Genomic DNA, 56,002 nt, shown 5'->3' with positions numbered 1-56,002 from the left:
CTGATGATCTCCGCCGCGACCAACTGCTCGACCCCCGAGGTCGAGGAGGCCCTGAGAAGCCACAGGAACGCCAACCTGGCGAGCTTCGAGGCCCGGATCCGCCGGGACGTCGAGTCGGGCGAGCTGCCGGCCGACACCGACCCCCGGGCCCTCGCCCGCTTCAGCGGTGCCGTCCTCCAGGGCATGTCCCAGCAGGCCCGCGACGGGGCGACGGCGGAGGAACTGGCGGCCGTGGCCGAGACGGCGATGCGGGCCTGGCCCCCGGAGCGCCCGTAGGACCGGCCCCGGAAACACCCGCGGGCTACGGCGCCCGGCGGGACCCTCAGCCCGCCCGGCACCGCAGCCCGGAGTTGCATCGGCCGGGGGTGTGCGGTCCCTCGGCCGTGTGGGAGGTCTCGACGCAGTCAGGGCAGAGAGCGTCGGGTACCTCGTTCCATCCTCCTGTGCGGGGAGGATGGAGGTCTATTGCATTCATTGTGGACTAGACCATTCTCGTCTGTCCATCCACAGGAACACGGTGCTTCCTGGCCCATCCTCCAGCACGGAGCCCCGGAGATCCAGGTTCACCGCCCCTTTATTCCGCGGGTACGCTCGCACCGTGCCCTCCATGAACGACCTCGTGCGCCAGCACACCGCCCTGAGCGACTCCGACCTCGAGTGGCTCCACCTGCTGGTGTCGGAGTGGCAGCTGCTCTCCGACCTCTCCTTCGCCGACCTCGTCCTCTGGGTCCCGACCCTCGACGGCACGCGGTACGTCTCCGTCGCCCAGATGCGGCCGAACACCGGCCCCACCTCCTATCAGGACGACATGATCGGCCACCTCGTGCCGCGCGGCCGCCGCCCGCTGCTCGACGCCGCGCTCGACGAGGGCAGGATCGTCCGCGAGGGCGACCCGGAGTGGCGCGAGGAGGTCCCGGTACGGGTCGAGTCCATCCCCGTGCGCCGCGAGGGCCGGGTCCTCGGCGTCATCGCCCGCAACACCAATCTGCTGACCGTCCGCACCCCCTCCCGCCTGGAGCTCACCTACCTCCAGTCGGCCTCCGACCTCGCCCAGATGATCGCGGCCGGGACCTTCCCCTTCCCCGGCGAGCAGGTCGACATGGACTCCTCGCCCCGCGCCGGCGACGGACTCGTCCGCCTGGACGCCGAGGGCATCGTCCAGTACGCCTCGCCGAACGCCCTCTCCGCGTACCACCGGCTCGGCCTCGCCGCCGATCTCGTCGGCCAGCACCTGGGCCAGATCACCGCCGAACTCGCCCCCTCGCGCGGCCCGGTGGACGAGGCGCTGGTCACGCTGGCCTCCGGCTACGCGCCCCGTGAGTTCGAGGTCGAGGGCAACGGCGGGGTGATCCAGCTCCGCGCGATCCCGCTCAAGCCCAAGGGCACCCGTATCGGTTCGCTCGTCCTGCTTCGGGACGTCACCGAACTGCGCCGCCGGGAGCGCGAGTTGATCACCAAGGACGCCACCATCCGGGAGATCCACCACCGGGTGAAGAACAACCTCCAGACGGTGGCCGCCCTGTTGCGCCTCCAGGCCCGCCGGATGGACTCCGACCAGGGCCGCGAGGCACTCAACGAGGCCGTGCGGCGCGTCGGTTCGATCGCGATCGTCCACGAGACGCTGTCCCAGAACCTGGACGAGCGTGTGGAGTTCGACGAGATCGCCGACCGTGTGATCGCGATGGTCGCCGAGATCTCCCCGGGCAGGGTGACCTGTCGGCGCAACGGCCGCTTCGGCATTCTCGACGCCGAGGTCGCGACCCCGCTCTCGATGGTCCTCACCGAGATCCTCCAGAACGCCCTGGAACACGCGTTCACCCAGGGCGACGAGGGCACCGTCGAGGTCACCGCCGTGCGCGGCGAGCCCAGGGCCGACGCCCGGCTCCTGATCACGGTCCAGGACGACGGCCGCGGTCTGCCCGAGGGCTTCGACCCGCAGCGGGCGGGCAACCTCGGCCTCCAGATCGTACGGACCCTGGTGGAAGGGGAGTTGGGCGGATCCTTCGACATGCTGCCCGGCGCCGAGCGCGGTACGAAGGTGGTCCTCGACATCCCTGTGCTTCCGCAGAAGTAGTCCGCACGGCGAAACGCGAACCTCACGCGCGCACCTCAAGCGCGCATTGCGAAACGCGCACCGCGAAACGCGGACCGCAGCAGACGCGCATCGGAAAACATGCGGTGCACGCAGCAGCGAGCCCCGGACCGAAGGAAATCGGTCCGGGGCTCGAATGCTGTGGGTTACTGCTGCGCGCTGCGGCTCGAGGGCGGTGATTGCATACGCGATGTATGCGCCGCTGGCCTCAGGCTGTCGGTGGGGCGTCAGGCGCTGGCGTTACGCGCCCGGTTGCGAGCGGCACGGCGCTTCATCGCGCGGCGCTCGTCCTCGCTGAGGCCACCCCAGACGCCGGAGTCCTGGCCGGACTCGAGCGCCCACTGCAGGCACTGCTCCATGACGGGGCAGCGGCGGCAGACGGCCTTGGCTTCCTCGATCTGCAGCAGCGCAGGACCGGTGTTGCCGATGGGGAAGAACAGCTCGGGGTCTTCCTCACGACAAACGGCGTTGTGACGCCAGTCCATGGCTGCTACCTCTCTAGGGTGTTACAAGCTGGTTGCTTGTGAATGTGAACGCTTTCACGAATCCCCCCGTAAGTGAAGGGCCGACTGCCAGATGAACTGGTGTGGTCCAGGTACTGAGGAGGGGTTCTGGCTCTCAGTGGAGGCCGGTGTTGCGGGCCGTCCCGATCGCCAAGAAGAGACTCGCAAACCTCGACACCGGATACAACCCCTTCCGGAAAGTTTTTTTTGATTCCTCGGTGTCGACTAGGTCACAGCCGTACTTCTAAGGGGTGGATGCGCGCCTAAACGTTCGAGTGAAAGGACTTTGGGCCCTTCCACTCACACAATCACACGCAGTGCACGGCGTACGCCTGTGAACGTCACGCTCGTACGCAGTCCCAGGTGGTCGCCGTCCATCTGCAGGGGGAGTGGGACCTTCGAATGCAAGGTGAAGTCGGTCAGGTCGTGCAGGGTTACGGCGTGCTTGCCGCGCGGCCCTCGTTCCGGGGTCGAGGTGAGCAGCTGGGTGGCGTAACGGGCCACCGCCGGGGTGGAGAGTCGGCGCAGTCCGAGCACGTCCAGCGCGGTTTCGAAGGAGGCCTCCGGGGACGCGTACACCGGACGATTGCCCAGGTAGGTCCAGGGGGAGGTGTTGCAGATTATGGAGAGGACGAGGTCCTCGACCGGCTCGGCGCCGGGGCGTTCCAGAGTGATCGTGCCGTGCCGGCGGTGGGGCTCCTCGAGGAACTGGCGGAACACCTGGCGCAGATAAAGGGCGTGCGTGGATCTCTTTCCGCGCTCCCGCTGCTGTTCGACCCGGCCGATGACGCTCGCGTCGAAACCGAGCCCGGCGCAGAAGGTGAACCAGCGGGACGGGACGGACTCGTCCTCCGTGCCCGGCGTTCCCGAGGCGAGACCGAGGCTCACTGTGCGTGCCCGCCGCTCACGCAGGGCGTCGAGCAGCGCGCCGGTCGCCTCGACGGCGTCGTTCGGCAGTCCGAGGGCCCGGGCGAACACGTTCGTCGAGCCACCTGGGACGACCGCGAGGCCCGGAAGGCGGTCGGGGTCGGGCCCGTCGTGCAGCAGTCCGTTGACGACCTCGTTCACCGTGCCGTCGCCGCCGAGGGCCACGACGAGGTCGATGTTGCCGGAGTCGGCGGCCCGCCGTCCCAGGTCCCGCGCGTGCCCGCGGTACTCGGTGGTGACCGCCTCCAGCTTCATCTCGCTCGCGAGCGCGTGGATGAGCACGTCACGGGTGCGGGCACTGGTGGTGGTGGCTGCCGGGTTGACCACGAGAAGTGCGCGCATGAGCGCCAGGGTACCTACCCGGCGGTACCGGGCCCAGTCCAGCCCGATCCCTGGACAATCCGGACCGGGGCACTCCACCCGGCACGGACCCCCTGATCCCGCCCGACCCGGCCGTCCCGACGCCGCCCGAACCCACCCGGCCCGGCCCTTCCGACGCCGCCCGGCATGGACCGTACGAACCCCGCCCGGCCCGGCTTCCCGATCCCGCCCGGCCCTGCCTTCCCGATCCCTCCCGATCCCGTCTGCCTCGCCCGGTCTCGGCCGTCCCGCCGGGCCCCCGCTACCCTGCCCTCTATGAGCAGTACGGAGCAGACCCCCCGTCCCGCCCGTCTGGCCGCCGCGGCGGCCGTGGCCGGTATCGAGGCCCTCGGCCTCGTCGCCGGGGGTGTCTACATGCTGGTGAACGCGCTGACCGGGACGTCCGAGGACCTCACCGGCGCCGCGACGGGCGCCGTGACGCTCGTCGCACTCGGGCTGATCCCGCTCGCAGCGGCCCGCGGCCTGTGGCTGCGCCGCTCCTGGAGCCGCGGCCCGGCCGTGATCACCCAGATCCTGGCGCTGCCGGTCGCCTGGCAGATGGTCCAGGCGAACAGCGCGATGATCCCGGCCGGAATCGTTCTCGGTGTCCTGGCCGTCACCGGGCTCGTCCTCCTGGTGAACCCGGCCACGACCGAGGCGCTCGGCATCCGGCGCCCCGGTCAGGACACGACGTAGTCCCGTTACCGGGTCTACTCTTCGACCAGGAGCTTCTCCCGCAGCTGCGCGAGGGTCCGGGCGAGCAGCCGGGAGACGTGCATCTGGGAGATGCCCACCTCCTGCGCGATCTGCGACTGGGTCATGTTCCCGAAGAAGCGCAGCAGCAGGATCCGCTTCTCCCGGGGCGGCAGGTCCTCCAGGAGCGGCTTGAGCGACTCGCGGTACTCGACCCCCTCAAGGGCCTCGTCCTCGGCGCCGAGCGTGTCAGCCACCGCCGGTGACTCGTCGTCCGTGTCGGGGACGTCCAGGGAGAGCGTCGAGTAGGCGTTCGCCGACTCCAGGCCCTCCAGGACCTCCTCCTCCGAGATCCCCAGCCGCTCGGCCAGCTCGTGCACGGTCGGCGAGCGGCCGTGCTGCTGGGAGAGCTCCGCCGTCGCCGTGGTCAGCGAGAGCCGCAGCTCCTGGAGCCGGCGCGGTACGCGGACCGCCCACCCCTTGTCACGGAAGTGGCGCTTGATCTCACCGACGACCGTGGGGGTCGCGTACGTCGAGAACTCGACGCCGCGCTCCGGGTCGAACCGGTCCACCGACTTGATCAGGCCGATGGTCGCCACCTGCGTCAGGTCGTCCAGCGGCTCGCCGCGGTTGCGGAAGCGCCGGGCCAGGTGCTCGACCAGCGGCAGGTGCATCCGCACCAGCTGGTTGCGCAGCTCGGCCTTCTCCGCGGAACCCTCGGGGAGCTCACGCAGCGTGACGAAGAGCGCGCGGGCGCCGCTCCGGTCGGTCGGGCTCGGGGGGACGGGGGTGTCTTCGGGCTCGTCGCCGTCCCCCGGCTTCTCCACCTCCGCCTCTGCCTCCGCGCCGGCTTCGGCTGCTTCCGGCTGAGGCTCTCCAGGAGTCCCAGGAGTCCCAGGAGTCCCAGGAGCCACGGAGGCCCCAGAGGCCTCGGGGGTCCCGTGGGCCCCGGAGGAGCCCTCCGCGCTCACAGGGCCCCGGGGGGCCTCGGAGACGCCTGGTGTCTCGGGAACCTCGTGGTGCTGCTCGTGCTCGCTCATCTGGTCCGCCTGCTCCGTAGCGACCTCATACGGCCGTGCCTGCTGCTCAGGGATGCCGGCCGTCGCGTCCCCGCGCCTCACGCCGGGCCTGGCCCCGCGCCGCGCTGTTTGTACAGGCTGATCGAGACCGTACGGTCGTCGGCCACCGACGATTCCACCTTCCCGGCCAGTGCCGACAGCACCGTCCAGGCGAAGGTGTCCCGCTCGGGCGCCCGGCCGTCGGTGGTCGGGGCGGAGACGGTCACGTCGAGGGAGTCGTCGACCAGCCGGAAGACACAGCTGAGGACGGATCCCGGCACGGCCTGCTGGAGCAGGATGGCGCAGGCCTCGTCGACCGCGATCCGCAAGTCCTCGATCTCGTCGAGGGTGAAGTCCAAGCGCGCCGCGAGGCCGGCCGTGGCCGTACGCAGCACGGACAGATAGGCACCCGCAGCGGGCAGCCGGACTTCCACGAAGTCCTGGGTCCCGGGCTCGCCTGCGATCTGGGACACCCTCACCTCCAAGGTGGCACAAGCTCATTCGGGGCTCGGGGGGAGAGGCCCCCGAACCGGGCGGTACGCAGGGGGCTGCGCGGTCCGCCGTGACGCTATCGCGATCCGTCCCGCCGTGTCGCTGTGAGCCCCTGCCCCCACCGGCCCCCAGGTCACCGATCGTCACCCATGGTAGGCCCATGGGTGCGGACGGTGGACAGGGGTCTGCGGGGGCCGAAAACGAGCGACCGGCGGAGGGGTGACGTACCCAACCGTGGGGCGGGCGAATCGTCGAACGGCCGAATCCCCGGACGGTCGGAAGATCCCACCGGCCGGCGACCCGTCGGCGACTCAGACGATCGACCCGTCCACGAAGCACCAGCGCCAGGCCTCGCCCGGCTCGAACGTCCGCATCACCGGGTGGCCCGTCGTGGAGAAGTGCCCCGTCGCGTGCTGTCCCGCCGAGGAGTCGCAGCAGCCCACGTGCCCGCAGCTCAGACAGATCCGCAGCTGGACCGGATGCGTACCGTCCGCCAGGCACTCGGGGCAGGTGTCGGCCAGCGGCGCCGGTTCGGGGCGCGGCATTTCGGCAACGTGCGGGCACTCGCTCATGATGGCCAGGTTACGTTGCGGCACCGGACAGGGACGGGCACACGGGCATGGACGCACTGCAGCTGGTGGCACTGGTGGCGGCGAGCGCCGCGATCGCGGGGCTCGCCCGGAGGACGCCGGTGCCCGCGCCCCTGCTGCTGGTCGCCGTCGGTCTCGTCGCCTCGTACGTCCCCGGGGTGCCGGACTACACCCTCGACCCGCACATCGTGCTGCCGCTGATCCTCCCCCCGCTCCTCTACACGGCCGCCGTCGACTCCTCGTACCTCGACCTGCGGGCCAACATCCGGCCCGTCGCGCTGCTCTCCGTCGGGTACGTCCTCTTCGCCACCGTGGCCGTGGGCTGGCTCGCGTACGTCCTCGTCCCCGATCTGCCGCTCACCGCCGCCCTCGTGCTCGGCGCGGTGATCGCCCCGCCGGACGCGGTCGCCGCCACCGCCATCGCGCGCAAGCTCGGGCTGCCGAACCGGATCACCACGATCCTCCAGGGCGAGTCCCTGGTGAACGACGCCACCGCCATCACCGCGTACAAGGTGGCCCTCGCGGCGGCCGTCGGCGAGGGGATCAGCTGGGCGGGCGGCCTGGGGGAGTTCGCGCTCGCGGCCCTCGGCGGCATCGGCGTCGGCCTGGTCCTCATGGTCCCGATCCACTGGCTGCGCCGGGGCCTCGGCGACTCGCTCCTCCAGAACACGCTCTCCCTCCTCATCCCCTTCGTCGCCTACGCGGCGGCCGAGGAGGTCGGCGCCTCCGGCGTCCTCGCCGTCGTCGTGGTCGGTCTCTTCCTGGGCCACCGCGCCTGGCAGGTCGACTTCGCGACCCGGCTCCAGGAGGAGGCCGTCTGGAAGATGGTCGCCTTCGTCCTGGAGTCCGCCGTCTTCGCCCTGATCGGCCTTCAGCTGCCGTACGTCGTCCAGGGCCTCGGGCAGTACGGCATCGGCGAGGCGATCTGGTACGCGGTCGGGGTCTTCGTCGCGGTGGTCGTGGTCCGGTTCGTCTGGGTCTACCCGGCGACCTTCCTGCCCCGGCTCTCCGCCCGCGTCCGGGAACGGGAACCGGGGGTGGACTGGAGGGCCCCGCTCGTCGTCGGCTGGGCCGGCATGCGCGGGGTGGTCTCGCTCGCCATCGCCTTCTCCATCCCCGTCGTCACCGACGGTGTGGAGTTCCCGGCCCGCAACCTCGTCCTCTTCCTCACCTTCACCACCGTCATCGGCACCCTGGTGGTGCAGGGCCTCACCCTGCCGCCCCTCATCCGGTTCCTGAAGCTCCCCGGACGCGACCGGTACGCCGAGACGCTGGCCGAGGCGCAGGCCCAGAGCGAGGCCTCGCGGGCCGCCGAGGAGCGTCTCGACGAGCTCCTCGCCGACGAGCGCAACGCCCTCCCGCAGCCCCTCGCCGACCGGCTCCGCACGGTCCTCGAACGGCGCCGCAACGCGGTCTGGGAGCGGCTCGGTGCCGTCAACGAGATCACCGGGGAGACCGCGGACGACACCTACCGGCGCCTCTCGCGCGAGATGATCGACGCCGAGCGCGAGGTCTTCGTGCAGCTGCGCGACGCACGGCGGATCGACGACGAGATGATGCGGACCCTGCTCCGCCGGCTCGACCTGGAGGAGGCCGCCGCCTACCGCGAGGAGTCCGCCGGCTGAGGGTCGTCGGGGGCGCCCGTGATCACCGCCACGAGCCGGGTACCCGCCGGGAACGCGCCCTCCTCCGCCAGGGTCGTGAGGCCGTGGAGCATTTTGGCCACATACAGCCGCTCGATGGCGAGTCCGTGCCGCGCCTCGAAGTCGCGTGCGAACGCCTCCAGAGCGGGGGACGTGCGCGCGTACCCCCCGCAGTGGAAACGCTCGTCCAGCGTCCAGTCGCCGCGCGGCCCGCCGAACGCCGCCTCCTGGAGCGCACGTACCTCCCCGCCCAGGAAACCGCCCTTGAGGACCGGGACGCCCAACGCCCGCTGCCCGGGGGAGAGGCCGGCCGCGAGACCCGCGAGGGTGCCGCCCGTGCCGCAGGCGACGGCGACCGTGTCCGCCGCCCCGGCCAGCTCGCGGCCCAGCTCCACGCACCCCTGGACGGCGAGCGCGTTGCTGCCGCCCTCCGGGACCACGTACGCGCCCGCGGGGGCCCGCTTCAGCAGCTCCGCGCGCGTGGCCGGGTCGTTCTTCGCGCGGTACGTGGCCCGGTCCACGAACTCCAGACGCATCCCGTCCGCCGCGCACCGCGCGAGCGAGGGGTTGAGCGGCCGGCCGGCCAGCTCGTCGCCGCGCACGATCCCGACCGTGGGGAAGCCGAGCAGCCGGCCCGCCGCCGCCACCGCCCGCAGGTGGTTGGAGTACGCGCCGCCGAAGGTGAGCACGGGACGCCCGCCCGCCGCGACCAGGTTGAGCGCGAGCTTGCGCCACTTGTTGCCCGGCAGATCGGGATGGATGAGGTCCTCGCGCTTGAGGAGCAGCGCGAGCCCGCGCCGGGTGAAGCGCTCGTCCTCCACCGGCTCCAGGGGCGAGGGGAGCCGGGGCCGCAGGTGGGAGAGGTCGAACGCGTTCACCGGGCCATTGTCCGGGTGCCGGGCCGTCACCCGCGCGTCGGCCCGTCGCTCCCGCGCGCTCCGGGGGTTCAGCGCAGGAGGTCGGCGATCCGCTCGCGCATCGAGGCCATCGTGAAGCCGCGCGGGTCCACCTTCCCCGGCTGCCACTCCAGGTGCCCGATGACGGAGCGGTGCGTCCACCCGTGCACCCGGCACAGTGCGGCCGCAGCCTTCGCGATGGCCTCCAGCTGGACCTTGGGCCACGGGTCCTCGCCGTCGCCGAGGTTCTCGCACTCGAAGCCGTAGAAGTGCCGGTTGCCGTCGGTGGTGGCCTCGTCGTCGCGCGGCAGGCGGCGCTCGGCGATGACCGCCCTGAGGACCTCGTCGTCGCCGAGTCCCGCGTGGTTGGCGCGGCCGTAGCCGACCAGGTGGACCGTGCCGTCCTTGGCGATCACGCCGTGACAGAGCGGTCCCGGCAGGCCCTCGTAGCCGTCCCGGCAGATCCGGACGGTGTTCGCGGTGCCGCGGGTCACGGTGTGGTGGATCATCACGCCGTGCACCGGGCCCCAGGGGCCCTTGTGGTTGCGGTTGTGGGTGGACCATTCGCCGACCTGGACGACCGAGAGGCCCTCGCCGCGCAGCGCGCCGAGGAACCTGCTCGCGGACATGGGGGTGGACATGACCGACTCCCTTCGAAGGGCGGGGCCTCCGGAGTGCGGAGTGCCGAGGTTCCGGAGTACCGGATTCCGTCACTCCGCTGCCATCCGTTCGGGCCGTGTGCGAGCCGATCCGGACAGCGCCCCGTGGGGCGGGTGGGACTCCGCTGTTCGGATGGAAAAAGCGGGACATGCCCCGAAGATCGTCGAACAGTCCCACTCGAATGTGTAATGGCGCCGACACGCTCCGTGCTGAAAGGCTTCGACTCGCAACTCAGTCATACGAGAGGGAGTTCCATGTCCGTTGGTTCGGTTGGCGACGAGGTCCGCGTCGCGGAGCAGCAGGCGCCGCAGCAGAGTCTCGGCACCGCCGCCGCGCGGAACCTCGCCACGACCACCAAGTCGGCGCCGCAGATGCAGGAGATCACCTCACGGTGGCTGCTGCGGGCGCTGCCGTGGGTCCAGGTGCAGGGCGGTACGTACCGGGTGAACCGGAGGCTCAGCTACTCCGTGGGCGACGGCCGGGTCACCTTCGTCCAGACCGGAGAGCGCGTCGCGGTCATCCCCGCCGAACTGGGCGAACTCCCCGTCCTGCGCGGCTACGAGGACGAGGAGGCCCTGACCGAGCTCGCGTCCCGCTGCCGCCAGCGGGAGTACGCGGCCGGCGAGGTCATCGCCGTCGCGGGCGAGCCGACCGACCGGGTCCACCTCCTCGCGCACGGCAGGATCGAGCAGATCGGCGAGGGGCCGTACGGCGACGAGGCCGTCCTCGGAGTCCTCGCCGACGGCGCCTACTTCGGCGACGACGCCCTCGTCGACCCGGAGGCCACCTGGGAGTGGTCCGCCCGCGCCGCCACCGCCTGTACGGTCCTGGAGCTCACCCGGGACGACGTACGGAACCTCGCGGAGCGGGCCGGCTCGCTCGCCGCCCACCTCGCGGGCGTGGCCGCCCTGCCCCACCAGCGGACCAACAAGTACGGCGAGGCCGAGATCGACCTCTCCGCGGGCCACGTCGGCGAGGCCGTCGTCCCGCACACGTACGTCGACTACGACGCCTCGCCCCGTGAGTACGAGCTGAGCGTCGCCCAGACCGTGCTGAAGGTGCACAGCCGCGTCGCCGACCTCTACAACCAGCCGATGAACCAGACCGAGCAGCAGTTGCGGCTCACGGTCGAGGCGCTCCGCGAGCGCCAGGAGTACGAGCTGGTCAACAACAAGGAGTTCGGACTCCTCGCCAACTGCGACTACGGGCAGCGGCTCCAGCCCCACGACGGCGCCCCCAGCCCCGACGACATGGACGAGCTGCTCTCCCGCCGGCGGGGCTCCAAGCTCTTCCTCGCCCACCCGCGGGCCATCGCCGCCTTCGGCCGCGAGCTCAACAAGCGCGGTCTGGTGCCCGAGACGATCGACATCAACGGCAACCGCATCCCGACCTGGCGCGGTGTGCCGATCTACCCGTGCAACAAGATTCCGGTCTCGGACGCCCGGACCACCTCGATCATCTGCATGCGTACCGGCGAGGCCGACCAGGGCGTCATCGGTCTGCACCAGACCGGCATCCCCGACGAGATCGAGCCCAGCCTCTCCGTCCGCTTCATGGGCATCGACGAGCAGGCGATCATCTCCTACCTGGTCACGGCCTACTACTCGGCGGCGATCCTCGTTCCGGACGCCCTCGGCGTCCTGGAGAACGTCGAGGTCAGCCGCTGGCGCTGAGCCGACGACGTCCCGGGGGCGGGGACCGAACCCTCCCGCCCCCGGGCGTTCCCGGCTCGCCCGCGCCGCACCGCCACGGAGGATACGAAGGAAGTGACCGTGACCATTGCCGGCGGGGATGCCGTCACCGACGGTCAGGGGGCCGTGCGGCTCCTCGACCGGACGCGGACCGCTGTCAATCCCCAACTGCGCTCGACCGTCGAGACCCTGCCCGGTTCCATGCGGCGGGTCGCGATGTACCACTTCGGCTGGGAGCACGCCGACGGCTCCCCGGCCGAGGAGCAGCCGGGCAAGGCCATCCGGCCCGCGCTGGTCCTCGCGGCGGCGCGCGCTCTCGGCGCCGAGGCGGCGCGGGCGGTGAAGGCCGCGGCGGCGGTGGAGCTCGCGCACAACTTCACGCTGCTCCACGACGACATCGTCGACGAGGACGTGACCCGACGGCACCGGCCCACCGCCTGGACCGTCTTCGGTATGCCGGACGCGCTGATCGCCGGTGACGCGATGAGCGCGCTCGCCCTGCGGATGCTCGCCGAGGACCCGCACCCCGCCTCGGCGGCCGCCTCCGCGCGGCTGGCCGCGTGCATCATCGAGCTCTGCGCGGGGCAGCAGGCGGACTGCGCCTTCGAGCGGCGCGCACCGCGTGAGGTGTCCCTCGACGAGTGCCTGGCCATGGCCACCGCCAAGACCGGGGCGCTGCTCGGTGCCTCCTGTGCCATCGGCGCGCTCTACGCGGGCGCGGGGGACGAGGAGGTCGCGGCGATGGACGCCTTCGGCCGGGAGGCGGGTCTCGCCTTCCAGCTGATCGACGACCTCATCGGGATCTGGGGCGACCCGGACCGCACGGGGAAGCCGGCCGGGGCCGATCTGGTCGCCCACAAGAAGTCGCTTCCGGTGGTGGCGGCCCTCGCCTCGGGGACGTCGGCGGGGGACGAGCTGGCCGAGCTGTACGCCCGTCCGGTCCTCGACGCTGCGGCGGTACGGGCGGCGGCGGACGCGGTCGAGCGGGCCGGTGGACGCGACTGGGCCCAGGACCAGGCCGCCGACCGGATGGGCCGCGCCGTCGAGCATCTGGCCCGGGCGGTCCCGGACCTGGCGGCGGCGGGGGACATGCTGGCGCTCGCGGAATTCGTCACCCGGCGCACGCGCTGACGCTGCCGGGGCCGGGCCGGGCCGCGGGGCGGGGTCGGGGGCCCGGGGCCCGCGGGCCTCAGGCCTCGGGGACGATACGGGTGACCACGGTCTCGATCAGCTCGTCCAGGTCCCGGTCGCCGTGCAGGTCCGGGACCGTGAAGTGGTCGAACAGCAGCCCCGTGAGGGCGAAGTAGAGCAGCCGCACCGTGTCCGCGTCCCCGGGCATCGCGGCGTCGAGGTGCCCCTGGATGTTCGCGTCCAGATCGCTCCGGAGCACCTTGGTGAGCTGGGTCCGCAGCTCGGGGCGGCGCACCGCTTCGAGGCGGAGCTCGAAGAGCCCGAGGTAGCAGGTGCGCTCGGCGGCGAGCCGCTGGGCGACCTGGCGCATGAGCTCCAGGACCAGGGCGCGGCTCGGCGCCGGCAGCAGGGCGGCCTCCATGACGCCGGGCTCGGGGGTCAGCCGTTCGAAGATCCGGTCGGCGACCTCGGCGAGCACCTGGTCCCGGTCGCGGAAGTAGTTGGACGAGGTACCGGTGGGGACGCCGGCGCAGGCGTCGACCGCGCGGAAGGTCAGCCCGCGGGCACCTTCGTCCGCCAGGACCTGGACGGCGGCGTCGAGCAGTGCCGTACGTCGTTCGGGGTTTCTTGCCATGTCGTGTTCCTCCTTCTTCGAAAATAGGGCTTGCGTAACCACTACAGGTGAAGCACTATAGCCGTCGTGGTTGCGATCGCAGTCACGACCCGGATGTGAAGAGGACCGGTTTGCGCAAGCTCACGTACTTCATCGCCTGCACCATCGATGGCTTCATCGGTGACCCCCAGGGCGATGCCACGTCCATGTACCAGTTCGTGGACGCTCCGTTCCTGGAGTTCCTGACCGCCGAGTACCCCGAGACCGTCTCGGCGCAAGGCCGGGAGGCGCTCGGGATCGACGCGGAGAACAAGCGTTACGACACCGTCGTCCAGGGGAGGGGCTCGTACCAGATCGCCCTGGACGTCGGCATCACCAGCCCGTACAGCCATCTGCGGGAGATCGTCGCCACCCGCTCCCTGGCCGAGTCGCCCCACCCCGACGTGGAGCTGATCGGCGACGACCTCGTCGGCCGCATCCGTGAGCTCAAGGCCGAGGACAGCCCCCTGGGCATCTGGCTCTGCGGCGGCTCCGTCATCGCCGGTCAGCTCATCGAGGAGATCGACGAGCTGGTCATCAAGACCTATCCGCAGGTGTACGGCTCCGGCATGCCGATGTTCGGCGCCGGCTTCGAGCCCCGCGACTTCGAGCTGAACGACCTGCGCGTCTTCGACAACGGCGTGTTCGTCCGTACGTACTCCAGGAAGCGGTGACGGCGGGAAGCGCTCCCGCGCGAGCCGTCCTACTCTGGACCCATGGGTGACGAGGCTTCTCGCACGACGCGGGACCCCCGGTCCGAGCACAGATGCCCGGCCTGCGGGCAGCCGCGAGCGACGGTGGCCACCCGGCACAAGGTCCTCGGGGCCTGGGTGCCGGAGTGGGAGGTGCAGCCCTGCCGCAACCCGGACTGCCCGCTCCGCGAGGGCGCGGAAGCGGGTGTCGACGTGGGCGTCGACGTGGGTGCGGAAGCGACGAGCACGCATGTGACCGGCAAGAACGACGAGATCGGGAGAAGTCCGGCCCCGGGGTGACCGGACGCGCGCCGGAGCCGGTCATACCGCTACAGTCCGGCGCATGTCATCGGAGTCGACGGAAGTCTGGACCGGCTGGTACCGGGACCGCAGCGGCGCGGAAGCGATCGTCATCACGGCCGACGGGCGGCGCGTCGCCACCCGGATCAGGGGGATCGAGTACACGGGCGAGAGCTTCGCCGCGCTCAGCGCGGCCGAAGAGGGCGGGCAGGTCCTCACCGGCTGCGTCCTGGAGTGGGACCTGCCGCTCCCCGTCGTCCTGGACGGCGCCACCCAGCAGGCCACGCTGAGCTGCCTGCTGACCCTCGGTGAGCGCGAGGACCTCAGCCTGACCCTGCACTACGGTGGCGCCGCCATCGAATCGTGCGTCGCCGGAGGTGACTTCGACGGGGCCCTGGAGCGGGTCCGGCGCCAGCTCCCGCCCGGCGCGGACTTCTCCCGCCGACTGCTCCAGGCGGCCTGAGAGCGGCCGTACGGGAACGGAGAACGAGGACGGCGGCGCCCCGGGGAGGGGGCGCCGCCGCCTTTCGGTTCCGGCCCGCTCAGTTCTTGAACGCGGAGGCGAGACCGAAGCGCCACAACTGGTCGACGCGGGAGCGCTCCTGGGAGTTCGGCTGGGCGTTCTGGCAGGACGTGCCGGGGCCGCCGCCCGACATCAGCTCGCTGCACGGACCGCTGTAGTGGTCCGGCAGTCCGAGGACGTGCCCGGTCTCATGGGCGGTCACCCGGGTGGAGTTGTACTGCTGGTTCTGCCGGTAGTCGAGGAAGATGTAGCCGCTGCCGTGGCCGTCGGTGCTCGCGTACGAGCCACGGGAGTCGTTGCCCTCGTAGTAGGCGAAGTCCGGGTTGCTGCCCTCGACGAGCCGGACGTTCGCCACCGAGCTGTTCCAGATCTGCGTGGAGCGGGCTATCTGGGTGCGGAAGCTCGGCGCGTTGGACGCGCTGTACACGACGGTGACGGCGGCGGCGCCGGGGTTGGCGGCCCGCTTCTTCGCCACGGACTTCACGACGGCGTCGAAGAAGGCCTGGTTGGCCTTCGCCTCCTCCGCCGAACCGGCGTACGCGACGGCGGCGTTGCCCGCCGGGGCGGTGTTCACGGCCGCGGCCGGGGCCGTACCGAGGGAGGCGGCGAGGCCGAGGCCGAGGGCGGTGGTCAGGACAGAGGCGAGGACCTTGGGGTGACGCATGGGGGGCTCCTCCTGTAGGGGACTGGAGAGAGTCTCGGGGGAGCCGGGGCGTACGGGGATGATGTCAACCGCCGATAGCCTCACCGCATCACCATCCCGACGACCCCCAACTACCTTGAAATCAAAGGTGATTGGAGGGTTCCGGGTATCTGGTGCGACTCAGGGCGCCGCCCTACCCTCGGGGCATGGAGCTGGAGGTGAGACACCTGCGCGCGCTCTGCGCCATCGCGGACACGGGCAGCCTGCACAAGGCGGCCCGCCAACTGGGCATGAGCCAGCCCTCGTTGACCACCCAGCTGCGCCGCATCGAGAACTCCCTGGGCGCCGAGCTCTTCTCCCGCGGCCGCACCGGCTGCCGCCCCACCCCACTCGGCCGCTCCCTGCTCAGCCGGGCCCGACCGCTCGTCGCCGACATGGCGGCGCTCGTCAGCGAGACCCGGGCCGCGGCCGCCCGCACCGACGGACCCGGGCTGCGCGTCGGCTCCACGGCGAGCCGCGCGCTCCCGGGCTGGCTGCGCCGGCTCCGCCAGCGGCTGCCCGGCACCGACATCGCCCTCCGGATGGACGTCTCCGCCAACGCGCTGCTGCGGAGCGTCGCCACCGGACAGCTCGACGTGGCGTTCGTGCACGAGGTGGAGGGCTGCCCCTTACGGGTCCCCGAGGGCCTCGACGGGCGAGTCCTGGTCGCCCGCGAACCGCAGTTCATCTCCCTGGCCCGCGACCACCCGGCCGCCTCCCGGTCCGTCGTGGACCTCGCCGACCTGGCCGACGACCACTGGATGGTCGACCCGACCGTGGACGGCGAATGGGACGGCCTCCGCCGGGTCCTGGACGCCGCCGGCATCGACCCGCCGCTGCTGCACGGCGACTACCACACGGCCGCCTCCCTCATCGTCCTCGGCGAGGCCGTCGCCCCCTGCCAGCCGACCTCCGGCCCCCGCGAGGACATGGCGGTCCGCCCGCTGCGCGGCGACCCGCTGGCCGTCCGGCTCCTGTTGTACGCGCGCCCCGGGGCGCCCCTGGACGCGCTGTACGCGGAACTCGCGGCGGCCTACCGGGAGGTGGCCCTCCGGGCGGCCCCGTACCGCGAGTGGCTCCGCCGCCAGGGGACGGCGGCGGGGCTGTCGGTGGGACCGTGCATGATGACGGCATGAGCGAACACCCGGAACGGGCAGTGGTCCGACACGCACGCCCGGAGGACCTGCCGCGGGTCGTGGAACTCGTCGCCGAGCACGCGGCGTACGAGAAGGCGGCGCCCCCGGCCCCCGGCCTGGCGGACCGCCTCACCGGCCTCCTCTTCGGCCCCGAACCGCCCCGCCTCCGCTGCCTGGTCGCGACCCTCCCCGACGGCACCCTCGTGGGCTACGCGACCTGCGCACCCGAACTCTCCACCTGGGACGGCACGGAGTACCTCCACATGGACTGCCTCTACCTCACGGAGACCTCCCGGGGCCACGGCCTGGGACCGCTCCTGATGGCGGCGGTCCGCACGGAGGCGAGCAGCCTCGGCCTGGCGGAGGTCCAGTGGCAGACCCCGGCGTGGAACGAGAACGCGATCCGCTTCTACGACCGCCTGGGCGCCACGTCGAAGGAGAAGCGTCGCTACAGCCTCCCCGTGGAGGCGTAGGGGTGTCTTGTCGACCAGGCCGGGCTCGGCCGCGGGGGCGACGGTGTGGTCGTGCCTACCCCTCGGCGTCCTGCGGGTACCAGCGCAGCTCGACGGTGTTCCCGTCCGGGTCCTTGACGTAGACCGACTGGGCCGAACCACGGGCGCCCCAGCGCGGAACGGGGCCCTCAAGGACGTCGAACGTCCCGGAATCCAGGACCTCCTGCCAGTCGAGGGGGTCCACGACCAGACATATGTGGTCGACGTTGGACTCGCCGCGCGGGCGGGAGAACAGGTCGATGACGGTGCTCTCGTCTATGCGCACGGACGGGAACGGCACCTTCCCGGCCCGCCACTCCTCGACCCGCTCGGGCGCGAGGCCCAAGGACCCGGTGTAGAACGCGAGCGCCTTGTCGACATCGGTCACGTTGAGCACCAGGTGGTCGAAAGCCTTGACGCGCATGGGGCATCACCCTTCAGTCGATATCTCTTCTGAAAACAGGCCAGTTGGTGACCTGCGGCGATGGTAGCCGTAGGTGGCTGACCGGCCTTTTGGGTTTGAACCGTCACAGTCACTCTGACGGGTGGTCGAGGTCGGTTACCCCGGCCGAGGCGATCACCGTGTGGAGATCATGACGGTGTCATTTCGACACCACACCCCTGCCACGGAAGGCGGCACAGCCATGCCCGTTGACGACGACAGCGCCTCGACGAACCCGTTCGCGATCAGCGCCGACGAGAGCGCCAAGCTGGAAGCGATCGAGCAGGCGTTACTCGACCCGTCGCCGCGCCGCATCGGCCGGCTCGACCAGTGGGGCCTTGCCGATACCTACGAGTCGTACGCGGAGATCGCCGGGTACCGGGAGCTCTCGATCGCCATGGCGGACGGGACGCTGATCGACGCGTCGCTGAGCGTCCCGCGTGACGCCCCGGCCGGGACGTGTCCGGCGATCCTCATGCCCGCCCCGCTGTCCCCGCTCGGCCGCCTGTCCTACCTGGCCATGCTCCCGCGCTGGGCGCGCGGCGGCTACGTCGTGCTGACCTACAGCCAGCGCGGCCTGGCCAAGTCCGGGGGCGAGATCCACGTCGCCGGACCCCAGGACGTGGAAGACGCCATGGAGATCGTCACCACGCTGTCCGAGCTCGACGCCGTCGACCCGGCACGGATCGGCTGCTTCGGCGCCTCCTACGGCGCCGGTACGAGCCTGCTGCTCGCCGGGAACGACCCGCGGATCAAGGCCGTGGCCGGCACCAGCGCCTGGGCCGACCTGTTCGCCTCGCTGTACGAGAACGGCACCCGGCACCTGGCGGCCTTCGAGGCGCTCGTGAAGCTGTTCAAGGAGGACCGGTGCTCGGAGGAGTTCCGGGACGTCATCCAGAAGATCCGCGGCAACGACATCGACGACGTGGTCAGGGCGTTCGCCGAGGCCAGGTCGCCGAAGAACCGCCTCCAGGCGTACAACGACCACCAGGTCCCGATCCTGATGACCACCGCCTGGCACGAGACGATCTTCTCGGTGCCGGCCGTCGTCGACATGTTCAACCGCCTCACCGGGCCCAAGTCGCTGCTCGTCCAGATCGGCGACCACGGCAACGGCGAGCTGCCCGGCCTGGCCGGCCTCGTCTCCAAGCCGACCGAGATGGCCTACCGGTGGATGGACCACCACCTCGGCGGCACGGCCGGCGACGGGGCCACGCCCTCGTACGGGGTCCGCTCGGAGTACATGCACAACCTGCTGTCCGACCTTCACCACGACGACTGGGAGAGCTACGCCCTGCCCCGGAGGCGGTTCCACCTCGCCCACGCGGCAGCCGGTGAGCGCGACGGGCGGCTGACCGAGGGAGCGCCGCAGTCGGGCTGGACCCGCCCCGTCAAGGTCTCCGTCCAGAACACCGAGGTCGTCGTCGCCCCGAAGCTCATCGAGACCGGGCTGGCGGAGCGCATGGGCCTCCCGCACGTCTACAGGACCGCCGAGGTCGACCGCGGTCTCGCCGCGATCTGGACCACGGAGCCGCTGGAGCGGCCCATGCGGGTCCAGGGCGAGCTGGAGCTGCGGGTGACCGTGACGCCGCAGGCCCTGGACGCCACGATCGTGGCGTACCTGATGGACTGCGACCCGGCCACCGGCAGGGCCGCGATCATCACCAACGCCCCCGTCACCGTCAGCAACGAGCAGCCGGGCCGGGCCACCACGGTGACCGTCCACCTCCAGCCGGCCCACTACGTCCTGAACAAGGGCCGCCGGCTCCAGCTGATCATCGACACCCACGACCCGTTCTACGCGGACGCCAACCGCGCCCCGTCCGCGATCGAGCTCAGCTCGCCGCAGGACGCCCCGTCGTACGTCGACATCCCGCTCCACCCCCTGTCGTAACACCCGCACCCAGCAAAAAGACCGCACCCGGTCCGCTGTGGACGCCTGGAGAGGCGGCCTGCGGGCCGGGTGCGGTCGGGGTTCGAGAAGGTCAGGCCTTCTTCGTCTCCCAGAAAATGCGGTCGATCTCGGCGATGAGCTCCAGCGCCTTCTCGCCCGTCTTCGGGTCCGTCGACGCCTTGGCGGCCGAGAGGGCCTTCAGGGTGTCGTTGACCAGCTGGTTGAGCTCGGGGTACTTCTCGAAGTGCGGGGCCTTGAAGTAGTCGCTCCAGAGCACCGAGACGTGGTGCTTGGCGAGCTCCGCGCGCTGCTCCTTGATGACCGTGGCGCGGGCGCGGAAGTGCGCGTCCTCGTTCGCCTGGTACTTCTCCTGGACAGCCTTGACCGACTCGGCCTCGATGCGGGCCTGGGCCGGGTCGTACACGCCGCACGGGAGGTCGCAGTGGGCGCTGACCTTCACCTTGGGGGCAAACAGGCGGGAGAGCATTGAGCCGTCCTTCCTCGTGATCGTCTTCTCAGGTGGGACATTACTCGGTGAGAAGGGCGTTTTCGCGGGCGCCCCCTGGGGCTTAGGTCAAAAGTCCAGGGTCACCATGGGACTCGTGTACGAGTGGACGAGTGGACGAGTGGACGCGCGAGCCGACGCGCGGGCGGAACCGGGAGGTGCCGATGAGGGAGACGGGGCGGGAGCGGGTGGCGGAGGCAGGGCCTCCGTTCGGGATCGCCGAGGTGACAGGGGTGTCCATGGTGCCCACGCTGCTGCACGGAGATCAGCTGCTCGTGCACTACGGCGGGCGTTTGCGGCCGGGGTGCGTGGCCGTGGTGCGGCATCCGCTCCAGCAGGATCTGCTCATCGTGAAGCGGCTGATCGAGCGACGTGACGGCGGCTGGTGGGTGCTGGGCGACAACCCGGACGCCGAGGGCGACAGCCGGGTCTTCGGGGCCGTACCGCCCGAGCTGGTTCTCGGGCGGGTGCGGGCGCGCTACCGGCCGCTGACGCCGGGGCGTCAGCGGTCGCTCGGGGTGACGCTCTCCTGGCTGTTCTCGGCGCTGAGGCCCGTGTCGTCCGGCCGGTCGGCCTCCAGGCGCTTGCGGGCCCGGTAGGCGGCCACGTTGGCGCGGGTGGCGCAGCGGTCCGAGCAGTAGCGGCGGGAGCGGTTGGTGGAGGTGTCGAGGTAGGCGTTGCGGCAGGGGGGTGCCTGGCAGAGGCCGAGGCGGTCCGCGCCGAACTCGGTGAGGTGGAAGGCGAGGCCCATCGCCGCGATGGCCGCGTATCCCGCGGTCGCGTTCGAGGGGTGGTCGGCGAGATGCATGTGCCACCGCGGCCGGCCGTCCTCGTCGAGGATGTCGTGGCCCGAGATCTGCGGGCTGACGGGGAATTCCAGCAGGAGTGAGTTCAGCAGGTCCACGGCGCCCGTGTGGTCGCCCTCGTCGGCCGCGGTGAAGACCGCCCGCAGCCGGGCCCGTACCGCGCGGAACCGGGTCACGTCGGAGTCGGTGGCCCGACGGGCCATCTGGGTGGCGGGACCGAACAGCTCGCGGATGACCTCGACGGAGGTGAGGGCGTCCTTGTTGCGGGCCGGCTCCTCGGTGTTGACCAGACGCACGGCGTAATCCGAGTAATAGGCCAGTTCCACTTGTAGTCCTTACTCCGGCGGGCTAGTGTCTCGGTCGGAAGGGGTAACGGCTGTTTCCCCTATGAGGGTATTACGAAGAGGGGGAGGAACGGCGATGACCGGAACCGACTGGGCGGCCTGGCAGCAGAGCTGGGACCGTCAGCAGGAGTGGTACATGCCGGACCGTGAGGAGCGCTTCCGGGTGATGCTCGACATGGTCGAGGCCTTGGTGGGACCGAAGCCCCGCGTCCTCGACCTCGCGTGCGGTACGGGAAGTATCACGGATCGGCTCCTCAAGAGGTTCCCGGAGGCGACCAGTACCGGTGTCGACCTCGACCCGGCCCTCCTCGCCATCGCCGAGGGGTACTTCGCCGGCGACGAGCGCGTCTCCTTCGTGACCGCCGACCTCAAGGACCCCGCGTGGGCGGCCCGGCTGCCCCACGACTCGTACGACGCCGTCCTCACCGCCACCGCGCTCCACTGGCTCCACAGCGAGCCGCTGACGGCCCTCTACGGGCAGCTGGCGGGTCTCGTCCGCGACGACGGTGTCTTCATGAACGCCGACCACATGATCGACCGGACCACCCCCCGCATCAACGCCGCCGAGCGCGCCCAGCGCCACGCCGTGATGGACCGCGCCAAGACCGGTGGTGCCCTGGACTGGGCCGAGTGGTGGGCCGTCGCCGCCAAGGACCCCGTCCTCGCCGAGCCCACCGCCCGCCGCTTCGAGATCTACGGCGAGCACGCCGACGGCGACACGCCCTCCCCGCGCTGGCACACCGACACCCTCCTGGCCGCCGGATTCGGCGAGGCCAGGGCGGTCTGGGCCTCGCCCTCCGACAGCCTGATCCTCGCCGTGAAGTAGCCGGTGCGCGGAAAGGGGCGGTACGGGAGACCCGTACCGCCCCTTCCGTCGTCGCGAGGCCTGTTACAGCACCTTCGACAGGAACGCCTTCGTCCGGTCGTGCTGCGGGTTGCCCAGGACGTCCCGCGGGTTGCCCGACTCGACCACCACGCCGCCGTCCATGAAGACCAGCGAGTCGCCGACCTCACGGGCGAAGCCCATCTCGTGCGTGACGACGACCATCGTCATGCCCGACTCGGCGAGGTCCCGCATGACGTCGAGGACGTCGCCGACCAGCTCCGGGTCGAGCGCCGAGGTCGGCTCGTCGAAGAGCATCAGCTTCGGCTCCATCGCCAGCGCGCGGGCGATGGCGACGCGCTGCTGCTGACCACCGGAGAGCTGCGAGGGGTAGTTCCCGGCCTTGTCGGCCAGGCCGACCCGGTCGAGCAGCCGCTCGGCACGCTCGCGTGCCACCGCCTTCGACTCGCCCTTCACCTGGATCGGCGCCTCCATGACATTGGCCAGGGCCGTCATGTGCGGGAACAGGTTGAAGCGCTGGAAGACCATGCCGATGTCGCGGCGCTGGGCCGCGACCTCGCTGTCCTTCAGCTCGTAGAGCTTGTCGCCCTTCTGGCGGTAGCCGACCAGATCGCCGTCGACGTACAGCCGGCCGGAGTTGATCTTCTCCAGGTGGTTGATGCACCGCAGGAAGGTCGACTTGCCGGAGCCGGACGGGCCGATCAGGCAGAACACCTCGCCGTTCTTCACCTCGAGGTCGATGCCCTTGAGGATGTGCGCGGGGCCGTAGGACTTGTGGACGCCCTCGGCCTTCACCATGAGGGTCATCGGGTCACCGCCTCACGGGTCGTGAACCGGGCGAGGTTCGTCTTGATCTTCTGCCAGGGCGTGGGCGGCAGGGTGCGCAGCGAACCCTTCGCGTAGTGCCGCTCCAGGTAGAACTGGCCGACGCTGAACACCGAGGTCAGGATCAGGTACCAGATCGAGGCGACGAAGAACATCTCCATGACCGCGAACGACGTCGAGGCGATGTCCTGCGCGGCGCGCAGCAGATCCGGGTACTGGACGGCCACGACGAGCGAGGACGTCTTCAGCATGTTGATGAACTCGTTGCCGGTCGGCGGGATGATCACCCGCATCGACTGCGGGAGCACCACGCGCCGCATGGTCTTCGCCTGGCTCATGCCCAGGGCGTGGGAGGCCTCGGTCTGACCCTCGTCGACCGACTGGATGCCGGCCCGGACGATCTCCGCCATGTAGGCGCCCTCGTTCAGGCCCAGACCCAGCAGGGCGGCCAGGAACGGCGTCATGACGTCGGTCATCTCGTCCTTGTAGAACCCGATGTTGAACACCGGGAAGATCAGGGCGAGGCTGAACCAGATGAGCAGCTGTACGTAGACCGGGGTGCCGCGGAAGATCCAGATGTAGAGCCAGGCGACCGCACTGGTCACCGGGTTCTTCGACAGGCGCATCACGGCGAACAGCACACCGAGCACCAGGCCCAGGGCCATCGAGGCGACGCTGATCAGGATGGTGTGCCACAGACCGCTCAGGATCGTGGGGTCGAACAGCTTCTCCGGCACGGTGGACCAGCGGACGTCGCCCTGGGAGAAGGCGAAGCCGAGGAGGGCCAGCAGGGCGACCACGAGGACACCGGCGACCCAGCGCCCGTAGTGGCGGACCGGAATGGCCTTGATGGCCTCCGGGGGGAGGTCCCCCGGGGCGGGTGCCGCCCCGGTGGGAACCTTGTCGATCTTGTCAGTCACAGCGACTGCCCTTCAGTGGTACGCGAGAGGTCAGGAGCCGCCGTTGATCTTGGCCGCGGGGATCGCGCCGTCGCCGGCGGCCCACTTGTCGAGCGCGGCCTTGTAGCTGCCGTCCTTGATGGCCGCGTCCAGGGCTTCCTTGATCGCGTCACGCAGCTGGGTGTTCTTCTTGTCGACCGCCATGCCGAAGAGGCCGGCGTCCGTCTTGTTGGCGATGGCCTCGAAGTCGTTGCCGCCGCCGGCGGTCTTCGCGATGTACGCGGCGACCGGCGAGTCGTTCAGGTCGGCGACGGCGCCGCCCGCCTTGACGCGGGTCTGGGCCTCGGCGTCGGTCGGGAAGGCCTCGAAGGTGAGGGCCGGCTTGCCGTCCTTCTTGCACTTCTCGGCCTGGTCCTTCGCGGCCTGCTCGTACGTCGTGCCGCGCTGGACGGCGAGCTTCTTGCCGCACAGGTCGTCGAGGGACTTGATGTTCTGCGGGTTGCCCTTCTTCACCAGGATGCCGGTGGAGGCGGTGAAGTAGTCGACGAAGTCGACACCGGTGCCGACCTTCTGACCCTTGTCGTCCAGACCCTCCTGGCGGGCCTTGGTGTCGGTCATCGAGGACATCACGACGTTCGTACGACCGGACTGCAGCGCGGTGAGCAGCGTGTCGAAGGTGCCGCTCTCGAACTGGAACTCCACGCCGAGCTGCTTGGAGAGGGCGGCGGCGATGTCGGGGTCGACACCGACGACCTTGCTGCCTTCCTTGAACTCCATCGGCGCGTACGTGGCGTCCGTGCCGACCTTGATGACGCCGGCCTTCTGGATGTCGGCGGGGAGCTTCGAGAAGAGCGGGGCGCTGTTGGCCGGGGTGCCGCTCTCCTTCGTGGATCCGCTGTTGGTCTGGTCGCCACAGGCGGTCAGCAGCACGGAGCCGACGACCGCGATGGCGGCGACCGCGGCAAGACGGGAGGTGCGGGTCTTGGCGGTCGTGCGGCGCGTGGAGCGTGCGGTCATGATCGGGTTCCTCCGGCGTGTGAGGGAGTTGCCAGGCGGGTCACGTACGTCTCTTCGAGTGTCGTGACCTCGTGTGATTACGGCATCTTGCCATTCGGACCGCCTCAAACCGACGGCCATGGATGTCAAAATCGGATAACGGGTGACCCCCGAATGCCAACAGGCCGGTACATCAGGGCCGGATCTTCTACTGGATCCCTTCCACGTTGCCGAAGAATTTCCTGTAGATCTCGCCATTCGGACGACGCGAAGGCCGCCAATCGGGTGCTTGAAGCACCTATATGGACATGGGGTGACGTGTCGTCCTCCGTCCGTGTCCGGATGCGCTCGGTATGAGTCGCATCACCGAGCGGATATGGACTCGTCTGCGGTGCCGTCCGTCCGGTAAGAAGGATCCTTACACCCCTCATCCGGGGCTCAGGGCGCGTTGTGCGGCGCGCCCGCGCGGCTACCAGACACGGCGGCCGCGGGACCCGCCCACCGCTCCACACCAGGAGCGGCCAACCCTCAAATGAAGCAGACTTAAGGGGTCAACCCAATGGCAGCGGAGATCGTCAATCCTCGCAATGACAGTGGTACGGAAGGAGCTCCGGAGGAGCCCTTCGATCCTGTCTTCGCCCTCCACCGGGGCGGCAAGATGGCCATCCAGGCCACCGTCCCCGTCCGGAACAAGGACGACCTGTCCCTCGCGTACACGCCCGGCGTCGCCAAGGTGTGCACCGCGATCGCCGAGCAGCCCGACCTGGTCAACGACTACACCTGGAAGTCGCAGGTCGTCGCGGTCGTGACCGACGGTACGGCGGTGCTCGGCCTCGGTGACATCGGCCCGGAGGCCTCCCTCCCGGTCATGGAGGGGAAGGCCATCCTCTTCAAGCAGTTCGGCGGCGTGGACGCGGTCCCGATCGCCCTCGCCACCACCGACACCGACGAGATCGTCGAGACCGTCGTCCGGCTGGCCCCGTCCTTCGGCGGCGTCAACCTGGAGGACATCTCGGCACCGCGGTGCTTCGAGATCGAGCGCAAGCTCCAGGAGCGCCTCGACATCCCCGTCTTCCACGACGACCAGCACGGCACCGCCATCGTCACCCTCGCCGCCCTCCGCAACGCGGCGAAGCTGACCGGCCGGACCCTCGGCGACCTGCGCGCGGTCATCTCCGGCGCCGGCGCGGCCGGGGTGGCCATCGCCAAGTTCCTCCTGGAGGCCGGCCTCGGTGACGTGGCCGTCGCCGACCGCAAGGGCATCGTCAGCCGTGACCGGGACGACCTCAACCCGGTGAAGCGCGAGATCGCCGACCTCACCAACAAGGCGGGCCTCAGCGGCTCCCTGGAGGCCGCCCTCGCCGGCGCCGACGTCTTCATCGGCGTCTCCGGCGGTACGGTCCCCGAGGCGGCCGTCGCGTCCATGGCTCCGAACGCCTTCGTGTTCGCCATGGCCAACCCCAACCCCGAGGTCCACCCCGACGTCGCGCACAAGTACGCGGCCGTCGTGGCGACCGGCCGTTCGGACTACCCGAACCAGATCAACAACGTCCTCGCGTTCCCGGGCATCTTCGCCGGCGCGCTCCAGGTCCGGGCCTCCCGGATCACGGAGGGCATGAAGATCGCCGCGGCCAACGCCATCGCGGACGTGGTCGGCGACCAGCTCGCCGCCGACTGCGTGATCCCGTCGCCGTTCGACGAGCGGGTCGCCCCGGCCGTCGCGGCCGCGGTCGCCGCCGCCGCCCGCGCGGAGGGCGTCGCACGCCGCTGACGCGGGTGCCGGCCGGTGCACCTGCCGACACGCGAAAGGGCCCTGTTCCGTAGCCCGGGACGGGGCCCTTTCGCGTACGCGGCGATCCCGGGGAGGGACGCGCGTCACACGGGTGCGTGGTTCCGCCCCCTACCCGCGCCCGCCTAGGGTCGGGGCCATGTTCGCTGCCTACGCTGCCCGAATCGACCGCGACCAGCCCCTGAACGGCCTCGAATTGGGTGAACGTCCCGAACCCGAGGTACGGCCGGGATGGACCACCGTCACCGTCAAGGCCGCCTCGCTCAACCACCACGACCTGTGGTCGCTGCGCGGGGTCGGGCTGCCCGAGGAGAAGTTGCCGATGATCCTCGGCTGCGACGCCGCCGGGATCGACGAGGACGGCAACGAGGTCGTCCTGCACTCCGTGATCGGCCAGACGGGCCACGGGGTCGGACCCGACGAGCCCCGGTCCATCCTCACCGAGCGCTACCAGGGCACCTTCGCCGAGCGGGTGACCGTGCCCCGCTGGAACGTGCTGCCCAAGCCGAAGGAGCTCTCCTTCGAGGAGGCCGCCTGTCTGCCCACGGCCTGGCTGACCGCGTACCGCATGCTCTTCACCAACGCCGGTGTACGGCCCGGGGACTCGGTGCTCGTGCAGGGTGCGGGCGGCGGTGTCGCCACCGCGGCGATCGCCCTCGGCAAGGCGGCCGGCCTGCGGGTCTTCGCCACCAGCCGCGACGAGGCCAAGCGCAAGCGGGCCGTGGAGCTCGGCGCCGTCGAGGCGTTCGAGCCGGGCGCGCGGCTCCCGCAGCGGGTGGACGCGGTAATCGAGACCGTCGGCGCCGCCACCTGGTCCCACTCGGTCAAGTCCCTGCGGCCCGGCGGCACGCTGGTCATCTCGGGCGCCACGAGCGGCGACCGGCCGGCGCACGCGGAGCTGACCCGGATCTTCTTCCTGGAGCTGAAGGTCGTCGGCTCGACCATGGGCTCCAAGGACGAGCTGGAGGACCTGCTGTCCTTCTGCGCGGCGACGGGCGTCCGGCCGGTCGTCGACGAGGTCCTGCCGCTGGACCGGGCGCGGGAGGGCTTCGAGCGGATGGCCACCGGCGAACTCTTCGGAAAGATCGTCCTGAAGACCTCGTGACGACCTCTTGATGACTCGTCAGTAGTACTGATGGGATCTCCGGCACCTGAAACGTGAACAATGCTCACCTCGTCGTGCCGGAGGTCTACCTTGTTGCGAACCACCCACGTGTGGCGAACCACCCTGGTCGCGGGCGCCCTCGCCGCCTCGCTGCTCGCCGCCACCGCCCCGTCCGCTGCCGCTGCCCCGTCCGCTGCCGCCGCCCGCGCGGAGACCGGCGGGGACGCGATACCAGCCCTCACCGACTCCCGGGGCCGCACCCTCACCCTGCGCGGCTGGAACGTCGGGGACAAGGCGCACAGCGGTGACGCCGCCCTCTCCGGCGTCACCGAGAAGCACTTCCGCGACATGCGGGCCAAGGGCTTCAACCTCGCCCGGCTGCTCGTCTTCTGGGACGACCTGGAACCAAGCCCCGGCCGCTACAGCCAGGCGTACCTCCGGAAGATCGAACGGGTCCTGGACTGGGCCGCGCGCCACGACGTCAAGGTCGTCCTCGACGCCCACCAGGACGTCTTCGGGCCCGCGTTCGGCCACCGCGGCGTGCCCGCCTGGGCGACCAGGACCGACGGGCTGCCCTTCACGCCGCACCCCGACGACTGGTTCTCCGAGTACTTCGAGCCCGCCGTGCAGCGCGCCTTCACCCACCTGTACGAGGACGAGGACCTGCGGCAGGCCCAGGCCCGCATGTGGCGGGTGCTCGCCGACCGCTTCGAGGACCACCCGGCCGTGCTCGGCTACGACCTGATCAACGAGCCGATGGGTGAGCTGCGCGAAGGGGAGGACCTGGCGACCGCCGCCCGGCGCATCGAACGGGACCAGATCACCCCGATGTACAACCGCGTCGCGGACGCGGTCCGGTCGGTCGACCGGGACTCCTGGATCTTCGTCGAGCCGACCCCGATCGTCGGTGAGGGCGTGCCCACGGGACTCGGCCGGATCGACGACCCGAAGATCGTCTACGCCCCGCACTTCTACAACGGTGCCATGGAGGCGGGCGGGGACTACGACCCGGCGGCCCGCTGGATCGAGAACTACGAACAGGCCGTCACCCTGTACCCGAAGGAGTACAAGGTCCCCGTGGTGGTGGGCGAGTGGGGGCCGCTCGACAACTCCCGGCCGAACATGAACCGCTTCTACCGGGAGGCCATGGCCTCACTCGGCCGCTACAGCTCCGGCTGGGCCGGCTGGGAGTGGTGCTACGGCGGCGGCTACTGCGCCGTGGACGGCGCCGGAGCCTTCCGTACGAACAAGGAGCTGACCGCCGAACCGTATGCGGAGGCGGTCGCGGGCACGGTGCGCTCCGCCGCGTACGACCCGGGGACCGGGGTCTACCGCCTCTCGTACGACTCCGCCGGGCCCCGGGGCTCCAGGGTCACCGAACTCTCCCTGCCGCCCGGCGACTGGCGGGTGACGGCCCGGGGCGGGGCGCTGGTGCTCCGCAAGGCCCAGGGCAGGGCCTGGGTCCTCGCGGCCCCGGGTGCCCGGGTGACGGTGACCGTCACCCGGGGCTGAGCCCCTGACGGGCGGCTGGGGTCAGGCTCTGGGCCGTGACCTCAGCAGGCCGGTGATCCGGATCGCCGCAGCCGACAGCTGGTCGCGGGTCTCGGCCAGGTGCTCCTGGCTCACGCCGTGGTCGCGGGCCGCGTCCCGGATCTCGTCGCGGAAGCGGTCGAGGAGCCGGTCGAGATCGCGGGCCGGGTCGCCCGAACCTTCCGTGTCCCGCGCCCACTCCGGCACCTCGCCGGCCGGGGCCGCCGTGAACGGCGGCTCCTGGCCGGCCGCCTTCGGGTGGGTCGTGCCCGCCACGAGGCCGCCGAGCTGGGCCGTGATGTCCGACAGCCCTTCCCAGACGCCCTTGGGCCAGTCGCCCCGCGAGAAGCGGTCCTGGACCTCCTCCTGCACCTGCTGGGCGATCCGCTGGAACTCCTTCGCCTGGTGGCGGGCGGACTTCGCCTCGGCGCGGGCCTGGCGGGCCTGCTCCTTCCACTCCTGACCGACCCGGCGCAGCTCCTCCTTGGCGTCGGCGAACGAGGAGGGCTCCGCCGTGCGGGTCCGGCCCGCCGCCGCACGCATCTCGCTGCGCACCCGGCCCGCCGCGCCGCGCACGTCGTCGCGGATCTCCGCCGCCAGCTCCGACACCGACTCGCGGATCTCCCGCTCCAGATCGTCCAGTTCGGTGCCGCGGCCGGCCAGCTCGGCGCGGCCGGCGTCGGTGATCGAGTACACCTTGCGGCCACCCTCGCTGGCGTGGGTGACGAGGCCCTCGGCCTCCAGCTTGGCCAGGCGCGGATAGACCGTGCCCGCCGAGGGCGCGTACAGCCCCTGGAAGCGCTCCTCCAGGAGGCGGATCACCTCGTAGCCGTGGCGTGGGGCCTCGTCGAGCAGCTTGAGCAGATACAGGCGGAGGCGGCCGTGCGCGAAGACGGGCGGCATGTCAGAGCACCTTTCCGGTCGCTGAGGGGGCGGGGGAGGGGGTGGAGTCGCCGTCCTCGTCCGGCTCGGGACGGCGGAGCAGGGCGATGGAGCCGGAGACGGTGGTGGCCTTGAGGGTGCCCCGGCCCGAACCGAGGGTGCCGGTGACGGACTTGGAGCCCCACTGGCCGTCCACCCGCAGGTCCTCGAAGGCATTCGACAGGGAGCCGCTCGCGGTGCTCGCCTTCACCCGGGCGTCGGCCGGGTGCGGGAGCCGGATGGCGACCTCGCCGGAGAGGCTGGAGAGCCGGATGTCGGCGGGCGGCCCGTCGAGCTCGGCTGGGTCGAGGTCGATGACCATGTCGCCGCTGACCGTCTCGGCCTGGACGGAGGCGCCCGCGCCCTCGATCACGGTCACGTCCCCGGTCACGGAGTTGATCCGCAGGGCGCCGGTGACCGACTGGGCTTCCAGGTTGCCCGAGACGCTCTCGGCGCGGACCGGGCCGGAGAGCCGGAGGAGGGTGGTGTCGCCGCTGACGCCGCGGACCTCCGTCCGCCCCCTGATGCCGGTGACGACGGCCTCGGCGCCGACCACTCCCACCTCGACGTCGACGCCCGCGGGGACGGCGACGGAGACGACGGCCCGGCGTCGGTACTCCTTGCGGTCGAGCCACTTGAGGGCGCTCTTCCACTGGAGGTCCTCGTAGCTCACGGTCAGGGTGGAGCCGTCCTGGGACACGATCAGCGGTGGGCCCTCGATCTCGGCGATCTCCACACGGGCGGAACTCTCGTCCGTCCCCACCACGTTCACCGTGCCGTTGACGATGCGGACCCGCAGCCGGGTCACGGGCTCGGCCGGCGTCAGCTTCGTCGGCTCGGTGACGGACCACTCTGTCATGGTGCTGACCTCCCGTTTCGGCAACGCAACATATCGCGTTTCTCGATAGACACGATATATCGCGGAAAGGGGAAGTCAACCCTGACTCGACCCTGACAGGGTGAGGGCAATTGCCCCCGTATGCGGACAAATTGGCCTAGCGTAGGGCTCATGAACGCGACATCCGGACCGAATCCCGTCGGGGCGCTGCTCCTCTGCCGTGCCGACCCCCTGGCGGTCCGGCCACCCGCCCAGCTGCTCCGCGAGCAGCTGCTGCTCGCCCCCGCGGGTGACGACTGGAGCGTGCTCGTACCGGAGGGGAAGCCCTGGCTCCACGGCGGGGAGCCCGTCGAACAGGTCGTCACCGGCTGGGCCACCGCCCTCGCCGTCTCGGCCGCCGGGTGGCCCGTCGTCGCGCTCTGGTGGGACCGCGACCGGGCAGGGCTGACCCTCGCCGCCGGCTTCCGCCGCACGGTCGGCTACACCTGGCTCGCGGACGGCACCCCCGCCGGCGAGGACGAGGCGATGCGCACCTTCGCCGCCCGGCTCGCGCTCGACCCCGTCCTGGACGTACAGGCCCTCGAACCGCTCACCGGGCCCGATCCGGACGCCGACGCCCACAGCCGGCTCCTCGGCGTCGTCGCCGTCCTGGGCCGCACCGGGCTCGCCCTGCCGACCGGGGTCCTCCCCGGCGAGAGCGCCGAGCGGCTCCGCTCCGCGGCCCTGGCCCAGGGCGCCGAGCAGCTCGAATGGTCGGGGGACGGGGTCTCCCCCGCCCGAACGGACCTGAGAGCGTGGGGAAGGGAGGCGGTACGCGCCGAACTCGACGTCGTGGACGGCAGCCCCGTGGGCCCGTACCTGCGCGGGCCCACGGCGCGCGTACTGGGCGGTGCGCAGGTCGCGGCGGGCGTCCCGCTGCTGCTCTGGGGCATCGGCCGGCGCAGCGGCGGCTGGGCGGCGGCCGGGGCGCTGCTCGTCGCGCACGGCGCGCTCGGCCTCGCCTACGACCGACTGCGGGAGGGGTGACCCCGCGCGCGCGGAGTCACCCCTCGGTACGGCTCCTGCCTACCGGTTCCTACTCGTCCTCGTCGTCCTCGTCGTCGAGACGGGCCAGCCAGGTCGCGAGGCGCTCGACCGGCACCTCGAAGTCGGGGTTGAGGTCGACGAACGTCCGCAGCTGCTCGGCGAGCCACTCGAAGGTGACCTCCTCCTCGCCGCGCCGCTTCTCCAGTTCCTCGATGCCACGGTCGGTGAAATACATGCGATCAGGATAGGCCGAACCCCTGACGTCCCCTGTCGCCCGTCAGTCCCACCGACTAGCCTTCCTCATCATCGTTTCGGGGAGCGGGGGCGCTGTGACGCACGGGATCGCGCGTATTCGGCTGGACGACGGCACACCCGTATGGGCCCGGGTCAGTGACGTGCAGGAACTCGGCAGGGGCGGTGGGTTCCAGGACACCGGCGTCAAGGACCGGGTGGTCTCGATGGCCGGGGGGCTCACGGACGTGGTGCGCGGAGTGGTCGGCTCGCTGCGGGCCGGGCTCGACCCGCAGGGGCCGGTGGAGGTCGCCGTCACCTTCGGCATCGAACTGTCGGCCCAGTCCGGAAAAGTGATCGGCGTCCTCGCGGACGGCTCGGGCAAGGCCTCCGTGAGCGTCTCCCTGACCTGGACCGAACCTGGTCGGGCCACGGATCCCGCACCGGATCCCGCACCCGACTCCGCGCCGGTTCCCGCGGTCGAGCCGCCCGCACCCGACCCCTCCGCAGCGGAGCCGGCGGCCCATGAGCCCGCATGAGCGCCTTCGACGCTCTCGTGCGCCCCGCGCTGGTACGCATCGCCGCTCCCGGCTGCGGGTATGACCCGCACGGCGACCGGTACTGGGGCACCGGCTTCTTCATCGCCCCCGGCTGGGTGCTGACCTGCGCCCATGTCGTGGCCGAGGGGGGAAGCGCGGTGTGGAGGAGTGAGCCGGCCGTCGGCATCACCTGGGAGGACGGCAAGACCACCCGGGAGACCACCGGCACCGTCGTGCTCGCGCTGCCGCGCCCCGACCGCCCCGACGACCCACCGGACCGGTGGGCCTTCCCCGACCTCGCGCTCCTCCGGGTGCCCGGCGCGCAGAAGGCGTCCTGCGTGCGCCTCGGCGAGCGCCCGCCCGTCCCGCCGACCGCCGTCGGGCTCCACGGCTGGTCCCGGGAGACCGGCGAGCTAGGCATCAGGCACGTCCACGGCACCCTCATCGGCAGCGACGGCAAGGCGCTCGTCACCGACTGGGTCATGCCCGTCGAGGGCTGCTCCGGCGGCCCCGTCGTCGACCACCAGCAGGGCGCCGTCGTCGGCCTCAACAAGGGCCGCGGCCGCGACGGCGGAGCCGTCGTCCCCGTCACCGCGCTGCGCGCGCTGCACGACCTCCCCGGCGGCGAGGCGATGGGCGAGGCCATGCGCGCCCACGACCGCTACCACCTCGCCCGCTACCGCTCGCTGGACGACCGGCCCGACTGGACGCGCGCCCAGCGGCTGCTGCCCGGTGCCCAGGGCGTGAGCCCGGGGCTGCGCACCCATCTCCACGGGCACTTCGCCGAACTGCCCGCACCCACCGCGCCCGGCGAGATCATGGACCTGATCGACCAGGTCAAGGCCTGGATCAGGGACGACGAACTGCCGGACGCCCTGGAGGACGACCCCCGCACCTGGAGCGAGGGCGCCGGACTGCTGCGCGGCCTGCGGGCGCCCCGCCGGGACGGCGTCCGCGACCTCGACCTGGACGCGGTCCTGCTGTACGCGGCCCATGTCGCCCGGCACGTCCGCGGACGGTACGGCGAGCGGGCCGACACCGCCGGACTCACCCGCTGGATCGTCGACGAGTCGGGCGACGCCGACCGGCACCTCCGGCGCGAGATCGACCGGCTGGTCGGCCCCGGCCGGCCCGCGCCCCTCTCCGTACGCGAACCCCGCGCGCGTGCAGACGTCCTCCTGGAGATCGACACCCCGCGCTGGGACCGGCGTTACCCGTGGCGGGTCAAGCTCCTCCTCGACGGGCACACCGTCAGCCCGCTCCACTTCGACGACCGGGGAGTCGAGCGGACGCGCCTCAAGGAGACCCTGCGCGAGCCGCTCGCGGACGCCCTGCGGCGCGGCGACAGCGGACCGCACCTGGCCGCCGTGGAGGCGGTGCTCCCGCGCGAGCTCTTCGACGAACCCCTCGACACCTGGCGGCTCGAACCGCCCCAGGGCCCCGACGACGCCTGGGCGACCACCCTCGGCCAGCGCAGGTTCGTGGTCATCCGCGACGCCCGCCGCCACGACCGGGAACCGGCCCCCGAGTGGCGGGAGCGCTGGGATGCGGCGGAGCGGGGGCCGCTCCGCGTGGCCCCGCTGCGCGCCGAGGTGCCCGGCGCGGGCCCGGACGCCCACACCGCGCGCGTACACCGGGAGACCTGGGCGGAGGCGTACGACCGGCTCCGTGAGGCCGAGGGCGGCACCGTCCCCGTCTACTGCGGCCACGTGGGCAGCGGCGACGGGCTCATGGCGATGAACGCGGCCCTGGCCGCCGGCCACCCGCTCGCCCTCTGGCGGACCGGGGCCCATGACCACACCGACTGCGCGGAGTTCCACGAGCGGGCCGACCGGCTCCTCTCCGCCGCCCTCACCGCCTGGGACGTACGCGGACCCCTGAGGTCCCTGCGCACACGCGCGACGGACCGGGCCGCAGGCCCCGAGGCACGGGCCGCGTACGCGTGGGCCGAGAGCATCGCGGTCCTGCTGGACGCGCCCGACCGGCCACCGCACGGCGGCCGGCTGGAGGCCCCGCCCTTGATCGGGGAGGGGGAAGAGTGACCGGAGTGGCCACCGGGACGACGGCCCCGCGATCCGTCCGATCAGACCATCGGCAGGCCCCGCCCCCGGGCGGTACCTTCGACGGGCCCGGCATCGACACCACAGCCAGGAGGAGTCCATCGTGAACGATTGGCGGATCTACCGTGGTGCCGGTCTTCCGCACGACGAGATACAGCGACTGCCCGCGCCGCCGCCCTGGCGCGACTTCTCCACGGGCAGTGCCGACGACACCCTGGCGGGCTCCGACCGGCGGCTCGGCGTCAAGCGCAGACTCGTCCAGAACCACCACCCCCGGCCCGCCGAGACCGACGCCGTCAACGCCGCCCTGTACCTGCGGCGCCCGCTCCTCGTCACCGGCAACCCCGGCACCGGCAAGTCCACCCTCGCCCACGCCGTCGCCCACGAACTGCGCCTCGGGCGCGTGCTCCGGTGGCCGATCGTCAGCCGCACGACCCTCCAGGACGGCCTCTACCGGTACGACGCCATCGGGCGCCTCCAGGACGTCCAGCTGGAGCGCGCCCAGGCCGGTTCGCCCGGCTCCGCCGCCGCGGCCCCGGCCGGCATCGGCTCGTACATCCGGCTCGGACCGCTCGGCACCGCGCTGCTCCCCTCCGAGCAGCCCCGGGTGCTGCTCATCGACGAGCTCGACAAGAGCGACCTCGACCTGCCCAACGACCTCCTGAACGCGCTGGAGGAGGGCGAGTTCGCCATCCCCGAGCTGGAGCGGCTCGCCGACCGGGAGCCCGTCGTCGAGGTGCTCAGCGACGACGGCCGCAAGGTGGCGGTGCTGGGCGGCCGGGTCCGCTGCACCACCTTCCCGTTCATCGTGCTCACCTCCAACGGCGAACGGGACTTCCCCGCCGCCCTGTTGCGCCGCTGCATCCGCCTGGAGCTCGAAGCGCCCGGCGAGGAGCAGCTCCGCGCCATGATCGAGGCCCACCTCGGCACCGAGGCCGCCGTGGGCGATGGCGAGCAGGGCCTCGTGCAGCGGTTCCTGAATCGCGAGCCCGGCGAGGTGATCGCCACCGACCAGCTCCTCAACGCCCTCTATCTGACCCAGCACGCCTCCCGCGCCGAACGGGTCACCAGGGAACGCATCGCCGACATGCTCATGCAACCGCTCGATCAGCCGAGGTGACGGTCGGATGCACCGGATGCATCTGGAGGAACTCACCCGCAGACTGCGGGCCGGTGGCCAGGACCTCACCGCCGAGGAGGTGGCGGACGCCCTCTGGCTGTCCCAGTGGCTCCCCGGCCCGTCGCCGGACCAGGAGAGACCGGAGGGCCCGGAGGGGCAGCACGGGGCGGAGAACCCCGAGGAGCCGGACGACGCCCCGGAGACCCCACGGGCCGGGGACGGCTCGCCCGGACGCCCGGACCGGGCCCACGGCGAGGGCGGTGCCGTACGCGGGGACGGGGAGGCGGCGCCCGGCCCCGGGGGCCCACGGGAGTCCGTCTCCCTCCACATGGCCACGGGCGCCACCGGAAGCCCGGGGATCCCGGCATACGCAAGAGCCACGGGCGCCACCGGCACCCTCTCCCGCCCGGGGTCCACCGAGCGCGGCGCGACCCTGCCCGTCCGCGCCCCCGGCGCCAACGCCCTGCCCGGACTCCTGGGCCTCCAGAAGGCCCTCCGGCCCTTGCGCGCCTACACCCTCGCCCCCCACCGCCCCGGCGAGGGCACCCTCGACGAGGAGGCCACCGCCGAACGCAGCGCCGCCGCCGGCATCCTCACCCCCGTCATGCGCCCGGCGGCGGGCCGACGCCAAGCGATCCAGCTCCTCATGGACACCGGCCCCGCCATGGTCGTCTGGAGCCGGATGGTCGAGGAACTCCGCCAGGCCTGCCAGCAGTCCGGCGCCTTCCGCGACGTCCAGGTGCACCGCCTGTACGACACCGGCGAAGGCCCCCCGCTCGTCACCACCACCTCCGGCGCCGACGGCCGCCCCCGGCTGCGCCCCGTCGACCAGCTCCACGACCCCACCGGCAACCGGCTCACCCTGGTCGTCAGCGACTGCGTCGGACCCCTCTGGCAGCGCGGCGCCGCCCAGCGCTTCCTGCGGCAGTGGCCCCGCCACTCCCCGGTCGCCCTCGTCCAGCCGCTGCCGCCACGGCTCTGGCCCCGCACCGCGCTCCCCGCCGAACCCGGCACCTTCCAGCGGTCCGCGACCCCCGGCGGCCACACCGTCTTCCGCTCCGACGACGAGCCCTGGGGGCCCCTCGTCCCCGGCCGCAGGGCCGTCCCCGTGCTCACCCCGACCCCCGAGGCCTTCGCCTCCTGGACCCGGCTCCACACCGGGCAGGGCGGCAACGCCGTACGCGGCTGGGCGGCCTGGCTCGCCCCCGACGCGGTGGAACCGCGCGGGCCCCGGACCCCCCGCGCCCCGCGGAGCGACGAGGACCTCCTGCGCGCCTTCCGGGCCGGAGCCTCACCCGGCGCGCTCCGGCTCGCCGTGCACCTCGCGGCGGCCCCCCTGACGCTGCCCGTCATGCAGCTCGTGCAGCGGGCCATGCTGCCCGACACCGGCCCCATGGAACTGGCCGAAGTACTGCTCAGCGGACTCCTGCGGCGGCTGCCCGGCCCCACCCCGTACCCCTGCTTCAGCTATCCGCCCGGCGTCCAGCAGCACTTCCTCGGCTCGCTCGACCCCAGCGCCGCCGCCCTCGTCCTCAAGCACTGCTCCGCGTACGTGGAGCGCAATTTCGGCCAGGGCATGCGCAACTTTCCCGCGCTCGCCGCAGCCCGCCTCGCGGGGGCCGACACCGAGGCCGGGACCGGCACCGGACCAGGGGCCGGGACCAGGACCGGAGAGGGCCGGGGGACGGGCCGCCACCACGGCCGGGCCGCCGACCTTCCCGAGGAGACCGAGGCGACCGACGAGCCCCTGGGACCCGACGGCGCCGAGACCGAACTCTTCGCCCGCATCCCCGCGCGCGTACTCCGCTTCTACCACCCCGACCTCGTCACCCCCGACCCGCTCACCGAAGCCCGCCGCCTCCTCGCCCAGGGCCGCGCCCAGTCGGACCCGGCCCTCCTCGCCGGTGCGCGCGAGCGCGCCGAGGCGGCTCTCCCGGCCGAACCCGTCGAGGCCCGGATCGTCCTCGCCCGCGCCCTGTACGCCGAGGCCGGCACCGCCGCCGTCCGGCGCACCGGCCGCCGCCCGGACCTCCTCGGCGAGGCCGCCGACACCCTCGTACGGGCCGGGGAACTCGCCACGACCGGCGAGGAGGCATGGGCCGAGGCCCGGCTCGAACTCGCCGTCGTCCACCACGCGCTGTGGCGCGACACCGACGAGACCGACCACCTCGACGCGGCCCTCACCGCCCTCGCCGAGGACGCCGAGCGCTGGCCGGAAACCGCCCGCCACACCCTCCATCTGCGCCGCGGCCGGCTCCTCCTCGCCCGGGGCGACGGCGAGGAGGCGGCGGACGAACTCACCGCCGCCCTCACCCTCCACGAGAGCGCCGCCGCCTTCCTCGACCTCGCCGACGCCCTGCACCTCGCCGCCGCCGACCCGGGCCGCATCGGCCACGTGCTCGACCGCGCCGAACCCCTCCTCGGCGACGCGCGCGCCCTGCGGCTGCGCTTCACCACCGCACGCGCCCGGCTGTACGACACCGAGGGCGACGGGGCCGCCGCCGACGCGGCGTACGAGGAGGCCACCCTCCTCGCCCCCGCCGACAGCGAGCAGCGCGGACCGCTCCTGCTCACCTGGGGCGGATCGCTCCTCAGGCGCGCCGCGGCGGGCACCGGCACGGCGCCCGTCGACCGCGCCGAAGGCGTCCTGCGCGAGGCCCTCACGCGGATGCCCGCCGGAGCGCCCGAGCGGGCCAGGGCACGGACCCTGATCGGCAGCGTCCTCGCGCTCCGCTTCCACCGCGCCGGGTTCCTGCCCGACCTCTTCGAGAGCCGCCATCTGCTCGAACAGGCGCTCAGGGGCACCGACGACCCGGGCGACCGCGCCGAGATCTGGCTGCAACTGGGACGGGTGCGCCTCGAATTGGCCGAAACCGCTCGGGACGGGGTGATGGGCGACGCCCTCACCGCGTACCGCAACGCCGCCGAGGAATCCCGTACCGCCCACGGCGACATCCCGGGCACGGTCACCGGCGCCCGCGCGCTGCACGCCCAGGGAGCCGTCCTGTGGCTGATGGGCCGTCCGGGCCGGGCGAGAACCGCGCTCCTCGCCGCGTCCGAGCAGTGGCGGCGGCTCACGGGGCGGCTCGTGGACGTGGACTGGACCGACGTGGAGCGGACCAGAACGCTGCTGCGGGAGGTCGAGAGCGCGACGGGAGGGGGCTACGCCAGAGCCTCCGCCGAGGAGCGGCGCGGGATCGCACCACCCTGGTGGGCCTGGAGCGGCACCACCGGGTGAGCTTCTGAAGAGCTTGTGAGGATCGGCTGGATAACGGGGGCGCACATGGGTGCAGTTGAATCGAATGGGTTTCCGGTCTCCCGGCGTCGGGAAGAACCGCTGCGCCGCTACGACCGTGGGGGACAGCGTCGGTGAGGAGGAGCCGAGAGTGTTCGAGCGTACGGAGTGGGCGACCGGTGTCGGCCGGAGTGTCGGCCGGAGTGCCGGCCGGTCCCCGCATCTGCCCGATCTCGCGGCCGTCGATCTGCGGACCTTGCGCGTCACGGACGACGCCGTCCTCGGCGCGGCGGTCGAAAGAGTGCTGCGCCACCCCTCGGATCTGGTCGTCTCCTGGCCCGAGGACGCCTTCGTCGACTGACGCGGGAGCGGGCGGTGCCGCCCCGCGGACACCGTCCCGCACCCGGGACCACCGCTCGATTCCGGCCGTGTCCACCGGACCCACGCCCCCGGTCGGCGCCCGGAGCCGGGAGTGATCGCCGCCCCGCCGCGCCCGGCGGCCTTCGCCGCCCTGGCGGCCACCCGGCCCGCACCGGCCGGCGCGGCCTTTCTGCGGTCCGGGGTGCACGCCCGCCGGCTGCTGCTGCTCAAGGCCCTGCTCGTACGGGTGCGGCGCCATCGCGACGAGGTCGCCCCCGAGACGCTGCGTGCCTTCGAGACCGCCTGGAGCCTGCTCGAACGGACCGAGCGCGGCGCGCCCGCGGTGGTCCGCGCCGTCCTCGACTACCCGACCACCGGCGCCTGGCTCGCCGCCGCCCTCACCGAACCCGCCGGCCCCGCCCTGGACCGGCACCTGTCCCGCCTCGAACTGATCGCCGCCACCGCCGCCCTGCGGGCCGGCCGGCCGCTCGACCTCGTGGTCGGGGCTCCCGCCGGCGTGCTCTCGCTCCCCGGCGTCGGGAGCGTCCTCGTCGCCCCGGGCCCCGTCCGGCTGACCTCCCGTTCCCAGGTCGTACGGATCCACTCCGAGGGCACCCCGGGGGCCCCGGCGGCACTCCTCCGGCTCGCCGACCCCCGTACCGGCGCCGTGACGGGCGGCGGCCCCGGCTGGTGCGGACTGCGCCGACTGGCCGGCGGAGCCGCGCGCCTGGAGGACCTGGACCCCTACCGGGTGCCGCCCGGCGGGGTCGGGACCCCGGCCCGGGTCGCGGCCGAGCGGCCCGACATCGACCATGCCGCCTGGTCCGCGCACTGGCGGGCGGCCCGGGAGCTGCTGCGGCGGACCGACCGGGAGCGGGCGGCCGAGGTCGGGCAGACGGTCGGCGCGCTCGTACCGCTGCTGCCGCAGGGGCCGCGCTCCGTCGGGGCCACGCTCAGCGTCGCCCCGGGGGCCGTCCTCATGACGCCGTCGGCCGGTGCCACCGACATGGCGGAGACGCTCGTCCACGAGCTGCACCACAGCAAACTCTCCACGCTCCACGAGCTCGTCCCCCTCTATCGCCCCGGCAGCACCCCCGTGCTCTACCGGGTCGGCTGGCGCACCGACGCCCGCCCGGTGGCCGGGGTCTTCCAAGGGGCGTACGCCCACCTGGCGTTGGCCGATCTGTGGCGGAGGGCGAGGGATGCCCCGGGTGCGCCGGGGGCGTGGAGCGCACGGGCCGCGCAGCAGTTCGACCATGTCCACGATCAGGTGGGTGAAGCGCTGTCGATGCTGCTTGAATCCGATGAACTGACCAATGAGGGGCGGGAGTTCGCCCGGCAAATGAGGCAGCTCCATGCGAGCCTCGGCGCGAGCCCCGGGGCCCGTGGGTAACACTGTGCCCACGGCACATGACACTGCGTTGCGCGTGAGCGGGACGGGAGACGTACAGATGGCGGAACAGCGGTCGGGCGGGGGCGCGGAGAGCCACGGGGGCAGGGCCGCCCCGGAACACGTCCTGGTGGTCTTCCCCGGGTATCACCGGCCGTGGGCGGCCTGGATCAACCAACGCCTGGAGGCACACGGCGTGCGCGCCAGCCTCCAGCGCTGGGACCCGCCCCGCGAGGTCCCCCTGGAGGACTCCCTCGGCGACCTGCTGCTCGCCCGAGGCCAGGTCCTCCTCGTCCTCAACGACTGGTTCTTCGAGCTCGGCCCCCGGCCGGCCGGCGAATGGAACGACGTCCTGCGCGGCTTCGTCGCCGCGCACGCCGAACGGTTCGCCGCCGTCAACCTCACCAACCGCACCCTGCTCCCCTCCACCGCCGTCCTCGAACCCGTCAGCCTCTGGGGCGTCGGCGAGGAGGAGGCCGAGGCCCGGCTCCTCGCCCGGCTCGGCATCGAACCCCGCAGGTCCGCCGGCCGCCGCATCCCGGCCGCCGCCCTCGCCCGCTACCCGGACAACCCACCCGAGATCTGGGGCGACGTCCCCCGCCGCAACCCCCGCTTCACCGGCCGCGACGACCTCCTCACCGAGCTCCAGGAACGGCTCATGGACGCCGAACGGGGCAGCGCCGCCTGCACCCTCCTCGGCATGTCCGGCATCGGCAAGACCCAGATCGCCGCCGAGTACGCCCACCGCTTCAGCCCCGACTACGACGTCATCTGGTGGGTCAACTCCGACGACCGCAACGTCCAGCGCGACCGCCTCGGCGAACTCGCCGTCCGACTCTCCCTGCCCACCGGAAGCGAACCCGGCGAACGCATCCGCGCCGTCCGCGAAGCCCTCCGCCGCGGCGACCCGCACGGCCGCTGGCTCGTCGTCTTCGACGGCTGGGACGACACCGACGGCATCGACGTCATGCTGCCCCAGGGACCCGGACACGTCCTCATCACCTCCCGCAACCGCGGCTGGCGCGAGCACACCGACGTCCTGGAGATCCCCAGCTTCGACCGCTCCGAGTCCACCGGCTACCTGATGCGCCGAGCCCCCCAGATCAACGCCGCCGAGGCCGACGAGGTCGCCGCCGAGTTCGGAGACGTACCCCTGCCGCTCGTCCAGGCCGCCGCCTGGCTCGGCGAGTCCGGCATGGAGGCCCCCGAATACCTCCGCATGGTCCGCGACGGACGCCTCTCCACCGTCGACGACCCCTCGGCCGGCGACGGCATGCCCAACGCCTCCCTCACCTCCTGGTCGATACTGATCAACCGGCTCCGTCGCGCCCAGCCGCAGGCCATCGACATCCTCAGCCTGTGCGCCTCCTTCGCCCCCGGCCGCATCCCGCTCGGCATCGTCCGCGCCTACCCCCAGGCACAACTGCCCGAGGACCTGCGCTGGATGGCCACCGACCTGCCCGCCTGGACCCGCGCGCTCGACACCCTCGTCAACTACTCGGTGCTCACCCGCGAGACCCGCGGCCCCATGACCACCGACGAGATCGGCCCCCACCAGGAGTCGATCCACATGCACCGCCTGGTGCACGACATCGTCGCCCGGCTCACCGACGGAGAGCACCGCGAGGCCCACCGCAAGGCCGTCCGCACCCTGCTCGCCGAAGCCGACCCCGGCAACCCCACGGACAGCAGGCACTGGCCCCGCTACTCCGAACTCCTGCCGCACCTGGAGCCGTCCGGAGCCCTCCGCAGCACCGACCCGCGCATCCAGGTCGCCGTCCTCAACTGCCTGCGGTTCTGCGACCGCAGCGGCGAGTACAAGGCCGGCATCCGGCTCGCCGGGCGCATCCGCGACGAGTGGACCTCCTTCATGGAGCCGCTCGCCCCGCACATGCAGGAACTCACCACCCTCGAAGGCGACATCCTGCGCCGCTACGGCCGCTTCCGCGAGGCGTACGACCTCGACCTCGCCCAGCGCGAACGGCTCGCCGCGGCCCCGAGCGGCGACCAGCTCGGCGAACTCCAGACCAAGGTCTCCATCGCCCGCGACCTGCGCTTCCTCGGCCAGTACAAGGAGTCGGAGCAGCTCCAGCGGGAGGCCCTCGCCGAGGCCCAGAGCCTGCTCGGCGAGACCCAGTTCCTCACCCTCGTCGCCCGCCACAACCTCGGCGTCGTGCTGCGCATGCTGGGCCGCTACCAGGAGGCGTACGAGCAGGACGCCGACACCCTCTCCCGCTGCGAGACCGTCCTGCGGCCCCACCACGCCTCCACGCTCAACTCCAACAACGCCGTCGCCCAGGACCTGCGGCTGCTCGGCCGCTACCGCGAGGCCCTCGGCCGCCAGGAGGCCAACGTCCGGCTGCACGTGAGGATCCTCGGACCCCAGCACCTCCACACCCTGTACGCGCGCAGCCAGCTGGCGCTCTGCCGCCGCCGCGAGGGCGGCTTCCAGCAGGACATCGGCACCATGATGGCGAGCGTCCTGGAACACCTGGAGCAGGCCTACGGCCGCGACCACTACGTGACCCTGTCGGCCGTCACCAACTACGCCAACTTCCTCCGCGAGCACGGCGACCTCGACCTCGCGAGGGAACTCATCACCGAGGCCGACGCCGGCTACCGCGCCCTCCTCGGCCCCGCCCACCCCGTCTCCACCGGCGTCCTCGCCAACACCGCCCTGGTCATGCAGGCCTCCGGTGAACGGGCCTCCGCCCTGACCATGCTGGAGTCCGCCCTCGCCGGACTCACCGCCACCCTCGGCGCCGACCACCCCTGGGTGTTCGGCTGCGCCCTCAACACCACCGCCGCCCGCAACTTCAACGGCAGGGTCGTCGAGGCCGCCGAACTCAGCCGCGACACCCTGCGCCGGGCCCGGCACGCCCTCGGCAACGAGCACCCGCTGACCCTCTCCTGCCAGGTCGCGCTCGCCACCGACCTGCGCGGTCTGCGCGAGACCGACGAGGCCGGGAAGCTGGAGGAGGACGCCCTGCTCACCCTCACCAGGACCCTCGGCGCCCAGCACCCGCACACCCTCTCGGCCCGCCAGCGCAACCGCCCGTACTGGGACTTCGAGGCCAACCTCTGAGCCCTGGAGAACGCCGGAGGCCCGGCACCCCACTCGGGGTGCCGGGCCTCCTTCCGTACGGGTACGGAGCGACCGGTCAGGCGTCGAAGACCTCGTTGACCAGCTGCTGCTGCTCCGCCTGGTGGCGCTTGGCCGAGCCGACCGCCGGGGAGGAGGAGTGCGGACGCGAGATCCGGCGCAGGCGCTCGCCCGCCGGGATGTCCGCGCCGACCGCCAGGTCGAGGTGGTCGATCAGGTTGAGCGCGATGAACGGCCACGCACCCTGGTTCGCCGGCTCCTCCTGCGCCCAGATGTACTTCGCCGCGTTCGGGTACTTGGCGATCTCGGCCTGGAGCTCGGCACCCGGCAGCGGGTACAGACGCTCGAGACGGATGATCGCGGTCTCCGTGTCGCCGCGCTTCTGACGCTCGGCCTCCAGGTCGTAGTAGACCTTGCCGGCGCAGAAGACGACCTTGCGGACGTCGGCCGGGTTCGCCGTCGCGTCACCGATCACCGGGCGGAAGCCGCCGGTGGTGAACTCCTCCACCTTGGACGCCGCGGCCTTCAGACGCAGCATCGACTTCGGGGTGAAGACGATGAGCGGCTTGTGGTGCGGGTTGTGGACCTGCCAGCGCAGGAGGTGGAAGTAGTTCGACGGCAGCGTCGGCATGGCGACCGTCATGTTGTCCTGGGCGCACATCTGGAGGAAGCGCTCCGGGCGCGCGGACGAGTGGTCCGGGCCCTGGCCCTCGTAGCCGTGCGGCAGGAGCAGCGTGACGCCGGAGGTCTGGCCCCACTTCTGCTCGGCCGAGGAGATGAACTCGTCGACGACGGTCTGCGCGCCGTTGACGAAGTCACCGAACTGGGCCTCCCAGACGACCAGGGCGTCCGGGCGCTCCAGCGAGTAGCCGTACTCGAAGCCCATCGCCGCGTACTCGCTGAGCAGCGAGTCGTAGACGTTGTAGTGGGCCTGCTCGTCGGTCAGGTAGAGCAGCGGGGTGTAGTCCTCGCCGGTCTCCTGGTCCACCAGGACCGCGTGGCGCTGACCGAAGGTGCCGCGGCGGGAGTCCTGGCCGGAGAGCCGGACCGGGGTGCCCTCCATCAGCAGGGAGCCGATGGCGAGGGTCTCGCCGAAGCCCCAGTCGATGGTGCCGTCGTCGACGGAGGCGGCACGGCGCTGCATCTGCGGCAGCAGACGCGGGTGGACCGTGATCCGCTCCGGGATGCTGACCTGCGACTCGGCGATCCGCTTCACGACCTCCTGGGAGACCGCGGTGGTGACGCCGACCGGGAAGGCGGCCTTGGCGTCCGGCACGGTCGCCGCGGCCGGGGCGGCGGTGGCCTCGCGGACCTCCGCGAACACCTTCTCCAGCTGGCCCTGGAAGTCCTGGAGCGCCTGCTCCGCCTCTTCGAGGGTGATGTCGCCGCGACCGATGAGCGACTCGGTGTACAGCTTGCGCACCGAACGCTTCTTGTCGATCAGGTTGTACATCTGCGGGTTGGTGAACTGCGGGTTGTCGCCCTCGTTGTGACCGCGGCGGCGGTAGCAGATGAGGTCGATCACGACGTCCTTGTTGAACGTCTGGCGGAACTCGAAGGCGAGCCGCGCGACGCGGACCACGGCCTCCGGGTCGTCGCCGTTCACGTGGAAGATCGGCGCCTCGATCATGCGGGCCACGTCGGTCGCGTACATCGAGGAACGCGAGGACTCCGGGGCGGCGGTGAAGCCGACCTGGTTGTTGATGACGATGTGGACCGTGCCGCCGGTGCGGTAACCGCGCAGCTGCGACATGTTCAGCGTCTCGGCGACGACACCCTGGCCGGCGAAGGCCGCGTCACCGTGCAGGGCGACGGGCAGGACGGTGAAGTCCGTGCCGCCCTTGTTGATGACGTCCTGCTTGGCGCGGACGATGCCTTCCAGGACCGGGTCGACCGCCTCCAGGTGCGAGGGGTTGGCGGCCAGGGAGACCTTGATCTCCTCGCCGTCGAGACCGACGAAGGTGCCCTCGGCGCCCAGGTGGTACTTGACGTCGCCGGAACCGTGCATCGACTTCGGGTCGAGGTTGCCCTCGAACTCGCGGAAGATCTGCGCGTACGACTTGCCGACGATGTTCGCCAGGACGTTCAGCCGGCCGCGGTGGGCCATGCCGATGACGACCTCGTCGAGGCGCGACTCGGCGGCCGAGTCGATGACCGCGTCGAGCAGCGGGATGACGGACTCGCCGCCCTCCAGGGAGAAGCGCTTCTGACCGACGTACTTGGTCTGCAGGAAGGTCTCGAAGGCCTCCGCCGCGTTCAGCCGGCGCAGGATCCGCAGCTGCTCCTCGCGCTCCACGCGGGAGTGCGGGCGCTCGACGCGGTCCTGGATCCACTTGCGCTGCTTCGGGTCCTGGATGTGCATGAACTCGACGCCGGTGGTGCGGCAGTACGAGTCGCGCAGCACGCCGAGGATGTCGCGGAGCTTCATCATCGACTTGCCGGCGAAGCCGCCGACGGCGAACTCCCGCTCAAGGTCCCACAGGGTGAGGCCGTGCTCGGTGATGTCCAGGTCGGGGTGCTTGCGCTGCTTGTACTCCAGCGGGTCGGTGTCGGCCATGACGTGGCCGCGGACCCGGTAGGAGTGGATGAGCTCGAAGACGCGCGCGGCCTTGGTGACGTCGTCGTCGTGCGAGGCGTCGATGTCCTTGAGCCAGCGGACCGGCTCGTAGGGGATGCGCAGGGCCTTGAAGATGTCGTCGTAGAAGCCCTGCTCGCCGAGGAGGAAGTTCGCGACGACGCGCAGGAACTCGCCGGAGGCGGCGCCCTGGATGACCCGGTGGTCGTACGTGGAGGTCAGGGTCATGACCTTCGAGATGCCCAGCTTGTTCAGGGTGTCCTGGGAGGTGCCCTGGAACTCGGCCGGGTAGTCCATCGAGCCGACGCCCATGATGACCGACTGTCCGGGCATCAGACGCGGGACGGAGTGGACGGTGCCGAGGCCGCCGGGGTTGGTCAGGGAGACCGTGACGCCGGTGAAGTCCTCCATCGTCAGCTTGCCCACGCGGGCCCGCTTCACGATGTCCTCGTACGCCTGCCAGAACTCGAAGAAGTTGAGCGTCTCGGCCTTCTTGATGCCCGCGACGACGAGCTGGCGGTCGCCGTTGGGCTTCACCAGGTCGATCGCGAGACCGAAGTTCACGTGCTCCGGCTTGACCAGGGTCGGCTTGCCGTCCTTCTCCGCGAAGGAGTAGTTCATCGACGGCATGGCCTTGATCGCCTGCACCATCGCGTAGCCGATGAGGTGCGTGAAGGAGATCTTCCCGCCCCGGGCGCGCTTCAGGTGGTTGTTGATCACGATCCGGTTGTCGAAGAGCAGCTTCACCGGGACGGCGCGGACGGACGTGGCCGTCGGCACCTCCAGCGAGGCGTTCATGTTCTTCGCGACCGCGGCGGCGGGACCGCGCAGCGTGATCAGCTCGGGGCCGGCGGCCGGCGTGGAGGCCGGAGCGGCCTTGACCGGGGCGGGCGCGGCGGCGGCCGGCTTCGCGGCGACCGGCGCGGCCGGGGCCACGGCGGGCTTCACGGGCGCCGGAGCGGCCACGGGGGCCGGAGCCGCGACCGGAGCGGCCGCGGGAGCCGGAACGGCCGCAGGAGCGGCAGGCGCGGCCTGTGCGGGGCCCGCCTGCTGCGCGGCGGGCGCGCTCTGAGTGGTGGTGGCGGCCGGGGCGGCCGGGGTGTCCGACGCTCCCGGCTTGTAGTCGGCGAAGAAGTCCCACCAGGCACGATCGACCGAATTCGGGTCCTGGAGGTACTGCTGGTAGATCTCGTCGACGAGCCACTCATTGGCACCGAAGGCGGCTGCGGGGCTCTTGCCCTGCCCGTCCTGGTCGGTCGGGGAGCTCGGGGTACTGGGGGACTGAGACGACACGGCGGCAACCGCCCTCTTCCGCTTCACAAGGTGATGGACAGCGGAAATAAAGGCTACGCCTGTCCGGCCGAGAGGTGCAGGCAGGGAGCGCCAACGTCGCGCAAGTCACACTTGACGGGGTGTTTCGGTGCCGTGAATGGCGGGAAACAAGCGGGGTTCCGCAGGTGTGAGGGTACGGAAAAGCGCGAGCACGACCTCCTTCGGCCGCACCCCTGATCACGTCCCGCTCATGTACACGCAGAACGAGCTCTTCCGGTTCGAACCCTACGTCAATCTCTCGGCGGAAGGCTGCCCGGAAGAGTGACTCTGATCCGGCAGCCGCGTGATGATTCGGCCACCCCGATCCCGCCGCCGTGCAGATCCACCGCCCAGCGGGCGATCGCGAGCCCGAGGCCCGTACCGCCGTCGCTGCCCGGGCCCTGCCGGAGCGGCGCGGCGCCCCGGTTGAAGCGCTCGAAGACCTTGTGCCGCTCCGACTCCGGGATGCCGGGACCCTCGTCCTCGACCTCCAGCTCCAGGGAGTCCGGGTACGGGCCGCGCCGGGCCCTCACCGTGACGCGGCCGTGCGGCGGCGAGTGCTTCACCGCGTTGTCGATCAGGTTCGCCATCACCTGGTGCAGCCGCTCCGCGTCCGCGTGCGCCACCAGCTCGGGCGGCGACACGTCCAGGTGCAGATGGACGTCGGTGCGGTTGTGCAGGCCCGAGGTGGACGAGAGGCCGCGCTGCGAGGCGGCCAGGTTCGCTTCCCGCAGAACTCCGGACAGATACGGCCAGACCTCGAAACGGCTCGCCCGCAGCGCCACGACACCGTTGTCAAGACGTGACAGATCCAGCAGCGTCTCCACCAGCCGGCCCAGCCGCTCCGTCTGCTTCAGCGCCGACCGCATCGTCTCCGGATCCGCCTCGGACACCCCGTCCACGACGTTCTCCAGTACGGCCCTGAGCGCGGCGATCGGGGTCCGCAGCTCGTGCGACACATTGGCCACCAGCTCCTTGCGGTGCCGGTCCACCGCCTCCAGATCGTCCGCCATGCGGTTGATCGTCGAGGCCAGGTCGCCCAGCTCGTCGCGCCGGTCCGCGCCCCGCACCCGCCGGGTGAAGTCCCCGCGCGAGATCGTCCCGGCCACCGTGGTCATCTCGTCCAGCGGCGCCGTCAGGGACTGCGCCACGAACTGGGTGATCAGCAGGGTCGCGATCATCGCGAAGATCGTGATGTACCGGAACTCCGTGGACGTGCGGATGGCCACCAGGGCGAGACCCGAGGTCAGCAGGACCGCCCCGACGACCAGCGCACCCAGCTTGGTCTTGATCGAGATCACGATCCGGCGCCGCCGGTGCACCTCGCCGCCCGGCCCCCGCAGCTCCCGCGGCCCCCTGGGCCCCAGCCGGCTCACAGCGCCGGGGTCTCCAGCGCGTAACCGACGCCGTGGACCGTACGGATCCGCTCGGCCCCGATCTTCCGGCGGAGCGCCTTGATGTGGCTGTCCACGGTCCGGGTGCCCGAGGCGTCCGCCCAGTCCCACACCTCGGCCAGGAGCTGCTCGCGGGAGAGCACCGCCCGGGGCGTGCTCGCCAGGCAGACCAGCAGGTCGAACTCGGTCGGGGTCAGGTGCACGTCCTCGGAGCGCACCCGGACCCGGCGCTGCGCGTGGTCGATCTCCAGCTCGCCCAGGCGCAGGATGCCGCTGCGCGGGGTGACCGCCGCCAGCGCGGCCCGCTCCACCCGGCGCAGCAGCACGTGCACCCGGGCGGCCAGCTCCCGCATCGAGAACGGCTTGGTCATGTAGTCGTCCGCGCCCACGCCCAGGCCGACCAGCATGTCGGTCTCGTCGTCGCGGGCGGTCAGCATGAGGACCGGGACGGGGCGCTGGGCCTGGACCCGGCGGCACACCTCCAGGCCGTCGAAACCGGGCAGCATCACGTCGAGGACCATCAGGTCCGGCTGCCATGCCTCGGCCGCGTCCACGGCCGCGGGGCCGTCGGTCGCCGTCTGGACGAGAAAGCCCTCGGCGCGCAGCCGCGCGGAGATCGCTTCGACGATCGTCGCGTCGTCCTCGACCACGAGCACCCGGCGCTGGGCACCCGGAGTGGCCGCCGCACCGTGGTGAGTGGTGTGTGTCTGCTCCATTGCCCCGCCTCGCGTCGCCGATGTCGGCTCAGCAGCCTAGAGGTACCGGTGGCGTCCCGGCTATCCAGGACTTATTCAGGACGGACCCCGAGGTGGACCACGTCGGGGACGCCCCGGGCAACGGGGATCTCTTCCGTCCGTACCCCGCTGAATCCGGCATTCCGCAACGACTCTTCGAAATCGGCAGAGGGTCGGGCGGACCAAACGGCGAGCACTCCGCCCGGGTTCAGCCGGGCCGCACAGGCCGCCAAACCCTCGGCCGCGTACAGGGATTCGTTGTCCTCGGTGACCGTCCAGTCGGGCCCGTTGTCGATGTCCAGACAGAGGGCGTCGTAGGTGTCGGGGGAGGTCCGGAGATAGGCCACCAGGTCCGTGTGCAGGATCACTGTCCGGGAATCGGCCAGCGCGGCCCCGGAGACCGAGGCGAGCGGTCCCTGCCGGTGCCATTCGATGATGGCCTCCTCCCGCTCGACGACCGCGATCCGGCCCCAGCGGGGGTCGGCGGCGGCGTGGGCGAGGGAGAAACCGACACCGAGTCCGCCGACGAGGACGGACGCGCCGGAGCGGGACCGCTCGGGGAGCGCGGCCTGCGCCGCGTCGATCAGTCGCCGCTCCGAGCGCCCGTCGGAGGTGTCCATCAGGAAGGTCCCGTTGGCGATGATCTCGAAGTGCTCGTCGCGGCGGCGCAGCACGACCTCTCCGTACGGTCCTTCGCGGCGGTCGAGGGTGACGGTTCCTGACATGGTCGGTCTCTCCGCTCTCGGCTCGGCAGTCGGGCCCCGGCCATCCTTACCGGGCGACGGCGACGGGGACAAACACCTTATGGGGGAGGGGGGATGGGATCCGGACACGGCAGAAACGATTCGGACAGGAGAGGTGACGGCGCGGGTCACGGGACCGGCACCCCCGCGCGGCTCCTCAGGACTCGCCGGACACCCGGCGCACGCCCCGCCACGCGTACAGGCCCGTGCCCGCCACGAAGGCGCCGACCGCCATCGTCCACGCGCCGCCCTGCGGGCCCGGCTGCATCACCCAGGCCCACCACTGCGCCGCACCGCCCGGCCGGGACGGGGCCGCGAGATAGACCGTGCCCACGAAGAAGGCCGGCGGCAGCCAGCTCAGCCGGGCGCCGACGACAGCTGCGGCGGCCGCCGTCATCCCCATGAGCCCCAGCGTGTTGCGGACGACGGCGAGCACGCCGAACTCGTCCGCGTGGCCGGGTACCGCCAGGGCGAACAGCAGGGTGGCGAGGGCGGCCGGGACGAGCAGATGGGCGAGACGGCGGGGCCACCACGCGCGTACCGCCGTACGGTCCAGCTCGTCGCTCGGCGTGTGCAGGCTGGTGCCGACGGCGGCGGCCGCGAGGAGCGGGCCGAGGACGACCACCGGCAGTCGGGCCGTGTGGTCGAAGCGGGGCAGCGATTCCAGCCACCGGGCCGCCCAGGCGCCGGCCGCCGCCGTGGCGACGAGGGCGGCCAGCGCGCCGGGCAGGGCGCGGGAGCGCAGATAGAGCCTCATCGGGTGGGGGCGGCCGAGACGCACGGGATCGATACGGGAGAGCCTCGTCGGACCGGTGCGGGAGAGCCTCACGGGACCGGCACCTCGTCCGGGTGGCAGGTGTTCGCCGCCAGATAGCGGGTCAGGTAGGCGCGTTGCTCCGCCGGGGACTTGGCGTCGAGCCGGTCGATGTACGGCTTCGCGGCGGTCGTATCGGGGCCGTAGCCCTCGGGCGTCGGCGCCAGCCACTCGGTGACGGCGAGGTTGACGAGGCTCGCCCGCTCCGCGTTCGGACCGGCGAGGTCACCCTGCCGGCACGTGTCCGAGAACAGCCACAACACGGCCGAGTTCAGATACAGATCGGGGTGCGGGAGCCGGCCGCGCACCGCGTCCTGCCCGACGGAGGGCAGCGCGACGTCACCGGGGTGGGCGGGCCCGAACGGACCGCCGACCCACCGGACCGGGGCGCCGGGCACCCCCTTGAGCCGCGCGTTCAGCGGGGCGAGCGCCGCCGACACCTCCGGCAGCAGCCCCTCGTCCACGGCCGTCAGACACACCTGCGGGGTGCCGTCGTCGCAGACCTGCCGGGCCAACGCCGGGTCGTGGCGCCACGGCCCCCCGTCCCGCGGCAGACCCGCGATCAGCCCGGCTGCGGCGACCGCGACGGCCGCCGGCACCAGGGTGAGCGGCCACAGCCGGGCCCCGCGCAGCCCGTACGCGAGGAGCGCGGTGAGCGCGAGCCCCGCCGTCCAGGCCATCGACACCGGACCGAACCACCACACCGGCCGGTCCCAGAAGAACTGGTGCTCGCCGGCGGGGCTGAGCCAGCGGAGGGTGCCTTCCTGGTACGAGCCCATCCCCAGCACCACGTACCCGACGATGCCGAGCAGCGGGGCCGTGAGCCGCCAGCGGACCGTACGCCCGACGACATGGCCCACCGCGCCGAGGGCGGCGACGGCCACCGTGTCGGCGGCGACGAGTTCGAGGTAGGGGCGGCCGGCGGTGACGTACGGCCAGGTCGAGAGGAGACAGACGGCGTCGGCCAGCAGCACCCCGGCGGCGGGCCAGAGCGCGGAGGGGGCCACCGCGACGAGCAGGCGGCGCAGGGGCGGTCGGGGGGCGGACTCCCAGAGGTCCGTCGTTCCACGCCGCCGGTCCCGGCCGCCCTGCCAGCAGCCGGCCGCGAGCGCGAGCGGTCCGGCGAGCAGCCCGGCGGCCACGTGCAGCATGTTCGTGGCATCGGCCCAATGGACCTGCCAGCCGGGAGCCTTGCCGTACATCGTGACCAGGAGGGTGAGGGCGACGGCGGCGCCGGTCCAGGGACCCAGTCCGCGCCGCAGCTCGATGGCGAGGGGCTTGCGCGCGGGAGCGGCCCGTCCGGCACGGGGAGGGGTGAGGGTGCTGGTCACCGGAGCGCCTCCTTCGCGTCGCCCGCGGGCGCCCGGTGGGCGCGCAGGGCGGCCGTGTAGCCCCGCTCCACCGCGTGCGTGGTGGAGTCGTTCCCTTCGGTGGACTCGCCGCCGAGCGCGGTGAGTTCGGCCGTGGTGCCCTGGAAGGCGAGTCGGCCCGCCTCGATGAGGGTGACCTCGGTGCAGGCCGCGGCCACGTCCTCCACCAGGTGGGTGGAGACCACCACCGTCGCCTCCGTGCCCAACTCCCGCAGCAGCGACCGGAAGTCGACCCGCTGTTCCGGATCGAGGCCGGCCGTCGGCTCGTCGAGCAGCAGCAACTCCGGCTCGTTCACGATGGCCTGGGCGATCCCGGCACGCCGGACCATGCCGCCCGACAGGGTCTTCATCTTCGCGTCGATCCGGTCGCCGAGCCCGACCCGCCGCACCGCGCGCTCCACCGCCGCCGGAACCCGGTCGGCCGGCACCTCCTTGAGCCAGGCGACGTACGCGACGAACTCCCGCACGGTGAAGGCCGGGTAGTAGCCGAACTCCTGCGGCAGATAGCCGAGCCGACGCCGGATGTCGGTGCGTTCGCGGGGGCTGGTGGCGTCCCCGCCGAGCAGCTCCACCCGGCCGGAGGAGGCCGCGGCGACGGTCGCGAGGACCCGGATGAGGGAGGTCTTCCCGGCCCCGTTCGGGCCGAGCAGGCCGTGGACGCCGGGGCCGAGGGACAGATCGAGCCGGTCGAGGGCGACGGTACGGCGGTGGCGGACGGTCAGTCCGCTCACCGCGACGGCGTGGGTGGGGTTCACCGGGGCTCCAGGTGGTCGAAGGAACGGCGCCGCAGCGCGAGGAGGGCCGCGCAGGCCAGCGCGGCGGCCGCCCACGCCCCTTGCGCGGTGGGGCCGGAGAAGTACGGGGCGAGGGCGGCGGCTCCGGAAGCGGGCCCCGTGCCCGCGCCCGGCTGCCCGAGCAGGGGGCCGGTGACGGCGAGCAGCCACCCGCCGCCGAGCGTCGCCGCCGCCGCCCGGCAGCCGACGAACGAACCGAGCGCGAGCGTGGCCAGGGTCAGTGCCAGGCCGGGGAGCAGCCAGGCGGCGGCCCCCGGGAACCCGGCCACCGGTGGCAGCAGCGCCCCGCCCGCGGTGAGCAGCGGCACGCACACGGCGAGGACGGCCGCGGTACGGGTGAGCAGCAGCCGCAGTCCGCCGGACGGCGTGGCGGCGGTGATCTCGTACAGGGGGTCGGCGTGGCGTCCGTACGAGACGGCGACCCCGGCGAGCGGAAGGACGGGCGCCAGGGCGAGCAGCAGGCTCCGCGCCCCCTGGAACCCGGCCCCGTAGGCGAGCCCGAAGGCCCCGCCGACGACGAGGGCCACGGCCACCACCCAGGAACCGCGCAGCGCGGGCCCGACGGCCCACCAGACCCGCGCCCACCGCCCGAGGGGGTTGCCGACGGGGGAGACGGGGCCGGCGGACTCCGCGGGGGCGGGCCGGTGTCCGAGAGAGGTCAGGAGCTCGGCGCGCACGGCCGCGAGGACGGGCCCCGCCGCACCGGCCCGTACGGCCGCCGAGACGCGGCCCGCGCAGTTCGCGCAGGACTCGACGTGCTTCTCCAGCGACCAGGCGTCGGTCTCGGCGGCGGACCCGTCGGCGTACCGGAGCGCGAGGGCGTCGGAGACGTGCCAGGGGGACCCGGTGGTCCCAGGGGTCTCGGCGGCCCCGGGGGTGCCAGGGGCTCCGGGGCGTCGGGTTGCCGTCATGCGGTGCCTCCCAAGGCGTGCGGGCCCCCGGGGTGTGCCGCCCCGAGCGCGGCGCGCAGCTCGCGGCGGGCGCGCAGGGCGCGGGTCTTGACGGTGCCCTCGGGTATGCCGAGGAGCCGGGCGGTCTCGCGGGTCGTCAGGCCGTCGACGACGGTCGCCCGCAGGACCTCGGCGAGTTCGGGCGATATCCGGTCGAGGGCGGCGCCCACCTCCCCGTACTCCAGGCCCGCGAGCACCCGCTCCTCGGCGGAGGGCGCGGCGGCGGGCGGCTCCGTGGACGCGGCGGCGCGTTCGGCCGCCCGTTCCACGACCCGTTCCGCGCGGGCCCGGGCCCGCTGGGCGTCCACCAGGCGCCGGGCGGCGATCACCCAGAGCCAGCCGCCGGCCTCGCCCCGGCCCCGGTGGCCGCCGGCGGAGCGCCAGACCGTGACGAAGGTGTCCTGGAGGACCTCCCGTACGGTCTCCTCGTCCGGGCAGCGCCGGGCGAGGCGGGCGTGCAGCCAGCCGGCGTGCCGGTCGTACAGCGCGGCGAGTGCCTCGGAGTCTCCCCGGGCGACCGCGCGCAGCAGCGCCGCGTCGTCGTCCTCGTCGCCCCCGGAGGGGCCTCCCCCTGCGGGGCGCAACAGTCTCACGCCTTCTCTATCGCGCGCGTGCCCCGGTTCGGTTCTCGGGTCTCGCTTCCGGCTCTCCGGTTCTCGCCGCCGGCTGCTCGGTACGTGGTTCTCGCTTGCGGGTCCGGTTCTCGCGTCGCGCCGCCCGGCTCACGGGTGCGTCGGCGGGCCGCCCTCCGGGAGGGCGGCGAAGACCCGCCGGAGGGCGGGCGGGCGCTCGCCGTCGCCCGCGACGACGATGCGGCCGCGGTACGTCACCTGGTACTGGAAGCCGTCGGCGATCGGGCTGTCCGTCGGGTGCTCCGGGACCCGGGCGAACGCGGGGTCCTCCAGGGCGGCCCTGAGCTCGGCGACCTCGGCGGGGGTCTGCCGCCCGGTGCGGGGCGGCTCGGTGCCGGAGCGGCTGGTCCAGGAGCCGTCGTAGTGGACGACGAGCTGGTTGCGCACACCGGCGAGGCCGCCGCTGACGACGACCTCGACGAGCACCTCGCCCGGCTGGGGGTCGGCCGCCGGAGTGGTGCCGGGGGGTGTCGCGGTCGCGGTGCCGGGGCTCGTAGGGGTGCCCGGGTCCGTCGTGGCGCTCGGATCCGTCGTGGTGCCGGGGGTCGTCGTGACGCTCGGATCCGTCGTGGTGCCGGGGGTCGTCGTGGCGCTCGGCACGGCCGGTCCGCTCACCCCCGACGGCGTCGTGCCGGGCGGGGGCGGCGCCGCCTCCCCGCACGCGCTCGCAC

The 56,002-nt window shown here is 72.3% G+C and carries 53 protein-coding genes (2 of these 53 cut by a window edge); 25 read left to right on the top strand and 28 right to left on the bottom strand.

Translation table 11 applies throughout. The features are described from left to right. Positions 1-276, top strand: partial view of a TetR/AcrR family transcriptional regulator gene (locus OG259_RS14335; RefSeq protein ID WP_328942621.1) — the end only. It extends 327 nt beyond the left edge of the window; 276 of the gene's 603 nt are visible here — the last part of the coding sequence; its start codon lies off the left edge, out of view; its stop codon occupies positions 274-276. A gap of 331 nt (positions 277-607) precedes the next feature. Beyond that, positions 608-2,074: a sensor histidine kinase gene (locus OG259_RS14330; RefSeq protein WP_328942620.1), complete on the top strand. Its 1,467-nt coding sequence runs from the start codon at positions 608-610 to the stop codon at positions 2,072-2,074. 245 nt (positions 2,075-2,319) lie between these two features. On the opposite strand, the gene OG259_RS14325 is transcribed toward OG259_RS14330, so the two are convergent. Both OG259_RS14325 and OG259_RS14320 read right to left on the bottom strand, forming a co-directional pair. Next, complete coding sequence (locus OG259_RS14325) at positions 2,320-2,577, bottom strand: WhiB family transcriptional regulator (protein ID WP_003953983.1); 258 nt, start codon at positions 2,575-2,577, stop codon at positions 2,320-2,322. A 318-nt stretch (positions 2,578-2,895) separates the two neighbouring features. Next, entirely contained in the window at positions 2,896-3,864 is a 969-nt protein-coding gene (locus OG259_RS14320; protein WP_266896511.1) for a diacylglycerol/lipid kinase family protein, read from the bottom strand. A gap of 294 nt (positions 3,865-4,158) precedes the next feature. Between OG259_RS14320 and OG259_RS14315 the strand changes: the two genes are divergently transcribed. Next, on the top strand, positions 4,159-4,578 hold the full coding sequence (locus OG259_RS14315) for a hypothetical protein (RefSeq protein WP_328942619.1): 420 nt from the start codon (positions 4,159-4,161) through the stop codon (positions 4,576-4,578). A 14-nt stretch (positions 4,579-4,592) separates the two neighbouring features. Here the strand turns inward: OG259_RS14315 and OG259_RS14310 are convergent, their stop codons facing one another. The 3 genes from OG259_RS14310 to OG259_RS14300 form a co-directional block, all read right to left on the bottom strand. Further along, entirely contained in the window at positions 4,593-5,696 is a 1,104-nt protein-coding gene (locus tag OG259_RS14310) for an RNA polymerase sigma factor SigF (protein ID WP_328942618.1), read from the bottom strand. Continuing rightward, complete coding sequence (locus tag OG259_RS14305) at positions 5,693-6,106, bottom strand: anti-sigma regulatory factor (protein ID WP_019889334.1); 414 nt, start codon at positions 6,104-6,106, stop codon at positions 5,693-5,695. Before OG259_RS14305 ends, OG259_RS14310 begins: the two co-directional genes overlap by 4 nt. Positions 6,107-6,436: 330 nt before the next feature. After that, a complete protein-coding gene (locus tag OG259_RS14300) occupies positions 6,437-6,697 on the bottom strand; it encodes a UBP-type zinc finger domain-containing protein (RefSeq protein WP_328942617.1) in 261 nt (86 codons plus the stop codon). Positions 6,698-6,744: 47 nt separating this feature from the next. On the opposite strand from OG259_RS14300, the gene OG259_RS14295 reads away from it, so the two are divergent. After that, complete coding sequence (locus OG259_RS14295) at positions 6,745-8,340, top strand: Na+/H+ antiporter (protein WP_328942616.1); 1,596 nt, start codon at positions 6,745-6,747, stop codon at positions 8,338-8,340. On the opposite strand, the gene OG259_RS14290 is transcribed toward OG259_RS14295, so the two are convergent. Continuing rightward, positions 8,316-9,236 carry a 1-aminocyclopropane-1-carboxylate deaminase/D-cysteine desulfhydrase gene (locus tag OG259_RS14290; protein ID WP_328942615.1) on the bottom strand — a complete coding sequence of 307 codons (921 nt, stop codon included), beginning with the start codon at positions 9,234-9,236 and terminating at the stop codon, positions 8,316-8,318. The two genes, OG259_RS14295 and OG259_RS14290, sit on opposite strands and share 25 nt — an antisense overlap. Before the next feature lie 68 nt (positions 9,237-9,304). After that, entirely contained in the window at positions 9,305-9,895 is a 591-nt protein-coding gene (locus tag OG259_RS14285; RefSeq protein ID WP_328942614.1) for an N-acetylmuramoyl-L-alanine amidase, read from the bottom strand. Between the two features lie 273 nt (positions 9,896-10,168). Here OG259_RS14285 and OG259_RS14280 point away from each other — a divergent pair, with 273 nt between their 5' ends. Together OG259_RS14280 and OG259_RS14275 are read left to right on the top strand one after the other, a co-directional pair. After that, positions 10,169-11,587, top strand: coding sequence for a family 2B encapsulin nanocompartment shell protein (locus tag OG259_RS14280; RefSeq protein ID WP_266896532.1), 1,419 nt, complete (start codon positions 10,169-10,171; stop codon positions 11,585-11,587). Positions 11,588-11,680: 93 nt separating this feature from the next. Beyond that, positions 11,681-12,736: a family 2 encapsulin nanocompartment cargo protein polyprenyl transferase gene (locus tag OG259_RS14275; RefSeq protein ID WP_443051965.1), complete on the top strand. Its 1,056-nt coding sequence runs from the start codon at positions 11,681-11,683 to the stop codon at positions 12,734-12,736. Between the two features lie 58 nt (positions 12,737-12,794). Here the strand turns inward: OG259_RS14275 and OG259_RS14270 are convergent, their stop codons facing one another. Next, positions 12,795-13,370 carry a TetR/AcrR family transcriptional regulator gene (locus OG259_RS14270; RefSeq protein WP_328942612.1) on the bottom strand — a complete coding sequence of 192 codons (576 nt, stop codon included), beginning with the start codon at positions 13,368-13,370 and terminating at the stop codon, positions 12,795-12,797. Between the two features lie 110 nt (positions 13,371-13,480). Here OG259_RS14270 and OG259_RS14265 point away from each other — a divergent pair, with 110 nt between their 5' ends. The 3 genes from OG259_RS14265 to OG259_RS14255 all read left to right on the top strand — a co-directional run bounded on the left by OG259_RS14265 (position 13,481) and on the right by OG259_RS14255 (position 14,843). Beyond that, positions 13,481-14,062 (top strand): dihydrofolate reductase family protein, encoded by a 582-nt coding sequence (locus OG259_RS14265; RefSeq protein ID WP_328942611.1) that lies wholly within the window; start codon positions 13,481-13,483, stop codon positions 14,060-14,062. 123 nt (positions 14,063-14,185) lie between these two features. Next, positions 14,186-14,380: a hypothetical protein gene (locus OG259_RS14260; RefSeq protein ID WP_443051964.1), complete on the top strand. Its 195-nt coding sequence runs from the start codon at positions 14,186-14,188 to the stop codon at positions 14,378-14,380. Positions 14,381-14,423: 43 nt separating this feature from the next. Then, entirely contained in the window at positions 14,424-14,843 is a 420-nt protein-coding gene (locus tag OG259_RS14255; protein WP_266896542.1) for a DUF6304 family protein, read from the top strand. A gap of 79 nt (positions 14,844-14,922) precedes the next feature. On the opposite strand, the gene snpA is transcribed toward OG259_RS14255, so the two are convergent. Beyond that, entirely contained in the window at positions 14,923-15,567 is a 645-nt protein-coding gene (gene snpA / locus OG259_RS14250) for a snapalysin (RefSeq protein WP_328942609.1), read from the bottom strand. Between the two features lie 185 nt (positions 15,568-15,752). On the opposite strand from snpA, the gene OG259_RS14245 reads away from it, so the two are divergent. Both OG259_RS14245 and OG259_RS14240 read left to right on the top strand, forming a co-directional pair. Next, positions 15,753-16,721: a LysR family transcriptional regulator gene (locus OG259_RS14245; RefSeq protein ID WP_328942608.1), complete on the top strand. Its 969-nt coding sequence runs from the start codon at positions 15,753-15,755 to the stop codon at positions 16,719-16,721. Next, complete coding sequence (locus OG259_RS14240; protein ID WP_328942607.1) at positions 16,718-17,194, top strand: GNAT family N-acetyltransferase; 477 nt, start codon at positions 16,718-16,720, stop codon at positions 17,192-17,194. The genes OG259_RS14245 and OG259_RS14240 overlap by 4 nt, the downstream gene beginning before the upstream one ends. A 55-nt stretch (positions 17,195-17,249) precedes the next feature. On the opposite strand, the gene OG259_RS14235 is transcribed toward OG259_RS14240, so the two are convergent. Beyond that, on the bottom strand, positions 17,250-17,636 hold the full coding sequence (locus OG259_RS14235; RefSeq protein ID WP_328942606.1) for a VOC family protein: 387 nt from the start codon (positions 17,634-17,636) through the stop codon (positions 17,250-17,252). Positions 17,637-17,856: 220 nt separating this feature from the next. Between OG259_RS14235 and OG259_RS14230 the strand changes: the two genes are divergently transcribed. Continuing rightward, on the top strand, positions 17,857-19,548 hold the full coding sequence (locus OG259_RS14230; protein WP_328942605.1) for a CocE/NonD family hydrolase: 1,692 nt from the start codon (positions 17,857-17,859) through the stop codon (positions 19,546-19,548). Between the two features lie 91 nt (positions 19,549-19,639). On the opposite strand, the gene sodN is transcribed toward OG259_RS14230, so the two are convergent. After that, positions 19,640-20,035: a superoxide dismutase, Ni gene (gene sodN, locus OG259_RS14225; RefSeq protein WP_030320908.1), complete on the bottom strand. Its 396-nt coding sequence runs from the start codon at positions 20,033-20,035 to the stop codon at positions 19,640-19,642. 182 nt (positions 20,036-20,217) lie between these two features. Between sodN and sodX the strand changes: the two genes are divergently transcribed. Further along, on the top strand, positions 20,218-20,652 hold the full coding sequence (gene sodX / locus OG259_RS14220) for a nickel-type superoxide dismutase maturation protease (protein ID WP_328942604.1): 435 nt from the start codon (positions 20,218-20,220) through the stop codon (positions 20,650-20,652). On the opposite strand, the gene OG259_RS14215 is transcribed toward sodX, so the two are convergent. After that, entirely contained in the window at positions 20,556-21,185 is a 630-nt protein-coding gene (locus OG259_RS14215; RefSeq protein ID WP_328942603.1) for a CGNR zinc finger domain-containing protein, read from the bottom strand. The genes sodX and OG259_RS14215 overlap by 97 nt on opposite strands. Positions 21,186-21,279: 94 nt before the next feature. Between OG259_RS14215 and OG259_RS14210 the strand changes: the two genes are divergently transcribed. Then, on the top strand, positions 21,280-22,029 hold the full coding sequence (locus tag OG259_RS14210) for a class I SAM-dependent methyltransferase (protein ID WP_328942602.1): 750 nt from the start codon (positions 21,280-21,282) through the stop codon (positions 22,027-22,029). A gap of 63 nt (positions 22,030-22,092) precedes the next feature. On the opposite strand, the gene OG259_RS14205 is transcribed toward OG259_RS14210, so the two are convergent. Genes OG259_RS14205 through OG259_RS14195 form a run of 3 tightly spaced genes read right to left on the bottom strand, consistent with a single transcriptional unit; the run spans position 22,093 to position 24,788 of the window. Then, positions 22,093-22,854 (bottom strand): amino acid ABC transporter ATP-binding protein, encoded by a 762-nt coding sequence (locus OG259_RS14205; RefSeq protein ID WP_323181572.1) that lies wholly within the window; start codon positions 22,852-22,854, stop codon positions 22,093-22,095. Next, positions 22,851-23,792: an amino acid ABC transporter permease gene (locus OG259_RS14200; protein ID WP_328942601.1), complete on the bottom strand. Its 942-nt coding sequence runs from the start codon at positions 23,790-23,792 to the stop codon at positions 22,851-22,853. Before OG259_RS14200 ends, OG259_RS14205 begins: the two co-directional genes overlap by 4 nt. A gap of 30 nt (positions 23,793-23,822) precedes the next feature. Continuing rightward, the gene (locus OG259_RS14195) at positions 23,823-24,788 is read right to left on the bottom strand and encodes an ABC transporter substrate-binding protein (protein WP_328942600.1); all 966 of its coding nucleotides are present in this window, start codon (positions 24,786-24,788) and stop codon (positions 23,823-23,825) included. A 538-nt stretch (positions 24,789-25,326) separates the two neighbouring features. Between OG259_RS14195 and OG259_RS14190 the strand changes: the two genes are divergently transcribed. The 3 genes from OG259_RS14190 to OG259_RS14180 all read left to right on the top strand — a co-directional run bounded on the left by OG259_RS14190 (position 25,327) and on the right by OG259_RS14180 (position 29,173). Continuing rightward, positions 25,327-26,538, top strand: a complete 1,212-nt coding sequence (locus OG259_RS14190) for an NAD(P)-dependent malic enzyme (RefSeq protein WP_328942599.1) — start codon at positions 25,327-25,329, stop codon at positions 26,536-26,538. A gap of 157 nt (positions 26,539-26,695) precedes the next feature. After that, a complete protein-coding gene (locus OG259_RS14185) occupies positions 26,696-27,661 on the top strand; it encodes a zinc-binding dehydrogenase (protein ID WP_266896569.1) in 966 nt (321 codons plus the stop codon). 90 nt (positions 27,662-27,751) lie between these two features. Beyond that, positions 27,752-29,173 carry a cellulase family glycosylhydrolase gene (locus tag OG259_RS14180; RefSeq protein WP_328942598.1) on the top strand — a complete coding sequence of 474 codons (1,422 nt, stop codon included), beginning with the start codon at positions 27,752-27,754 and terminating at the stop codon, positions 29,171-29,173. Positions 29,174-29,194: 21 nt separating this feature from the next. Here OG259_RS14180 and OG259_RS14175 read toward each other — a convergent pair whose 3' ends face one another. Both OG259_RS14175 and OG259_RS14170 read right to left on the bottom strand, forming a co-directional pair. Next, positions 29,195-30,094, bottom strand: coding sequence for a PadR family transcriptional regulator (locus OG259_RS14175; RefSeq protein ID WP_328942597.1), 900 nt, complete (start codon positions 30,092-30,094; stop codon positions 29,195-29,197). A gap of 1 nt (position 30,095) precedes the next feature. Beyond that, the gene (locus tag OG259_RS14170; protein WP_328942596.1) at positions 30,096-30,971 is read right to left on the bottom strand and encodes a DUF4097 family beta strand repeat-containing protein; all 876 of its coding nucleotides are present in this window, start codon (positions 30,969-30,971) and stop codon (positions 30,096-30,098) included. 150 nt (positions 30,972-31,121) lie between these two features. Between OG259_RS14170 and OG259_RS14165 the strand changes: the two genes are divergently transcribed. After that, the gene (locus OG259_RS14165; RefSeq protein ID WP_328942595.1) at positions 31,122-31,976 is read left to right on the top strand and encodes a hypothetical protein; all 855 of its coding nucleotides are present in this window, start codon (positions 31,122-31,124) and stop codon (positions 31,974-31,976) included. Between the two features lie 49 nt (positions 31,977-32,025). Here the strand turns inward: OG259_RS14165 and OG259_RS14160 are convergent, their stop codons facing one another. Continuing rightward, positions 32,026-32,211, bottom strand: coding sequence for a DUF6104 family protein (locus OG259_RS14160; protein ID WP_010061466.1), 186 nt, complete (start codon positions 32,209-32,211; stop codon positions 32,026-32,028). A 94-nt stretch (positions 32,212-32,305) separates the two neighbouring features. Here OG259_RS14160 and OG259_RS14155 point away from each other — a divergent pair, with 94 nt between their 5' ends. From OG259_RS14155 to fxsT, 7 genes are all read left to right on the top strand, one after another. Then, a complete protein-coding gene (locus OG259_RS14155) occupies positions 32,306-32,746 on the top strand; it encodes a CU044_2847 family protein (RefSeq protein WP_328942594.1) in 441 nt (146 codons plus the stop codon). Then, on the top strand, positions 32,743-34,788 hold the full coding sequence (locus tag OG259_RS14150; RefSeq protein ID WP_328942593.1) for a VMAP-C domain-containing protein: 2,046 nt from the start codon (positions 32,743-32,745) through the stop codon (positions 34,786-34,788). The genes OG259_RS14155 and OG259_RS14150 overlap by 4 nt, the downstream gene beginning before the upstream one ends. A gap of 121 nt (positions 34,789-34,909) precedes the next feature. Further along, positions 34,910-35,926 (top strand): AAA family ATPase, encoded by a 1,017-nt coding sequence (locus OG259_RS14145; protein ID WP_328942592.1) that lies wholly within the window; start codon positions 34,910-34,912, stop codon positions 35,924-35,926. A gap of 7 nt (positions 35,927-35,933) precedes the next feature. Next, positions 35,934-39,164 carry an SAV_2336 N-terminal domain-related protein gene (locus tag OG259_RS14140; protein ID WP_328942591.1) on the top strand — a complete coding sequence of 1,077 codons (3,231 nt, stop codon included), beginning with the start codon at positions 35,934-35,936 and terminating at the stop codon, positions 39,162-39,164. Between the two features lie 148 nt (positions 39,165-39,312). Then, entirely contained in the window at positions 39,313-39,522 is a 210-nt protein-coding gene (locus OG259_RS14135; protein ID WP_328942590.1) for a hypothetical protein, read from the top strand. A 111-nt stretch (positions 39,523-39,633) separates the two neighbouring features. Beyond that, positions 39,634-40,914, top strand: a complete 1,281-nt coding sequence (locus OG259_RS14130) for an HEXXH motif domain-containing protein (RefSeq protein ID WP_328942589.1) — start codon at positions 39,634-39,636, stop codon at positions 40,912-40,914. 58 nt (positions 40,915-40,972) lie between these two features. Further along, positions 40,973-43,996 (top strand): FxSxx-COOH system tetratricopeptide repeat protein, encoded by a 3,024-nt coding sequence (gene fxsT, locus OG259_RS14125; RefSeq protein ID WP_328942588.1) that lies wholly within the window; start codon positions 40,973-40,975, stop codon positions 43,994-43,996. A gap of 76 nt (positions 43,997-44,072) precedes the next feature. Here fxsT and OG259_RS14120 read toward each other — a convergent pair whose 3' ends face one another. From OG259_RS14120 to OG259_RS14075, 10 genes are all read right to left on the bottom strand, one after another. After that, complete coding sequence (locus tag OG259_RS14120; protein ID WP_328942587.1) at positions 44,073-47,882, bottom strand: multifunctional oxoglutarate decarboxylase/oxoglutarate dehydrogenase thiamine pyrophosphate-binding subunit/dihydrolipoyllysine-residue succinyltransferase subunit; 3,810 nt, start codon at positions 47,880-47,882, stop codon at positions 44,073-44,075. A gap of 269 nt (positions 47,883-48,151) precedes the next feature. Then, the gene (locus tag OG259_RS14115; protein ID WP_266900898.1) at positions 48,152-49,222 is read right to left on the bottom strand and encodes a HAMP domain-containing sensor histidine kinase; all 1,071 of its coding nucleotides are present in this window, start codon (positions 49,220-49,222) and stop codon (positions 48,152-48,154) included. Between the two features lie 50 nt (positions 49,223-49,272). Then, complete coding sequence (locus tag OG259_RS14110) at positions 49,273-50,010, bottom strand: response regulator transcription factor (RefSeq protein WP_030207163.1); 738 nt, start codon at positions 50,008-50,010, stop codon at positions 49,273-49,275. A gap of 71 nt (positions 50,011-50,081) precedes the next feature. Further along, the gene (locus OG259_RS14105; protein ID WP_328942586.1) at positions 50,082-50,753 is read right to left on the bottom strand and encodes a spermidine synthase; all 672 of its coding nucleotides are present in this window, start codon (positions 50,751-50,753) and stop codon (positions 50,082-50,084) included. Between the two features lie 175 nt (positions 50,754-50,928). After that, complete coding sequence (locus OG259_RS14100) at positions 50,929-51,528, bottom strand: hypothetical protein (protein ID WP_328947086.1); 600 nt, start codon at positions 51,526-51,528, stop codon at positions 50,929-50,931. 68 nt (positions 51,529-51,596) lie between these two features. Further along, entirely contained in the window at positions 51,597-52,916 is a 1,320-nt protein-coding gene (locus OG259_RS14095; RefSeq protein ID WP_328942585.1) for a hypothetical protein, read from the bottom strand. After that, positions 52,913-53,710, bottom strand: coding sequence for an ABC transporter ATP-binding protein (locus tag OG259_RS14090; protein WP_328942584.1), 798 nt, complete (start codon positions 53,708-53,710; stop codon positions 52,913-52,915). The genes OG259_RS14095 and OG259_RS14090 overlap by 4 nt, the downstream gene beginning before the upstream one ends. Continuing rightward, on the bottom strand, positions 53,707-54,660 hold the full coding sequence (locus OG259_RS14085) for a zf-HC2 domain-containing protein (protein WP_328942583.1): 954 nt from the start codon (positions 54,658-54,660) through the stop codon (positions 53,707-53,709). Before OG259_RS14085 ends, OG259_RS14090 begins: the two co-directional genes overlap by 4 nt. After that, positions 54,657-55,292, bottom strand: coding sequence for an RNA polymerase sigma factor (locus OG259_RS14080; RefSeq protein ID WP_328942582.1), 636 nt, complete (start codon positions 55,290-55,292; stop codon positions 54,657-54,659). Before OG259_RS14080 ends, OG259_RS14085 begins: the two co-directional genes overlap by 4 nt. 129 nt (positions 55,293-55,421) lie before the next feature. Beyond that, positions 55,422-56,002, bottom strand: the 3' portion of a protein-coding gene (locus OG259_RS14075) for a hypothetical protein (RefSeq protein ID WP_328942581.1). 64 nt of this gene lie beyond the right edge of the window; the window shows 581 of its 645 coding nt (coding positions 65-645); its start codon lies beyond the right edge, outside the window — the gene reads right to left on this strand; its stop codon occupies positions 55,422-55,424.

Source organism: Streptomyces sp. NBC_00250, assembly GCF_036192275.1.
Taxonomy (GTDB): Bacteria; Actinomycetota; Actinomycetes; order Streptomycetales; family Streptomycetaceae; genus Streptomyces.
Note: the sequence above shows the minus strand (reverse complement) of the source record. Positions and strands in the feature narration are given on the sequence as shown.

What these genes read in the sequence shown, in the direction of transcription:
- OG259_RS14330 (WP_328942620.1), top strand. Translation starts at nt 608, where the DNA reads ATGAACGACCTCGTGCGCCAGCACACCGCCCTGAGCGACTCCGACCTC.
- OG259_RS14325 (WP_003953983.1), bottom strand. Translation starts at nt 2,577, where the DNA reads ATGGACTGGCGTCACAACGCCGTTTGTCGTGAGGAAGACCCCGAGCTG.
- OG259_RS14320 (WP_266896511.1), bottom strand. Translation starts at nt 3,864, where the DNA reads ATGCGCGCACTTCTCGTGGTCAACCCGGCAGCCACCACCACCAGTGCC.
- OG259_RS14315 (WP_328942619.1), top strand. Translation starts at nt 4,159, where the DNA reads ATGAGCAGTACGGAGCAGACCCCCCGTCCCGCCCGTCTGGCCGCCGCG.
- OG259_RS14300 (WP_328942617.1), bottom strand. Translation starts at nt 6,697, where the DNA reads ATGAGCGAGTGCCCGCACGTTGCCGAAATGCCGCGCCCCGAACCGGCG.
- OG259_RS14295 (WP_328942616.1), top strand. Translation starts at nt 6,745, where the DNA reads ATGGACGCACTGCAGCTGGTGGCACTGGTGGCGGCGAGCGCCGCGATC.
- OG259_RS14285 (WP_328942614.1), bottom strand. Translation starts at nt 9,895, where the DNA reads ATGTCCACCCCCATGTCCGCGAGCAGGTTCCTCGGCGCGCTGCGCGGC.
- OG259_RS14280 (WP_266896532.1), top strand. Translation starts at nt 10,169, where the DNA reads ATGTCCGTTGGTTCGGTTGGCGACGAGGTCCGCGTCGCGGAGCAGCAG.
- OG259_RS14270 (WP_328942612.1), bottom strand. Translation starts at nt 13,370, where the DNA reads ATGGCAAGAAACCCCGAACGACGTACGGCACTGCTCGACGCCGCCGTC.
- OG259_RS14255 (WP_266896542.1), top strand. Translation starts at nt 14,424, where the DNA reads ATGTCATCGGAGTCGACGGAAGTCTGGACCGGCTGGTACCGGGACCGC.
- snpA (WP_328942609.1), bottom strand. Translation starts at nt 15,567, where the DNA reads ATGCGTCACCCCAAGGTCCTCGCCTCTGTCCTGACCACCGCCCTCGGC.
- OG259_RS14245 (WP_328942608.1), top strand. Translation starts at nt 15,753, where the DNA reads ATGGAGCTGGAGGTGAGACACCTGCGCGCGCTCTGCGCCATCGCGGAC.
- OG259_RS14240 (WP_328942607.1), top strand. Translation starts at nt 16,718, where the DNA reads ATGAGCGAACACCCGGAACGGGCAGTGGTCCGACACGCACGCCCGGAG.
- OG259_RS14235 (WP_328942606.1), bottom strand. Translation starts at nt 17,636, where the DNA reads ATGCGCGTCAAGGCTTTCGACCACCTGGTGCTCAACGTGACCGATGTC.
- OG259_RS14230 (WP_328942605.1), top strand. Translation starts at nt 17,857, where the DNA reads ATGCCCGTTGACGACGACAGCGCCTCGACGAACCCGTTCGCGATCAGC.
- sodN (WP_030320908.1), bottom strand. Translation starts at nt 20,035, where the DNA reads ATGCTCTCCCGCCTGTTTGCCCCCAAGGTGAAGGTCAGCGCCCACTGC.
- sodX (WP_328942604.1), top strand. Translation starts at nt 20,218, where the DNA reads ATGAGGGAGACGGGGCGGGAGCGGGTGGCGGAGGCAGGGCCTCCGTTC.
- OG259_RS14210 (WP_328942602.1), top strand. Translation starts at nt 21,280, where the DNA reads ATGACCGGAACCGACTGGGCGGCCTGGCAGCAGAGCTGGGACCGTCAG.
- OG259_RS14205 (WP_323181572.1), bottom strand. Translation starts at nt 22,854, where the DNA reads ATGACCCTCATGGTGAAGGCCGAGGGCGTCCACAAGTCCTACGGCCCC.
- OG259_RS14195 (WP_328942600.1), bottom strand. Translation starts at nt 24,788, where the DNA reads ATGACCGCACGCTCCACGCGCCGCACGACCGCCAAGACCCGCACCTCC.
- OG259_RS14190 (WP_328942599.1), top strand. Translation starts at nt 25,327, where the DNA reads ATGGCAGCGGAGATCGTCAATCCTCGCAATGACAGTGGTACGGAAGGA.
- OG259_RS14185 (WP_266896569.1), top strand. Translation starts at nt 26,696, where the DNA reads ATGTTCGCTGCCTACGCTGCCCGAATCGACCGCGACCAGCCCCTGAAC.
- OG259_RS14175 (WP_328942597.1), bottom strand. Translation starts at nt 30,094, where the DNA reads ATGCCGCCCGTCTTCGCGCACGGCCGCCTCCGCCTGTATCTGCTCAAG.
- OG259_RS14170 (WP_328942596.1), bottom strand. Translation starts at nt 30,971, where the DNA reads ATGACAGAGTGGTCCGTCACCGAGCCGACGAAGCTGACGCCGGCCGAG.
- OG259_RS14165 (WP_328942595.1), top strand. Translation starts at nt 31,122, where the DNA reads ATGAACGCGACATCCGGACCGAATCCCGTCGGGGCGCTGCTCCTCTGC.
- OG259_RS14160 (WP_010061466.1), bottom strand. Translation starts at nt 32,211, where the DNA reads ATGTATTTCACCGACCGTGGCATCGAGGAACTGGAGAAGCGGCGCGGC.
- OG259_RS14150 (WP_328942593.1), top strand. Translation starts at nt 32,743, where the DNA reads ATGAGCGCCTTCGACGCTCTCGTGCGCCCCGCGCTGGTACGCATCGCC.
- OG259_RS14140 (WP_328942591.1), top strand. Translation starts at nt 35,934, where the DNA reads ATGCACCGGATGCATCTGGAGGAACTCACCCGCAGACTGCGGGCCGGT.
- fxsT (WP_328942588.1), top strand. Translation starts at nt 40,973, where the DNA reads ATGGCGGAACAGCGGTCGGGCGGGGGCGCGGAGAGCCACGGGGGCAGG.
- OG259_RS14110 (WP_030207163.1), bottom strand. Translation starts at nt 50,010, where the DNA reads ATGGAGCAGACACACACCACTCACCACGGTGCGGCGGCCACTCCGGGT.
- OG259_RS14105 (WP_328942586.1), bottom strand. Translation starts at nt 50,753, where the DNA reads ATGTCAGGAACCGTCACCCTCGACCGCCGCGAAGGACCGTACGGAGAG.
- OG259_RS14100 (WP_328947086.1), bottom strand. Translation starts at nt 51,528, where the DNA reads ATGAGGCTCTATCTGCGCTCCCGCGCCCTGCCCGGCGCGCTGGCCGCC.
- OG259_RS14085 (WP_328942583.1), bottom strand. Translation starts at nt 54,660, where the DNA reads ATGACGGCAACCCGACGCCCCGGAGCCCCTGGCACCCCCGGGGCCGCC.